The 57671-nt window shown below is 61.0% G+C and carries 52 protein-coding genes and 1 pseudogene (1 of these 53 running past the window's edge); 48 read left to right on the forward strand and 5 right to left on the reverse strand.

Going from position 1 to position 57671, the window contains the following annotated elements; all coding sequences use genetic code 11:
- Positions 1 to 273: 273 nt before the first annotated feature.
- From feoB to FGQ61_RS04890, 4 genes are all read left to right on the forward strand, one after another.
- Entirely contained in the window at positions 274 to 2634 is a 2361-nt protein-coding gene (gene feoB / locus FGQ61_RS04875) for a ferrous iron transport protein B (protein ID WP_138374761.1), read from the forward strand.
- Between the two features lie 123 nt (positions 2635 to 2757).
- Positions 2758 to 3954 carry an MFS transporter gene (locus tag FGQ61_RS04880; RefSeq protein ID WP_138374762.1) on the forward strand — a complete coding sequence of 399 codons (1197 nt, stop codon included), beginning with the start codon at positions 2758 to 2760 and terminating at the stop codon, positions 3952 to 3954.
- Between the two features lie 106 nt (positions 3955 to 4060).
- Complete coding sequence (locus FGQ61_RS04885; protein WP_138374763.1) at positions 4061 to 5437, forward strand: alpha-amylase family glycosyl hydrolase; 1377 nt, start codon at positions 4061 to 4063, stop codon at positions 5435 to 5437.
- A gap of 3 nt (positions 5438 to 5440) precedes the next feature.
- Complete coding sequence (locus FGQ61_RS04890; RefSeq protein ID WP_138374764.1) at positions 5441 to 6004, forward strand: uracil-DNA glycosylase family protein; 564 nt, start codon at positions 5441 to 5443, stop codon at positions 6002 to 6004.
- A gap of 1 nt (position 6005) precedes the next feature.
- On the opposite strand, the gene FGQ61_RS04895 is transcribed toward FGQ61_RS04890, so the two are convergent.
- On the reverse strand, positions 6006 to 6665 hold the full coding sequence (locus tag FGQ61_RS04895) for a hypothetical protein (protein WP_138374765.1): 660 nt from the start codon (positions 6663 to 6665) through the stop codon (positions 6006 to 6008).
- Between the two features lie 93 nt (positions 6666 to 6758).
- Between FGQ61_RS04895 and FGQ61_RS04900 the strand changes: the two genes are divergently transcribed.
- The 12 genes from FGQ61_RS04900 (at position 6759) to rpsJ (ending at position 24587) form a co-directional block, all read left to right on the forward strand.
- Positions 6759 to 7895 carry a pyridoxal phosphate-dependent aminotransferase gene (locus FGQ61_RS04900; protein ID WP_138374766.1) on the forward strand — a complete coding sequence of 379 codons (1137 nt, stop codon included), beginning with the start codon at positions 6759 to 6761 and terminating at the stop codon, positions 7893 to 7895.
- 505 nt (positions 7896 to 8400) lie between these two features.
- Positions 8401 to 8922, forward strand: coding sequence for a 50S ribosomal protein L10 (gene rplJ / locus FGQ61_RS04905; RefSeq protein WP_006235004.1), 522 nt, complete (start codon positions 8401 to 8403; stop codon positions 8920 to 8922).
- 102 nt (positions 8923 to 9024) lie between these two features.
- The gene (gene rplL, locus FGQ61_RS04910) at positions 9025 to 9402 is read left to right on the forward strand and encodes a 50S ribosomal protein L7/L12 (protein WP_006235005.1); all 378 of its coding nucleotides are present in this window, start codon (positions 9025 to 9027) and stop codon (positions 9400 to 9402) included.
- Positions 9403 to 9718: 316 nt separating this feature from the next.
- Positions 9719 to 10627, forward strand: a complete 909-nt coding sequence (locus tag FGQ61_RS04915) for a UTP--glucose-1-phosphate uridylyltransferase (RefSeq protein WP_055250255.1) — start codon at positions 9719 to 9721, stop codon at positions 10625 to 10627.
- A 287-nt stretch (positions 10628 to 10914) separates the two neighbouring features.
- On the forward strand, positions 10915 to 14406 hold the full coding sequence (gene rpoB, locus FGQ61_RS04920; RefSeq protein WP_271737520.1) for a DNA-directed RNA polymerase subunit beta: 3492 nt from the start codon (positions 10915 to 10917) through the stop codon (positions 14404 to 14406).
- Between the two features lie 6 nt (positions 14407 to 14412).
- Positions 14413 to 18903 carry a DNA-directed RNA polymerase subunit beta' gene (locus FGQ61_RS04925; RefSeq protein WP_171021514.1) on the forward strand — a complete coding sequence of 1497 codons (4491 nt, stop codon included), beginning with the start codon at positions 14413 to 14415 and terminating at the stop codon, positions 18901 to 18903.
- Between the two features lie 200 nt (positions 18904 to 19103).
- Positions 19104 to 19622, forward strand: a complete 519-nt coding sequence (locus FGQ61_RS04930) for an RNA polymerase sigma factor (RefSeq protein ID WP_055285248.1) — start codon at positions 19104 to 19106, stop codon at positions 19620 to 19622.
- Positions 19573 to 20649 carry a DUF4179 domain-containing protein gene (locus tag FGQ61_RS04935; RefSeq protein WP_138374769.1) on the forward strand — a complete coding sequence of 359 codons (1077 nt, stop codon included), beginning with the start codon at positions 19573 to 19575 and terminating at the stop codon, positions 20647 to 20649. The genes FGQ61_RS04930 and FGQ61_RS04935 overlap by 50 nt, the downstream gene beginning before the upstream one ends.
- 524 nt (positions 20650 to 21173) lie before the next feature.
- A complete protein-coding gene (gene rpsL, locus FGQ61_RS04940) occupies positions 21174 to 21551 on the forward strand; it encodes a 30S ribosomal protein S12 (RefSeq protein WP_006235012.1) in 378 nt (125 codons plus the stop codon).
- 73 nt (positions 21552 to 21624) lie between these two features.
- Positions 21625 to 22098, forward strand: a complete 474-nt coding sequence (gene rpsG / locus FGQ61_RS04945) for a 30S ribosomal protein S7 (protein WP_006235013.1) — start codon at positions 21625 to 21627, stop codon at positions 22096 to 22098.
- Between the two features lie 19 nt (positions 22099 to 22117).
- Positions 22118 to 24217 (forward strand): elongation factor G, encoded by a 2100-nt coding sequence (fusA, locus tag FGQ61_RS04950; protein WP_022094183.1) that lies wholly within the window; start codon positions 22118 to 22120, stop codon positions 24215 to 24217.
- A 61-nt stretch (positions 24218 to 24278) separates the two neighbouring features.
- Positions 24279 to 24587, forward strand: a complete 309-nt coding sequence (rpsJ, locus tag FGQ61_RS04955; protein ID WP_022094184.1) for a 30S ribosomal protein S10 — start codon at positions 24279 to 24281, stop codon at positions 24585 to 24587.
- 116 nt (positions 24588 to 24703) lie between these two features.
- Here the strand turns inward: rpsJ and FGQ61_RS04960 are convergent, their stop codons facing one another.
- The gene (locus FGQ61_RS04960) at positions 24704 to 25480 is read right to left on the reverse strand and encodes a biotin--[acetyl-CoA-carboxylase] ligase (protein WP_161144894.1); all 777 of its coding nucleotides are present in this window, start codon (positions 25478 to 25480) and stop codon (positions 24704 to 24706) included.
- 176 nt (positions 25481 to 25656) lie between these two features.
- Between FGQ61_RS04960 and FGQ61_RS04965 the strand changes: the two genes are divergently transcribed.
- The 28 genes and pseudogenes from FGQ61_RS04965 (at position 25657) to FGQ61_RS05100 (ending at position 46620) form a co-directional block, all read left to right on the forward strand.
- Positions 25657 to 26616 carry a 3-oxoacyl-ACP synthase III family protein gene (locus FGQ61_RS04965; protein ID WP_138374771.1) on the forward strand — a complete coding sequence of 320 codons (960 nt, stop codon included), beginning with the start codon at positions 25657 to 25659 and terminating at the stop codon, positions 26614 to 26616.
- 51 nt (positions 26617 to 26667) lie between these two features.
- Positions 26668 to 26904 carry an acyl carrier protein gene (locus FGQ61_RS04970; protein WP_006235019.1) on the forward strand — a complete coding sequence of 79 codons (237 nt, stop codon included), beginning with the start codon at positions 26668 to 26670 and terminating at the stop codon, positions 26902 to 26904.
- Between the two features lie 2 nt (positions 26905 to 26906).
- Positions 26907 to 27851: an enoyl-[acyl-carrier-protein] reductase FabK gene (fabK, locus tag FGQ61_RS04975; protein ID WP_138374772.1), complete on the forward strand. Its 945-nt coding sequence runs from the start codon at positions 26907 to 26909 to the stop codon at positions 27849 to 27851.
- Positions 27839 to 28780, forward strand: coding sequence for an ACP S-malonyltransferase (locus FGQ61_RS04980; RefSeq protein ID WP_138374773.1), 942 nt, complete (start codon positions 27839 to 27841; stop codon positions 28778 to 28780). The genes fabK and FGQ61_RS04980 overlap by 13 nt, the downstream gene beginning before the upstream one ends.
- 15 nt (positions 28781 to 28795) lie before the next feature.
- Complete coding sequence (gene fabG, locus FGQ61_RS04985; RefSeq protein WP_138374774.1) at positions 28796 to 29569, forward strand: 3-oxoacyl-[acyl-carrier-protein] reductase; 774 nt, start codon at positions 28796 to 28798, stop codon at positions 29567 to 29569.
- Between the two features lie 39 nt (positions 29570 to 29608).
- Positions 29609 to 30856 carry a beta-ketoacyl-ACP synthase II gene (gene fabF / locus FGQ61_RS04990; protein WP_138374775.1) on the forward strand — a complete coding sequence of 416 codons (1248 nt, stop codon included), beginning with the start codon at positions 29609 to 29611 and terminating at the stop codon, positions 30854 to 30856.
- Between the two features lie 3 nt (positions 30857 to 30859).
- Entirely contained in the window at positions 30860 to 31333 is a 474-nt protein-coding gene (gene accB / locus FGQ61_RS04995) for an acetyl-CoA carboxylase biotin carboxyl carrier protein (protein ID WP_022094191.1), read from the forward strand.
- 9 nt (positions 31334 to 31342) lie between these two features.
- Complete coding sequence (fabZ, locus tag FGQ61_RS05000) at positions 31343 to 31765, forward strand: 3-hydroxyacyl-ACP dehydratase FabZ (protein ID WP_117563763.1); 423 nt, start codon at positions 31343 to 31345, stop codon at positions 31763 to 31765.
- A 10-nt stretch (positions 31766 to 31775) separates the two neighbouring features.
- On the forward strand, positions 31776 to 33119 hold the full coding sequence (locus FGQ61_RS05005) for an acetyl-CoA carboxylase biotin carboxylase subunit (RefSeq protein ID WP_006235026.1): 1344 nt from the start codon (positions 31776 to 31778) through the stop codon (positions 33117 to 33119).
- Complete coding sequence (gene accD, locus FGQ61_RS05010) at positions 33106 to 34830, forward strand: acetyl-CoA carboxylase, carboxyltransferase subunit beta (RefSeq protein ID WP_138374776.1); 1725 nt, start codon at positions 33106 to 33108, stop codon at positions 34828 to 34830. The genes FGQ61_RS05005 and accD overlap by 14 nt, the downstream gene beginning before the upstream one ends.
- A 40-nt stretch (positions 34831 to 34870) precedes the next feature.
- Complete coding sequence (locus FGQ61_RS05015; RefSeq protein WP_138374777.1) at positions 34871 to 35347, forward strand: hypothetical protein; 477 nt, start codon at positions 34871 to 34873, stop codon at positions 35345 to 35347.
- On the forward strand, positions 35238 to 36086 hold the full coding sequence (locus FGQ61_RS05020) for a PTS sugar transporter subunit IIC (RefSeq protein WP_138374778.1): 849 nt from the start codon (positions 35238 to 35240) through the stop codon (positions 36084 to 36086). Before FGQ61_RS05015 ends, FGQ61_RS05020 begins: the two co-directional genes overlap by 110 nt.
- A gap of 150 nt (positions 36087 to 36236) precedes the next feature.
- Entirely contained in the window at positions 36237 to 37391 is a 1155-nt protein-coding gene (locus FGQ61_RS05025) for a cation diffusion facilitator family transporter (RefSeq protein ID WP_229025915.1), read from the forward strand.
- Between the two features lie 39 nt (positions 37392 to 37430).
- Positions 37431 to 38057 carry a histidine phosphatase family protein gene (locus tag FGQ61_RS05030; RefSeq protein WP_138374780.1) on the forward strand — a complete coding sequence of 209 codons (627 nt, stop codon included), beginning with the start codon at positions 37431 to 37433 and terminating at the stop codon, positions 38055 to 38057.
- A 448-nt stretch (positions 38058 to 38505) separates the two neighbouring features.
- Positions 38506 to 39126 carry a 50S ribosomal protein L3 gene (gene rplC, locus FGQ61_RS05035; RefSeq protein WP_035137484.1) on the forward strand — a complete coding sequence of 207 codons (621 nt, stop codon included), beginning with the start codon at positions 38506 to 38508 and terminating at the stop codon, positions 39124 to 39126.
- Between the two features lie 46 nt (positions 39127 to 39172).
- Positions 39173 to 39799, forward strand: coding sequence for a 50S ribosomal protein L4 (gene rplD, locus FGQ61_RS05040; protein ID WP_006235032.1), 627 nt, complete (start codon positions 39173 to 39175; stop codon positions 39797 to 39799).
- Entirely contained in the window at positions 39800 to 40087 is a 288-nt protein-coding gene (rplW, locus tag FGQ61_RS05045) for a 50S ribosomal protein L23 (protein ID WP_022094197.1), read from the forward strand. It begins immediately after the preceding gene.
- A 179-nt stretch (positions 40088 to 40266) separates the two neighbouring features.
- Positions 40267 to 41097: a 50S ribosomal protein L2 gene (gene rplB, locus FGQ61_RS05050; RefSeq protein WP_022094198.1), complete on the forward strand. Its 831-nt coding sequence runs from the start codon at positions 40267 to 40269 to the stop codon at positions 41095 to 41097.
- A gap of 32 nt (positions 41098 to 41129) precedes the next feature.
- The gene (gene rpsS / locus FGQ61_RS05055) at positions 41130 to 41390 is read left to right on the forward strand and encodes a 30S ribosomal protein S19 (protein ID WP_006235035.1); all 261 of its coding nucleotides are present in this window, start codon (positions 41130 to 41132) and stop codon (positions 41388 to 41390) included.
- 14 nt (positions 41391 to 41404) lie between these two features.
- Positions 41405 to 41776: a 50S ribosomal protein L22 gene (gene rplV / locus FGQ61_RS05060; RefSeq protein ID WP_006235036.1), complete on the forward strand. Its 372-nt coding sequence runs from the start codon at positions 41405 to 41407 to the stop codon at positions 41774 to 41776.
- Between the two features lie 6 nt (positions 41777 to 41782).
- Entirely contained in the window at positions 41783 to 42493 is a 711-nt protein-coding gene (gene rpsC, locus FGQ61_RS05065; protein WP_138374781.1) for a 30S ribosomal protein S3, read from the forward strand.
- Positions 42493 to 42909 (forward strand): annotated as a pseudogene (gene rplP, locus FGQ61_RS05070) (50S ribosomal protein L16); the annotation flags it as partial. The gene rpsC and the pseudogene rplP, both read left to right, overlap by 1 nt.
- Before the next feature lie 86 nt (positions 42910 to 42995).
- Positions 42996 to 43211: a 50S ribosomal protein L29 gene (gene rpmC, locus FGQ61_RS05075; protein ID WP_006235039.1), complete on the forward strand. Its 216-nt coding sequence runs from the start codon at positions 42996 to 42998 to the stop codon at positions 43209 to 43211.
- 16 nt (positions 43212 to 43227) lie between these two features.
- Positions 43228 to 43488: a 30S ribosomal protein S17 gene (gene rpsQ, locus FGQ61_RS05080; protein ID WP_006235040.1), complete on the forward strand. Its 261-nt coding sequence runs from the start codon at positions 43228 to 43230 to the stop codon at positions 43486 to 43488.
- Positions 43489 to 43606: 118 nt separating this feature from the next.
- On the forward strand, positions 43607 to 43975 hold the full coding sequence (gene rplN, locus FGQ61_RS05085; protein WP_006235041.1) for a 50S ribosomal protein L14: 369 nt from the start codon (positions 43607 to 43609) through the stop codon (positions 43973 to 43975).
- Between the two features lie 13 nt (positions 43976 to 43988).
- Positions 43989 to 44294, forward strand: a complete 306-nt coding sequence (gene rplX / locus FGQ61_RS05090; RefSeq protein ID WP_006235043.1) for a 50S ribosomal protein L24 — start codon at positions 43989 to 43991, stop codon at positions 44292 to 44294.
- Between the two features lie 496 nt (positions 44295 to 44790).
- Positions 44791 to 45870 carry a Gfo/Idh/MocA family protein gene (locus FGQ61_RS05095; protein WP_138374782.1) on the forward strand — a complete coding sequence of 360 codons (1080 nt, stop codon included), beginning with the start codon at positions 44791 to 44793 and terminating at the stop codon, positions 45868 to 45870.
- Positions 45871 to 45873: 3 nt separating this feature from the next.
- Complete coding sequence (locus tag FGQ61_RS05100) at positions 45874 to 46620, forward strand: DeoR/GlpR family DNA-binding transcription regulator (RefSeq protein ID WP_138374783.1); 747 nt, start codon at positions 45874 to 45876, stop codon at positions 46618 to 46620.
- 377 nt (positions 46621 to 46997) lie between these two features.
- Here the strand turns inward: FGQ61_RS05100 and FGQ61_RS05105 are convergent, their stop codons facing one another.
- Positions 46998 to 47657: an RluA family pseudouridine synthase gene (locus FGQ61_RS05105; protein ID WP_249360943.1), complete on the reverse strand. Its 660-nt coding sequence runs from the start codon at positions 47655 to 47657 to the stop codon at positions 46998 to 47000.
- Positions 47658 to 47672: 15 nt separating this feature from the next.
- On the reverse strand, positions 47673 to 50168 hold the full coding sequence (locus FGQ61_RS05110; protein WP_138374784.1) for a U32 family peptidase: 2496 nt from the start codon (positions 50166 to 50168) through the stop codon (positions 47673 to 47675).
- Positions 50169 to 50467: 299 nt separating this feature from the next.
- Here FGQ61_RS05110 and FGQ61_RS05115 point away from each other — a divergent pair, with 299 nt between their 5' ends.
- The gene (locus FGQ61_RS05115; RefSeq protein WP_055285184.1) at positions 50468 to 50845 is read left to right on the forward strand and encodes a RidA family protein; all 378 of its coding nucleotides are present in this window, start codon (positions 50468 to 50470) and stop codon (positions 50843 to 50845) included.
- Positions 50846 to 50958: 113 nt separating this feature from the next.
- Here FGQ61_RS05115 and FGQ61_RS05120 read toward each other — a convergent pair whose 3' ends face one another.
- Positions 50959 to 51615, reverse strand: coding sequence for a helix-turn-helix transcriptional regulator (locus FGQ61_RS05120; protein WP_249360945.1), 657 nt, complete (start codon positions 51613 to 51615; stop codon positions 50959 to 50961).
- A 352-nt stretch (positions 51616 to 51967) separates the two neighbouring features.
- On the opposite strand from FGQ61_RS05120, the gene FGQ61_RS05125 reads away from it, so the two are divergent.
- The 3 genes from FGQ61_RS05125 to ygfK all read left to right on the forward strand — a co-directional run.
- Positions 51968 to 53362 (forward strand): uracil-xanthine permease family protein, encoded by a 1395-nt coding sequence (locus tag FGQ61_RS05125; protein WP_055285183.1) that lies wholly within the window; start codon positions 51968 to 51970, stop codon positions 53360 to 53362.
- A gap of 195 nt (positions 53363 to 53557) precedes the next feature.
- Complete coding sequence (gene ssnA / locus FGQ61_RS05130; protein ID WP_138374785.1) at positions 53558 to 54913, forward strand: putative aminohydrolase SsnA; 1356 nt, start codon at positions 53558 to 53560, stop codon at positions 54911 to 54913.
- Between the two features lie 149 nt (positions 54914 to 55062).
- Positions 55063 to 57671 carry the 5' portion of a putative selenate reductase subunit YgfK gene (gene ygfK / locus FGQ61_RS05135; protein WP_138374786.1) on the forward strand. Its footprint extends 391 nt past the window's final position, so only the first 2609 of its 3000 coding nucleotides appear in the window; it begins with the start codon at positions 55063 to 55065; the stop codon falls past the right edge of the window.

Genomic DNA, 57671 nt, shown 5'->3' on the forward strand with positions numbered 1-57671 from the left:
CACGAGCGGGGGCTCCTATCTTTTTAGTGCCCTCGGATTGGGTCATAGTGTCTGTTCGCGCCAAAACATCGGCGTTGCCATGGCCCAGATGCGGCACTTGGGGACGTTCCTTTTGTGCCGGCACTTGGGGACGGTCCTTGCAGCAATCTGTCGATTGAACGTCGTTGTGCGTTCGCGCTATCATGCATGGTTACAATTGGTTAGCCGTGGCAAACGGTTAGCCAAGGTAAACTAAATGCAACGCCCTGTGGGCGTCGGGGGAGGAGCACGGACGTGAAGCTCGATACACTCGAGATTGGAAAGGACGCCGTTGTCGCATCGGTGGCATCGGACGATCAGGCACTCCGACAGCATATTTTGGACATGGGTCTAACGCCGGGCACCGAAGTCACCATGATGAAGTACGCCCCCATGGGTGACCCGCTCGAGATCCGCCTACGTGGCTACGAGTTGACGCTGCGCAAGGACGATGCCGCACGCATTGAGCTCGTGGATGTGCACGACACCGATACCGGCCCGCGCGTTAACGCCGCAATCGGCACGACGGACCACCCGGCCCTGGGCGAGGGGACGTATTCACCCCGTGCGGCAAAAACGGCCGTGCCCGAGGGCGCGCCGCTGCATTTTGCCCTTGCCGGTAACCAAAACTGCGGCAAGACCACGCTGTTCAACCAGCTTACGGGCTCCAACCAGCACGTCGGTAACTTTCCCGGCGTGACGGTCGACCGCAAGGACGGCACCATTCGCAACCACCCCGAGGCGAGCGTTACCGACCTGCCCGGCATTTACTCCCTGTCGCCGTACACAGGCGAAGAAGTCGTGAGCCGTCAGTTCATCCTCGACGAGCGCCCGGACGCCATCATCGACATCATTGACGCCACCAACATCGAGCGCAACCTGTACCTGACGCTGCAGCTTATGGAGCTCGACCGCCCCATGGTCATCGCGCTCAACATGATGGACGAGGTGACGGCCAACGGCGGCGCCGTGGACGTCAACCTGCTCGAGAGCCTGCTGGGCGTGCCCGTTGTCCCCATTAGCGCTGCCCGCAACGAGGGTATCGGCGAGCTGGTGGATCATGCCTTGCACGTGGCGCGGTTCCGCGAGCGTCCCGGTCGCCTGGACTTTTGCGCACCCGATGGTCCAGACGGCGGTGCGCTGCATCGCTGCATCCACGGCATCGCCAACCTTATCGAGGACCATGCCGCGACGGCGCACATTCCCGTGCGTTTTGCGGCGACCAAGCTGGTTGAGGGCGACGAGCTGGTGACCGAGGCGCTTCACCTGGATCGCAACGAGCTCGACGCTATCGAGCACATCATTACTCAGATGGAGGGCGAGGCCGGCACCGACCGCCTGTCCGCGCTGGCCGATATGCGCTTTAGCTTTATCGGCGACGTGTGTGGGCGCTGCGTCGTCAAACCGCACGAGAGCCGCGAGCACGTGCGCTCCGTCAAGATCGACCGCATCCTGACGGGCCGCTACACGGCCATTCCGGCGTTCCTGGTGATCATGGGCCTCGTCTTTTGGCTGACGTTTGGCGTGATCGGCGCGGCGTTGCAGGGGCTCATGGAGGACGGCATCGCTGTCATCATCGCCTCGGCCGATGCGGGCCTCAAGGCGTTCGGAACCAACGACGTGGTGCGCTCGCTGGCTGTCGACGGCGTGCTTACGGGCGTGGGCAGCGTGCTGACCTTCCTTCCGATTATCGTCGTGCTCTTCTTGTTCCTCTCCATTCTGGAAGACTCCGGATACATGGCACGCGTGGCCTTTGTCATGGATAAGGTGCTGCGTCGCTTTGGCCTGTCGGGCCGCAGCTTCGTGCCTATGCTCGTCGGTTTTGGCTGTACCGTGCCGGCTATCATGTCGACCCGTACGCTCCCATCCGAGCATGACCGCAAGATGACGGTCATGCTCACGCCGTTCATGAGCTGCTCGGCCAAGTTGCCGGTCTATGGTCTGCTGTGCGGGGCGTTTTTCCCACAGGCGACGGTTCCCGCCATGGTCTCGCTCTATCTGATTGGTATTGCGGTTGGTTGCATTGCGGCTTTGGTGCTCAACCGTACGGCATTTAAGGGCGACCCGGTGCCGTTTATCATGGAGCTTCCCAACTACCGCCTGCCGAGCGTCAAGACGACGGTGATGCTGGCATGGGATAAGGCCAAGGACTTTATTACCAAGGCCTTTACCATTATCTTTGCCGCTACCGTGGTCATCTGGTTCCTTCAGACGTTCGATATCCGCTTTAATGTGGTCGCCGATCAGTCGCAGAGTCTGCTTGCCGGTCTGGGTAGCATCATCGCGCCGGTGTTGACCCCGCTCGGTTTTGGCGACTGGCGCGCCTCGACGGCGCTCGTCACGGGACTCATCGCCAAGGAGAGCGTCATCTCGACGCTCACGGTGCTTTTGGGCGCAACGTCGCCCGCGGTGCTGTCAACCATGTTTTCGCCGTTTACCGCTTACGTGTTCCTGGTCTTTACGCTGCTGTACCCGCCCTGCGTGGCGTCCATCGGCGCCGTCAAGAGCGAGCTGGGCACGCGCTATGCCGTTGCTGTGTTCGCGTTTCAGGTGACGGTCGCCTGGATCGTGGCGTTTGTCGTGCATTCGGCGGGCATATTGCTGGGTTTGGCTTAGTTATTTATTGACGGCGCAACCTCTGTGTATTGAGTTGATTGCGGCCCCGCATCTGTACTGACGGATGCGGGGCCGTTGCTATATAATCGCCCACCGCCCAAGACAATCGGAGAGGTTTCCTACATGACTCAGGCAAGACAAGATGGCATCTCACTCAAGCAGTGGCTCCCGCTTATTGGGCTCGCCTGTTGCGCGTTCGTATTCAACACGTCGGAGTTCATGCCCATCGGTCTTCTGACTGATATTGCCGCATCGTTCTCGCTCACGGAGGCCCAAGCAGGCATCATGATCTCGGTCTACGCCTGGGGCGTCATGCTGCTGTCGCTGCCGCTTATGGTGTTTGCCTCGCGCTTTGAGTTCAAGCGGATGCTGCTCGGCGTGCTCGCCGTGTTCTCGCTGGGCCAGTTCCTGTCCGCCGTGGCTCCCACCTATCCTATTTTGGTTTGCGCACGTCTGGTGGTCGCCTGCGCGCATGCCGTGTTCTGGTCGGTCGCCTCGATTATGGCCTCGCGCCTGGTCGACAGTCGCCACGGAGCGCTCGCCATCAGCATGATCGCCACGGGCTCGTCCATCGCGCAGATCTTTGGCCTGCCGATCGGCCGCGCCATCGGGCTGGCCGTGGGCTGGCGCATGACGTTTGCCGTGGTCGGGGCCCTCTCAGCCATCGCGGTCGTCTACCAGGCCGCGGTGTTCCCGGCCATGCCGGCGGGCGAGCGCTTTACCGTCAAACAGCTGCCCGAGCTGCTCAAGAATCCGTTCCTGGTCGCGCTCTACGCGGTCACGGTTTTTATGGCGACCGGCTATTACGCAAGCTACAGCTACATTGAGCCTTTCCTGGCGCAGGTCGCACACGTCGACGCGGGCGCCATCACCATGACGCTGACGGCGTTTGGCTTCTCCGGTCTGGTGGGCAGCTGGCTGTTTGGCCGCCTGTTCGACGGGCATCGCTTCCCGTTCTTGGCTATCACGCTCTCCGGCGTGCCGGTGGCTCTGCTGCTTATGGGTCCGGTCGCATCGTCGCTCGTGGCAGTGCTTGCCGTCTGCGCGCTGTGGGGCTGCTGCGCCACGGCCTTTAACGTGGCGTTCCAGGCCGAGCTCATCAAGTACACGCCGGCGGATTCGTCGGCCGTCGCCATGTCGATCTTCTCGGGCCTGTTCAATCTGGGCATCGGCACGGGCGCCGCAATCGGCGGTGCCGTGGTTTCGGGTCCCGGTATCGCTTGGATTGGCTTCGTGGGCGGGGCGATTACCGTCGTGGGCGTCATCCTCGCCATCACCGTGCTGTTCCCAGCCATCCGTCGCGCCAAGCCCGTCGCCTAATCACAACCCAGGAGGGTCGGGGTGGCTAAAAGAGCCCCGTCCCAAATTAACTACTCTGCTGGGCATACAATGGATGTCGTTGTGTTGAGCTTACCGGGAGGTTGCTATGTGGGCATACGAGACGACGTTCTACCAGGTCTATCCGCTGGGCTTTTGCGGAGCTCCGCGCGAAAACGCCGCGCCCGTTGCTGAGGATGAGCTCGCCCAGGCTGCCAACGACGCGCCCAACTCCGATGCCCCCATCATGAAGATCGCCCAGTGGGCCGACTACCTGCAAAAACTCGGTATTGGCGCCGTGCTCATCAACCCGCCGCTCGAGTCTGATAGTCACGGCTACGATACGCGCAGTCTGCGCCATATCGACCGCCGCCTGGGTGGGGATGCCGACTTTGCCGCCGTATGCGACACGCTGCATACCCATGGCATCCGCGTGGTGCTCGATGCTGTCTTCAACCACGTCGGCCGCGGTTTTTGGGCCTTCCGCGACGTGCAGGAGCGCAAGTGGGACTCGCCCTACAAGGACTGGTTCCACATTAGCTTTGACGGTGACTCGTGCTACGGCGACGGCTTTTGGTACGAGGGCTGGGAGGGCCATTTTGAGCTTGTGAAGCTCAACCTGCAAAACCCTGCCGTGGTCGATTACCTGCTTGAGTCCGTGCGTCGCTGGTCCGAAGTCTTTGGCGTCGACGGTCTGCGCCTGGACGTCGCCTATATGCTCGATCGCGATTTTATGCGCCGCCTACACGCCTTTACCCGCGAGCTCAAGCCCGACTTCGTGCTGATCGGCGAGACACTCCACGGCGACTACAACCAGATCGTCAACGACGAGATGCTCGACTCCTGCACCAACTACGAGTGCTACAAGGGCCTGTACTCCAGCTTTAACTCGGTCAACATGTTCGAGATTGCCCACTCGCTTCATCGCCAGTTTGGCGGCGACCCCTGGTGCATTTATCGCGGCAAGCATCTGCTGTCGTTTGTCGACAACCACGACGTGCCGCGCCTGGCGAGCATCCTGACGGACAAGTCCTGCCTGCGCCCCGCCTACGGCATGCTCTTTGGTATGCCGGGCATTCCGTGCGTCTACTACGGCAGCGAGTGGGGGATTGCCGGCGAAAAGGGCGGCCCCGATGGCGATTGGGCGCTACGTCCTGCGCTCGATGAGCCCGCGCCCAACGAGCTGACGGCATTTGTCACGCAGCTGGCGCACCTGCGCTCGGCAAACGACGCGGCAGCCCGTGCCCTCAACTACGGTGCCTATCGCAACGTGGTGATCCAGAACAAGCAGCTGCTGTTCGAGCGCGCCTGCGACGATGCGACGGTGCTCGTGGCGGTCAATGCCGTGAACGAGCCCTACACCTTTGGAGCTGGCGAACTCAGCGGCTCCTTCGTCGACCTGCTTGCCGACGATGCGCCCACGGTCGAGCTGTCGGGTGCCCTTGAGCTTGCACCCTACGAGGTGCGTTATCTGCTGAGGGCCTAGGCCATGGCAGCGTCTGACGAGGGCTATCAACATATTGAGCATGGGTTTGAGCCCGTGTTCGACCAGCACTCGCGCGTTTTGGTGCTCGGGTCGTTTCCCTCGGTGCTTTCGCGCGCCAATGCCTTTTATTACGGCAACCCTCAGAATCGCTTTTGGCGCGTGATGGCCGCGTGCCTCGGTGTGCCCGTGCCGCCCAACGAGGGCGATCCTTTGGCAAGCGGTGAGCCCGCGACGCTCGATGCCTCGATTGCCGCCAAGCGGGCCATGCTGCTCAACGGCGGTGTGGCCCTGTGGGACGTGATCGAGAGCTGCGATATTAAGGGTTCGAGTGACGCCAGCATCAAAAACGTTGTGCCGGCACATATCGAGCGCATTACCGACGCGGCTCCCATTAAGCAGGTGATATGCAACGGTGGTACAGCTGGCCGGCTCTACAAGCGCTATCTACAAGAACGCACCGGGCTGCCGGCCATCGTTCTGCCGTCGACAAGTCCCGCCAATGCGGCATGGCGCCTAGAGCGCCTTGTTGGGCGCTGGCGCGAGGCCGTTGACTGGGGCGCTCTGTAATTTAGATATCTGATTGGGCGCGGGTGCCGAGGCGTTTCATGATGGCATGCCAGATCGGTGCGGGCAGCGCGGGCTTGACGCGCACCATGCCGTCGGCATCGACGCCTCCGGCATTGCCACCGCCAAGCAGCTGCGCATGCTCAATGGAGCAGCCCATGCGTACGGCGCCCACAAGCTTATCCATCGCTTCCGAAAATGGCCGACGCAAGAGACCCATGCGCGGGGAGTGGCGAAGCGCTGCGATGCCGGTGCCGGTGCAGACGACAACGCCGTCGCACCATGGCAGGTCACGTAGAAGACATGCCCGATACAGGCGGTCGAGGACTTCGTCCGTCTGCTTGGCGTTGTTGGACAGGGCCTGGACGACGACATAGACGCGTGTTTCTGTATTCCCAAGGCGATCGAGTATCTGCTCGACAGCGATCATAGCCTCATCGTCAAATGCATCATCAACAGCGAGCACTATGCCATCGACTGCACCGGCATCATCCGCCTTCAAGTCAACCGGGTGGGGGAGTACGGTGTCGGAAAGCCGGGCATAGGCGGCGATGGCATCCTGCAGGTCCCAAAGCAAAAACTCAAGATCGGTGCTTTCGGGAATACTGACAAACGCGATGTTATGCAGTGTTTTTGGTACATCGCCGCGCGCGGTCGTCTCCATGCCGCCTCCTTTCCGGTTGGTTTCCGTTTAGGTTACACCGTCTGGTGGCGCTCCGCCGCGCTATCCTAGTGCAACCCTTACGAAAGGAACGCCATGCGTCTGCCCATGAATACCTCGCTTGCCACGCTTAAGCCCTCCGGTATCCGCCGGATCAACGCACTCGCCGCCCAGCATCCGGGGTGCATCGCGCTTGCGCTTGGCGAGCCCGATTTTCCCACGCCCGATGTGATTAGCGCCGAGGTGACCGCCGCGCTGGACCGCGGTGACACGCACTATCCGCCCAACAACGGTCGCCCCGCCCTGCGTGAGACGTTGTCTGCCTACATGGGGGATGCGGGCCTTACGTTTTCGGCCGACGAGGTCATCCTGACCGACGGCGCGACCGAGGCACTGTCGGCAACATTCATTGCTATGCTCAACCCCGGCGATGAGGTCATTATCCCCACGCCGGCCTTTGGCCTGTACGAGAGCATCGTCGTGGCCAACCACGCCAAAGCGGTCTTTTTGGATACGGAGCCTGCGCAATTCCAGATTGACGAAAACGCACTTCGCGCCTGTGTGACCCCGGCGACCAAGGCCATCGTTATCTGCTCGCCCAACAATCCCACGGGCTGCATTCTTAACGCGGCATCGCTCGACGCCGTGGCGCGCGTAGCAGAACAGTCGGGCATCTACGTGGTCTGCGACGACGTATACAGCCGCCTAGTCTATGTGGATGGCTATGAGCGTTTTGCCCAGCGCCACCCGGAGCTACGCGAGCAGACGGTGGTCATCGAGAGCTTTTCCAAGCCCTGGGCTATGACCGGTTGGCGCCTGGGCTGGCTCGCAGCGGCAACCCCCGTCATCGCCGAGATCGCAAAGGCCCACCAATACTTAGTATCGAGCGCCGTCTCCTTCGAAATGGACGCTGCAGCCCGAGCCCTCACCGTCGACCCAACCCCCATGCTCAAAGTCTACCGAGCCCGCCGCGAGCGCGTACTCGAAGCCTTAAACGCCATGGGCCTCGACGTAGTAGAGCCCGCAGGAGCCTTCTATACTTTCCCGAGCATCAAAAAGTTCGGCCTAACCAGCGAAGACTTCTGCATCAAAGCCATCAAAGAAGCAAACGTAGCCCTAGTCCCGGGAGACTGCTTCGGAACCGAAGGCCACATCCGCCTCAGCTACTGCGTTTCCGACAAAGACCTGGACGAAGGTCTCCGCCGCCTGTCCACCTTCATTTCAACCTTGTAGCCATCAGGGACGCAACATATCAGCCCACCGACTTAAGGCTTATGAGTGGGGGCGTCGGCCAACGGGAAACCGGGCTGCCCCAAAGTCACCGCAGGCCGCGCCGCCGAAGGCCAGGCGCAAGGTTTTCGTAGATTCCGCACGAGCCGAAGAGCACTTAATGTGCTCTTCGTGCGAGCCCAGGACCTGACCGAGCGAAAACCTTGCGCCTGGCCTTCGGCGGCGCGGCCGGATGGTGGAATTGTGTGCAGCCCGGTTTCCCGTTGACCGACGCCGGGGTCCCCGCCATAATACTTTCGGTTCACGCACGAATCCGCTGCCAGAGACAGCCGGCGCAAACGGGTCTTACCCGCGAGCTTAATGGGATATCCCGCCAGCCGAGGTGGTCGAGTAGATATGTCTTCTCGCCCCCGTCGCTCATGCAGCGCGGGGGCTTTCTTTTTGGACATGCCCCCGTCACGTCCTTGTGGCGGACCGTGCCCGGAAAGAATTCGAGGAGGTGTAATTCATGCCCCAGCAGTACAAAATCGACAAGGTTGCAGAGATCGAGTCCCGTATCGCCGAGAACGCCGGTCTGTTCGTCGTCAACTACAACGGTCTGACGGTTAAGCAGGCTCAGGAGCTGCGTCATCAGCTTCGCGAGTGCGGCGCCGAGATGAAGGTCTACAAGAACAACCTGGTCAAGATCGCTCTCAAGAACCAGGAGCAGCCCGAGCTCGACGAGATTCTCGCCGGCCCCGTCGCTTATGTGTTCTACGAGTCCGAGCCGGTCGAGGCCGCTAAGGCCCTTAAGGACTTCTCCGCTAAGTCCAAGGGCGTCCTTGAGATCAAGGGCGGTATCTCCGACGGCAAGGCCGTTTCCGCTGATGATGTTAAGGCTATCGCCGAGCTGCCCACCAAGGATCAGCTTCTCGGCCAGATCGCCGGTCTCATCTCCGGTTTCGCTCGCGACATCGCTGTCTGCGTCAACGGCGTTTCCTCTGGTCTCGCTCGTTCGATCCAGCAGGTCTCCGAGCAGAAGGCAGCCTAGTCGCTGTTTTCACCCGCGGCGGCAACGCCGCACCCCTGGCGCATTCGCGCCGTGTTTTAACTGATCTCCGTGCATTCGCACGGAAACCGAAAGGACTTAGAAATGGCTAAGCTTACCACCGATGAGATCATCGATGCTCTTAAGGAAATGACCCTTCTCGAGGCTTCCGAGCTCGTTAAGGCTATCGAGGACACCTTCGGCGTTTCCGCCGCTGCTCCTGCCGCTGTTGTCGCCGCTCCCGCTGCTGGCGCTGCTGAGGCCGAGGAGAAGACCGAGTTTGACGTCGTGCTCGAGGGCTTCGGCGACAACAAGATCCAGGTCATCAAGGCCGTCCGTGAGCTCACCAACCTTGGCCTGAAGGAGGCCAAGGAGGTCGTCGAGGGCGCTCCCAAGGCTGTTCTCGAGGGTGCCAAGAAGGAGGACGCCGAGGCTGCCAAGGAGAAGCTCGAGGCTGCTGGCGCTGCTGTCACCCTCAAGTAATCAGGCTTTCTCGCCAGATTTCTTTGCAGACGGGGTTCGCATTGCGAGCCCCGTCTTTTTTGTTTTTCGGTCCCTCGACATCGGTTGCTCAAACTGCCATGTTCTGTAATTTGCGTCGTATCGGGCACCCTGCCGTTGGGCAATAAAATTGCACCATTCGAGCAATAATTTGCGTTGACCTGCTGAAGAATTGTCTCTGCCTTGTAGCGACATATAGTTCCAGCGGTAAGATGCTTGGGTATCGCAATTTGGTCTGCGGCCGCCGTGCCGCGCGCACAGGGCGCATCTTGCGCCTGCGAAAGGATCTTTGAATAACATGAAAGCAATCATCCCCGCCGCCGGTCTTGGCACGCGTTTTCTGCCTGGCACCAAGTGCACGCCCAAAGAGATGCTGCCGGTGCTCGACAAGCCCGTCATCCAGTACGTCGTCGAGGAGGCGCTCGATCCCGAGGAGGTCGACGATGCCATCATCGTTACTTCTCCCGGTAAGCCCGAGCTACTGAACTACTTCCAGCCCGATCGCTCGCTCGAGAACCTGCTGCGCGAGCGCGGCAAGAACGCCTATGCCGACGCCGTCGCCCACGCTGGCGGTATGCCGGTCGACTTCCGTTATCAGTACGAGCCCAAGGGCCTCGGCCATGCTATTCGCTCTGCCGCCGACGCCGTGGCAGGGGAGAACTTCCTGGTTCTTCTGGGCGACTACGTTGTGCCTAACCGCGACATCTGCGACAAGATGCTCGCCGTTTCCAAGGAGCACGGTGGCGCTTCGGTTATCGCCGTCGCTGCTTGCTCGCCCGAGGAAGTCAGCCGCTACGGCGTTATCGCCGGTGAGCGCGTCGGTTCGCTCGAGGGTGCCGAGGACGTTGCCGATGCAGAGCCGGGCGCTGTCTGGCGCATCGGCGGTCTGGTCGAGAAGCCCGCTCCCGAGGCGGCTCCGTCCAATCTGTACATCGTCGGTCGCTACCTGCTGAGCCCGCTGGTCATGGACCTGCTGGCAGATCAGCAGGCCGGCAAGGGCGGCGAGATCCAGCTCACCGACGCCATGGCCCGTTCGCTCGACCGCGAGGCCATGTATGCCGTCGTCATTGACCCGCTGTCGGGCTACGACACCGGCACTCCCTCTGGCTGGATGGCCACCAACGCCCTCATGGCCGCAAGCGACCCCCGCTTTGCCGATGCCTTCTGGGATGCCATCGACGAGCGCGGCGGATTGATGCGCAAGTAAGCCTTCGGGCATCGACATTTACGGGCGCGGACCTCGGTTCGCGCCCGTTTTTTATAAGAGCTGCGATTGCCGGCTCTCTGTTCACAGAAAATATATGAACAGATGTTCGATACACATACATCTACCTGCGTGTTTTCTGTCGAAAAACTTTGCTACTCCAAAAACTCAATCGCGTCAAGGCTTTTCTTGCCCAACGGTCGGTACCTGATAAACTATTAGGTTGCGATAACTGGCGAAGCTATGCCTCGCCAACCCACCGAGCATTTCCGTGAAGGAGGAAAAACCTGGTGACCTACGCATACACTGCCACTGAGCGCAAGCGCGTCAGCTTCGGGAAAATCCCGGAGGCCATGGAGCTCCCCAACCTTATCTCTGTTCAAAGGGAATCCTTTGAGCGTTTTAAGGACGAGGGCCTTCGTGAGGCGTTCAAGGAATCCAGCCCCATCCAGAGCCAGAACCATGTTCTCGAGGTTACCTTCGGCGAGCATCAGTTCGGCGACCCCGCGCACACCGTCGAGGAGTGCCGCGAGAAGGACATGACCTATCAGGCCCCGCTTCTGACCGACGTCCGTCTCACCAACAAGGAGACCGGCGAGATCAAGGAGCAGCTCGTCTTTATGGGCGACTTCCCCATGATGACCGATCAGGGCACCTTCATCATCAACGGTACCGAGCGTATCGTCGTCTCGCAGCTCGTCCGTTCCCCGGGTGTGTACTACAGCTCCGAGATGGATTCGGGCAAGCAGATCTACAAGGCCCAGATCATCCCGTCCCGCGGTGCCTGGCTCGAGTTTGAGGTCGACAAGCGCGACCAGCTCATGGTCTCCATCGACCGTAAGCGCAAGCAGAGCGCCACGATGTTCCTGCGCGCCCTTGGCATCGCCGTCACCAACGATGACATCATCGAGCTGCTCGGCAACTCCGATGTGATCAAGCGCACCCTGGAGCGCGACACCGCCCTCACTCGCGAGGACGCCCTCATCGAGATCTACCGTCGTCTGCGCCCGGGCGAGCCTCCCACCGTGGACGCTTCCCGCAGCCTGCTCGAGGGCCTGCTCTTCAACCCGCAGCGCTACGATCTGGCCCGCGTCGGTCGTTACAAGGTCAACAAGAAGCTCAACCTCACCACCGAGGAAGAGGTCACGGTGCTCACCGACGAGGATATCGTCGCGACGCTGCGCTACCTGCTGTCCCTCGCTGTCGGCGAGCAGGGCTTCAAGGTCGATGACATCGACCACTTTGGCAACCGCCGCATCCGCACCGTCGGCGAGCTCGTCGCCAACCAGTTCCGTATCGGCATGAGCCGTATGGAGCGCGTCGTCCGTGAGCGCATGAGCTCCCAGGACATCGACGAGATCACCCCGCAGTCGCTCATCAACATCCGCCCGATCGTGGCCTCCATCAAGGAGTTCTTCGGTTCCTCGCAGCTCTCGCAGTTCATGGACCAGGCGAACCCCCTGACCGGTCTGACCCACAAGCGCCGCCTGTCCGCACTCGGCCCTGGCGGTCTTGCCGGCCACAAGTCCGGCTCCAGCCGCCGCACCAACGTGCCGACGGCCGTCCGCGACGTTCACAACTCGCACTACAGCCGCATGTGCCCGATCGAGACCCCCGAAGGCCCCAACATCGGCCTGATCGGCTCGCTCGCCCTCTACGCCCGCGTCAACGAGTACGGCTTCATCGAGGCTCCGTTCCGTCGCGTCGAGAACGGCGTTGCCACCGACCAGATCGACTGGATGACCGCTGACGAGGAAGAGAAGCACGTCATCGCGCCGGCTAACACGCCGCTCGATCCCAAGACCAACGAGTTCATCACGACCGATGCCGAGGGCAAGCTTGTCCGCCCGCACACCGTGATCGCCCGTACCCGCGACTTCGACGGCTCCTTCGGCGCTCCCGCCGACGTGCCCGTCGAGGACGTCGACTACATGGACGTCTCGCCGCGTCAGATGCTCTCCGTCGCAGCCACGCTGATCCCGTTCCTCGAGCACGACGACGCCAAGCGTACGCTGATGGGTGCCAACATGCAGCGTCAGGCCGTGCCGCTGGTTCACCCTGCCGCTCCCTATGTCGGTACCGGCATGGAGCGTCGCGCCGCCCTGGACTCCGGCGAGGTCACCCTGGCCAAGAACGCCGGCGAGGTCATCTATGCCGACGCCTCCAAGATTATCGTCAAGCATGCCGGCGGCATGGACGAGTATCACCTGGCCAAGTACCAGCGCTCCAACCAGTCCACCTGCATCAACCACCGTCCGCTCGTGCGCGTCGGTGACACCGTTGAGCAGGGCGAGCCTCTGGCCGACGGTCCTTCGACCGATCATGGCGAGCTCGCACTGGGCCAGAACCTCACCGTGGCATACATGCCGTGGGAAGGCTTCAACTACGAGGACGGTATCGTCGTGTCTGAGCGCCTGGTGGCCGAGGACCTGCTGACGACCATCAATATCACCCGTCACGAGATCGACGCCCGCGACACCAAGCTCGGTCCCGAGGAGATCACTCGCGAGATCCCGAACCTCTCCGAGGACATGCTTGCCAACCTCGACGAGGACGGCATCATCCGCATCGGCGCCGAGGTCGGCCCTGGCGACATCCTGGTCGGCAAGGTCACGCCTAAGGGCGAGAGCGCTCTGACCGCCGAGGAGCGCCTGCTGCGCGCCATCTTCGGTGCCAAGGCTCACGATGTTCGCGACACCTCCCTTAAGATGCCTCACGGCGCTTATGGCCGCGTCATCGACGTCGTCCGCTTTAGCCGCGAGAACGGCGACGACCTGGCCCCCGGCGTTAACGAGCAGGTGCGCGTCTACGTCGCCCAGCGTCGTAAGATCCAGCAGGGCGATAAGATCGCCGGCCGCCACGGCAACAAGGGTGTTATCTGTAACGTTCTGCCGGTCGAGGACATGCCCTACATGGCTGACGGTACCCCGATCGACGTTATCCTCAACCCGCTGGGCGTTCCTTCGCGTATGAACGTCGGCCAGCTGCTCGAGTGCCACCTTGGCTGGGCTGCTGCCTGCGGTTGGGATACCGAGGATGCCGACTCCGACAAGTATGTCCCCGGTCCGTTCTTCGTCTCGACGCCCGTCTTCGACGGCGCCAAGGAGGACGAGATCGCCGAGGTCATCCGTCGCGCCAACAAGAACATGCTCAACAAGGCCACCGCTGCCTTTGGCGATCACATGCGCCCCGAGTTTGTCACCCAGCTTGACGAGCGCGGCAAGACCCGCCTGTTCGACGGCCGCACCGGCGAGGAGTTCCGCGAGCCCATTACCGTGGGTACGTCCTACATCCTCAAGCTCGGCCACATGGTTGACGACAAGATCCACGCCCGTTCGACCGGCCCTTACAGCCTGGTTACCCAGCAACCGCTGGGCGGCAAGGCTCAGTTCGGCGGCCAGCGCTTCGGCGAGATGGAAGTTTGGGCACTGTACGCATACGGTGCTTCCAACGTCCTGCAGGAGATCCTGACCGTCAAGTCCGACGATACCGTGGGCCGCGTCAAGACTTACGAGTCCATCGTCAAGGGCGAGAACGTCCCGGTTCCGGGTATCCCCGAGTCCTTCAAGGTTCTCGTCAAGGAGATCCGTTCCCTCGCACTGGACATCGAGCCCATGCACGATGCCGACGAGGACGCCTCCGCCCCTGTGACCGCCGAGGAGACCTCTGCTCTCGACGACCTGGCTGCGCTCGCCGGCGTTGACGCCGACGTCGAGGCCCAGGATGCCGAGACCGCCGAGGCACCCGAGGCTGTCGCCGCCACGACCACTGATAAGGAGTAGTTGACTGTGGCAGATTTCGAAGCTACTGATTTTGACTCGGTAAAGATCTCCCTTGCCTCCGCCGACCAGATCCGTTCCTGGTCGCACGGTGAGGTCAAGAAGCCGGAGACCATTAATTACCGTACCCTCAAGCCCGAGAAGGACGGCCTGTTCTGCGAGAAGATCTTCGGTCCCGCCAAGGACTGGGAGTGCTCCTGCGGCAAGTACAAGGGCATCCGCTTTAAGGGCATCGTCTGCGAGCGCTGCGGCGTCGAGGTCACCTCGGCCAAGGTGCGTCGCGACCGCATGGGCCACATCGAGCTCGCCGCTCCCGTGTCCCACATCTGGTACTTCAAGAGCCCCACGAGCTTCCCGATGAGCCGTATGCTCGACATCAAGTCCAAGGACCTCGAGAAGGTTCTGTACTTTGCCAGCTACATCATCACCGAGGTTGACTACGAGGCTCGCGAGGCCGATGCCGATGACCTGCGCGAGGAGCTCGCCGCCGATCTGGAAGAGATCGATGCTGAGTGCGCCCGCCAGATCGAGTCCCTCAAGGAGCAGGGCGACCCCGAGAACTTCGACGAGTTCTCCGACGAGGAGCCGCTGACCCCCGAGGAGATCGCCTCTGGCATCGTCGACATCGAGGAAGAGTGCAAGGACGAGAAGCAGCTCCGCACGGACGCCTTCAACGCCTTCATGAAGCTCAGCGAGCGCGACCTCATTTCCGATGAGCCGCTGTTCCGCGAGATGACCCGCTACTACTCCATGTACTTCAAGGGTGGCATGGGTGCCGAGGCCGTCCGCGACCTGCTCGCTGCCATCGACCTCCCCTCCGAGGCCGAGAAGCTCAAGGCCATCATCGCCGACGAGGACTCCCAGAAGCAGAAGCGCGAGAAGGCCGTTAAGCGCCTCGAGGTCGTTGACGCCTTCCTGAAGGGCGGTAACAGCCCCGCGAATATGATTCTGGACGTCATTCCGGTCATTCCGCCCGATCTGCGCCCGATGGTCCAGCTCGACGGTGGCCGCTTCGCCGCGTCCGACCTCAACGACCTGTACCGTCGCGTGATCAACCGTAACAACCGACTCAAGCGCCTGCTCGACCTGGACGCCCCCGCGATCATCGTGAACAACGAGAAGCGCATGCTCCAGGAGTCCGTGGACGCCCTGTTCGACAACGGCCGTCGTGGTCGCCCGGTCTCTGGCCGTGGCGGTCGCCCGCTCAAGTCGCTCGCCGAGGCGCTCAAGGGCAAGCAGGGTCGTTTCCGTCAGAACCTGCTGGGTAAGCGTGTCGACTACTCCGGCCGTTCGGTCATCGTTACCGACCCTAAGCTGCTGCTGCACCAGTGCGGTCTGCCCAAGACCATGGCGCTGGAGCTCTTCAAGCCCTTCGTCATGAAGCGCCTGGTCGAGCTTGGCAAGGTCGAGAACATCAAGGGCGCCAAGCGCGCTATCGACCGTGGTGCCACCTTTGTGTGGGACATCCTCGAAGAGGTCATCGACGGCCGCGTCGTGCTGCTCAACCGTGCACCGACCCTGCACCGTCTGTCTATCCAGGCCTTTGAGCCGGTGCTGGTCGAGGGCAAGGCTATCCACCTGCACCCGCTGGTCTGCTCGCCCTTCAACGCCGACTTCGACGGCGACCAGATGTCTGTCCACGTGCCGCTGTCCAGCCAGGCTCAGGCCGAGGCCCGCGTGCTCATGCTCTCTGCGAACAACCTGCGCTCGCCGGCATCCGGCAAGCCGGTCAACATCCCCTCGCAGGACATGATCATCGGTGTGTACTACCTCACCCAGGTTCGCGAGGGTCTGCCGGGCGAGAACCACGTGTTCTCGAGCTTCGACGACGCGCTGCACGCCTATGACTGCCGCTCCGAGGTCGACATGCAGGCCAAGATCCAGGTCCGCGTGTCCGCTGCCGATGCCAACGTCATCAACGAGGACGGCACCCGTATCTTCCGCGTCAAGAACGGCAAGAACGAGTTTGTCGACTACGACGTTACCGGCAACAAGACCGCGCGCTTCGAGACCTCTATCGGCCGCATCATCTTCAACCGCCAGTGCCTGCCCGAAGACTATGAGTTCATGAACTACAAGATGGTCAAGGGCGACGTGGCCAAACTGGTTGCGGACTGCTGCGATCGTTACCCCGAGGCCAAGGTCGGCCCGATCCTCGACGCCATCAAGTACTCCGGCTTCCACTACGCTACCCGCGCCGGCCTCACCATCTCGGTGTGGGACGCTCTCATCCCTGCCGAGAAGCAGGAGCTGCTCGATCGCGCCCAGGCCAACGTCGACCAGATCAACGAGTACTTCGAGGAGGGCTTCATCAACGAGACGGAGCGCCACATCGAAGTCGTTAACGAGTGGACCGCTTGTACCGATAAGGTCGCAGCGCTCATGCTCGACATGTTCGACGAGGAGAACCCGCTGTACATGATGGCCGACTCCGGCGCCCGTGGTTCTAAGACCCAGCTGCGTCAGCTCGGCGGCATGCGTGGCCTGATGGCAGACATGTCCGGCGAGACGATCGACCTTCCCATTAAGGCGAACTTCCGCGAGGGTCTGCTGCCGCTCGAGTACTTCATTTCGACCTACGGCGCCCGTAAGGGCCTGGTCGATACCGCATCCCACACCTCGGACTCTGGTTATCTGACCCGTCGTCTGGTCGATGTGGCCCAGGACGTCATTGTCCGCGAGGAGGACTGCGGTACGCACGAGGGCGTCACCTACAACCTCATCATCCCCGGCACCACCGACCTCAACACCGACCTCAACACCGACCTCGTCGGCCGTTGCTTCATTGAGGACGTCGTGGCCCCCGATGGCACCGTGCTCTTTGAGCAGGACGGCTACATCGAGAAGGTCGCCGACATCCAGAAGATGGTCGATGCGGGCCTTAAGAAGGTCAAGCTTCGCGCGCTGCTCACCTGCCGCTCCAAGTACGGCGTGTGCCAGAAGTGCTACGGCTGGGATCTTTCCACCCGTCGTCCGGTCGCTATCGGTACTGCCGTCGGCATTATTGCCGCCCAGTCCATCGGCGAGCCCGGTACGCAGCTTACGATGCGTACCATTCACTCCGGCGGCGTCGCTGGCGTCGACGATATTACGCAGGGTCTGCCTACGGTCAGCCGTATGTTCGATATCGTCGGCAACGTCAACGAGAAGATCCTGGGCCGCGAGGCCGAGCTGGCTCCGTACTCCGGTCACCTCTCGATTAAGCCCGAGAAGTCCGAGTACGTGCTGACGCTCACCGACTCCGAGGATCACACCCGTGTCCTCGACGAGCGTCGCGTCCCCGCTTCGGTGCGCTTCATGCCTGAGATCGAGGACGGCTGCGAGGTTCGCGCCGGCGACCAGATCACCAAGGGCTTCGTCAACTTCCGCAACCTGCGCAAGCTGACCGACATCGAGTCGACGATGCACACCTTCGTCGAGAGCGTAAAGGACGTCTACACCAGCCAGGGCGTCGACCTGAACGACAAGCACATCGAGGTGCTCGCACGTCAGATGCTGCGTCGCGTTCAGATCACTAACCCCGGCGACTCCAAGTACCTGCTTGGTCAGTACGTCGACCGCTACGAGTTCGCCGACGAGGTCGAGCGCGTTGCCCGTCTGGGTGGTCAGGCTCCTGTGGCCGAGCCCGTCATCCTGGGTACGCTCAAGGTCGCGTCCAACATCGACTCCTGGCTGTCGAGCGCTTCGTTCATCCGTACCGCCGGCGTCCTTACCGAGGCTGCTATTGAGGGCAAGGTCGACCACCTGCTCGACCTTAAGTCCAACGTCATCGTCGGTAAGAAGATCCCGGCTGGTACCGGCCTCAAGCCGTACGCCAACGCCAAGCTGACGTATCGCACGGCCGACGGCTACGTGGACATCGACGGCCCGGCTTCGCCCAACGCCAAGTCGCTGCCCGAGTGGGCTCCTGTGGAGCTCAAGGACCTGGACGAGCAGCTCCCGCAGCAGCTCGACTGGGCCGGCTACGACGAGTTCGGTGGTGCTGACGGTTCGTTCACCCGCAACGGCCACACCATCTCCGCCGAGAAGGCTCGCCTGTACCTGTTCGACGACCTGGGCGTGTCGCAGCGCTGGACCAACAAGTTCAGCGAGGTCGGCATCGAGACGGTCGGCGACCTGGTCGGCAAGTCCGAGGAGGATCTGCTGCGCATCGATGGCATCGGTGCCAAGGCGATCGAGGAGCTCCGTGACGGCCTCGAGGCCCACGACCTGCTCTACATCCTCGAGAACAACGACGACGTTGCCGACGAGGAAGACCTCTCGCAGCTGCTGCAGATGGTCTTTAGCCCCGACGGTCCGGACGACATCCTGCTGGGCACCTCCGCCACGCCGACGCATCACGCCGACGCCGACGAGGAGCTCCTGGGCGCCCCGATCGACGACAAGAAGGCTCCCGCCAACGGCGCGATCAACGAGGACATGGCGTCCCTCGACGAGCTGCTCAACCAGCTCGTGGACACCGACGACGCCGAAGAGGCAAAGGACAACGACGAGGAGTAATTTCCTAGTACGTTAACCGTCCTTCCAAAGACCCGTTTCCCAACAGGGAAGCGGGTCTTTTTGTTAAAGAAAACCTGCCAAAAAGGGACAGGTATATTTTGGTAGGTTTTTCCTGCTTGAATTTGAAACATTTCGCCCGACAAGAGCGTATCTAAGGTGAGGGCCTCACCAAGAATTATTAACGTCACCGGGAGGTGATTATGGAAGAACAAGCATTTAGACAGGCGGTCGAGGATCACCGTGATGTCGTGTTTCGAATCGCATTGACGTACCTGCGCGATCGTGCCGATGCCGACGATATTGCCCAGGATGTCTTTCTTAAGTTGCTTAAAAGCGATGGACACTTTGAAAGTTGGGAACATCTTCGCCGCTGGCTTATCCGGGTCACGATCAATGAATGTAAATCGCTCTTTCGAAAGCCATGGAGGCGTGTGGAGGATATTGAGAACCTGGCCGATTCGCTTTCGGCGGCGCAGGATGAGACCAAGGCGGTCCTGTCAGACGTTATGCGACTTCCGGAGCGATTCCGCGTTCCCATCGTGCTCTATTACTATCTGGGCTTTTCGACCTCAGAGATTGCCGAGTTGTTGCATGTACCAGCCGCGACCGTTCGAACGCGTTTGGCTCGCGGCAGGTCGAAGCTCAAGTTCATCCTAGAGGAGGGCGACCGTGAAATCCAATCAAATCAAGCAGGCCTTCGAGTCCATCCAAGCCGATAGCAATCTTGCAGATCGCGTTCTTAATACTGCTGCGGGTGAGCCGCTTCATCGAAAGGGCCATGCGAAGCCTCTCTATGTTGCCGTAATCGGGTGTCTTGTCGGAGTGTTGGCGACCGGAGGGGTCGCCTACGCAGTTATCAATTCCAGCTATTTTGCCTCAGCCTGGGGAAACCACGGCAACGGGGATTCCATTACCTGGACCAACGGCGGCTCATCGGGGACTCAATATACCTACACCAGAGAGTTCGGTGACGGCATCGCGCCCCAAAGCCTGGAGGGCACAGTCCAGAAGGTTGATCTGTCCGTCGAGGGTAATGGCTATACGCTCGATATCCATGAGATGGCTATTGACCAAAACGGCTGCGGAGCCGTGACGTTTACGTTGTCCAATCCAAATGGCGTTAACTACTACAAGCCGGCAGCAGAGACAGGCGAACTTGTTCTCTATGGTGAAGAAGAACAAGGCATCGGCACGCCCAGCATGAACTTCGGCGAGGAATGGGCTGACACACGCTGCACCATTGATAAGGACACATCAAGCGCCACGGTCATTAATGGCACGATGTACTTTGCCTCTATGGATCGCGAGCGAGGTTTTCAACATGCGGTCACCTGGAATATCTCGTGGACCGAGGGCGAAGGCGAGGATGCGAAGCCGTTCGAGGCATCGACGCCCGAGTTTAGCGTTGGAGCTTACGTCGATACAAAGGAACTCCGCTCCGATGACTCGCCTCTCGAGATCAGCCCGTTTTCTATCCAGACACACATCGATGATCTGGGCATTGATGCAGTTGATAATAAGCTGACCGTCAGCTACAAGGATGGATCGGAGCAGATTATCGAAGATGACGACGCAGGGGTGTTCAACTTATATTTTTCTTATGCGCGCAATAGCGGAGAGAACATCTGGCTGCCAACGAAGTTGATCGATGTCGACCAAGTGGTCTCAGTAACGCTTGAGGGCACGAGGTACACGTCAACAGGAGAGACCGAAACGGAAGAGTCCTTTACTATCGTCTATTCGTAAGGTCTGAGGCCGCTTCCTACTAGGGGAAGCGGCCTCTTTTGCGTTAAATGGAAACGCCGCCGATTTCCATGCGACAGATGAGAGCAGATTACCGCTGGAGCGCGACGTTTCCCCAGATAAAACCGATCAAAATAAACCTGTCCCTTTTTGGCAGGTAACGTTGCCCCGACGAGCACATCGGATTCCCGGTCCGGGCGGCCCGCTGTTTAAGTTTGTCGCGAGTTCCGCACGCAAAGGAAAGCACTTAATGTGCTTTCCGTCTTGCGCAGGACTGTAGAGCAGCAAACTTAAACAGCGGGCCGCCCGGACCGGGAATCCGCCCCCGCGCACAGAAGGGGATTCCTTTTGTGTAGGCTTTGCGGAAATATGCTCATTTTGGGATACGCCCGGCGGCGTGGTCTGTTGACGGCACAGCTAACGCCACGTATCCTATCGAACTGCGTGTTTCGTAGGGGGATGCTGACCCCTCGATTCAAGCCGTTGCACTTTACAGAAAGCTGGAATCATTCGAGAAGGAGTACGCTTTGCCTACTATTAACCAGCTGGTTCGCCAGGGCCGTCGTTCCGTGCCCAAGAAGTCCAAGAACGCTGCTCTGCAGCACAACTCCCAGAAGCGCGGCGTGTGCACCCGCGTCTTCACCACGAGCCCTAAGAAGCCGAACTCGGCTCTTCGTAAGGTTGCCCGTGTTCGCCTTGTCAACGGCATCGAAGTTACTGCTTACATCCCGGGTGAGGGCCACAACCTGCAGGAGCACTCCATCGTGCTCGTCCGCGGCGGTCGTGTCCGTGACCTCCCTGGTGTCCGTTATCACGTCATCCGTGGCGCCTACGACGCTGCTCCGGTCCAGAACCGTATGCAGGCCCGTTCCAAGTACGGTGCTAAGCGCCCCAAGGCTAAATAAGCCAGATAACGTTTTGATACTTTCGCCGTGTGCCGCCTAAGGGCCGCACGGTAGACACTTAAGGAGATTTCACATGCCGCGTCGTGCAGCAGCTAATCGTCGTGAGGTTCAGCCTGACGCCGTTTACAACAACCGCCTGGTGACTCAGCTCATCAACAAGGTCCTTCTTGACGGCAAGAAGGCCACCGCTGAGCGCATCGTTTACACCGCTTTCGAGATCGTTGCCGAGAAGTCCGAGGGTGGCGACGCTCTCGCTACCTTCAAGAAGGCTATGGACAACGTCAAGCCCACGCTCGAGGTTAAGCCCAAGCGTGTCGGTGGCGCTACCTATCAGGTCCCGATGGAGGTCAACTCCCGTCGTTCCACCGCTCTGGGCATCCGCTGGATCGTCAACTTCTCCCGCGCTCGCAAGGAGAAGACCATGGCCGAGCGTCTCGCCAACGAGATCCTCGACGCCTCCAACGGCCTGGGCGCTTCCGTCAAGAAGCGTGAGGACGTCTTCAAGATGGCCGAGGCCAACCGCGCGTTCTCTCACTATCGTTGGTAAGTTAAGGTAAGGAACTAACATGGCTAAGCCTAAGTACAAGCTTTCCGATACCCGTAACATCGGCATCATGGCTCACATCGATGCCGGTAAGACCACCACGACCGAGCGTATTCTTTACTACACCGGTAAGACCCACAAGATCGGTGAGGTCCATGAGGGCGCTGCCACCATGGACTGGATGGTTCAGGAGCAGGAGCGCGGCGTAACCATTACCTCCGCTGCTACCACCTGCTTCTGGAACAAGGACGGTAAGGACTACCGCATCCAGATCATCGACACCCCGGGCCACGTTGACTTCACCGCCGAGGTCGAGCGCTGCCTGCGCGTCCTCGATGGCGCTGTCGCCGTCTTCGACGCTGTTGCCGGCGTTCAGCCCCAGTCTGAGACCGTTTGGCGTCAGGCTTCTACCTTCAACGTCCCCCGCATCGCCTTCATCAACAAGTATGACCGCGTGGGCGCTGACTTCTTCAACGCTATCGAGACCATGAAGGATCGTCTCGACGCCAACGCCGTGGCCGCTCAGGTCCCGATGGGCGCCGAGGACAACTTCTGGGGCGTCATCGACCTGGTCACCATGACTGCATGGGACTTCAAGGCCGACGAGAAGGGTATGACCTACCCCGAGCCGATGGACGAGATCCCGGCTGAGTTTGCCGACATCGCTGCCACCAAGCGCGAGGAGCTCCTCGACGCTGCTGCCAGCTTTGACGACGAGCTCATGGAGAAGATCCTCATGGAGGAGGACTTCACCGTCGAGGAGCTCAAGGCTGCTCTGCGCAAGGGTGTTCTGGCCAACGAGCTCAACCTCGTCTTCGTGGGCTCCGCCTACAAGAACAAGGGCGTTCAGGAGCTGCTCGACGCTGTCGTCGACTACCTGCCCAGCCCGCTCGACGTCGAGGCCGTCACCGGTACCGATCCGGACACCGGCGAGGAGATCCAGCGTCATCCTTCCTTCGACGAGCCCTTCTCCGGCCTGGTCTTTAAGATCATGACCGACCCGTTCGTCGGTAAGCTCACCTATGTCCGCGTTTACTCCGGCCGCGCTGAGTCCGGCTCCTACGTGGTCAACGCTTCCAACGGTCAGCGCGAGCGTCTCGGCCGCATCCTCGAGATGAACGCCGCCGAGCGTATCGACCGTGACGACGCTGCCGCCGGCGACATCGTCGCTTGCGTCGGCTTCAAGAACTCCACCACCGGTGACACCCTGTGCGCCGAGGGCAAGGAGATCGTCCTCGAGAAGATCGAGTTCGCTAAGCCCGTTATCGACGTTGCCATCGAGCCCAAGACCAAGGCCGAGCAGGACAAGATGTCCCTGGCTCTGACCAAGCTCGCCGAGGAGGACCCGACCTTCCAGGTGTCCACCAACCACGAGACCGGCCAGACCATCATCGCCGGCATGGGCGAGCTGCACCTCGAGATCATCGTCGACCGTCTGCTCCGCGAGTTCAAGGTTGACGCTAACGTTGGTAAGCCCCAGGTTGCCTACCGCGAGACCGCTGGTCACGACGTCGAGAAGGCTGAGGGCAAGTTCGTCCGCCAGTCCGGCGGTCGCGGTCAGTACGGCCACGCCGTCATCAAGCTCGAGAAGATGGAGGAGGGCTTCGGCTACGAGTTCGTCAACGCTATCGTCGGCGGCGTCGTGCCCAAGGAGTACATCCCGTCCATCGACAAGGGCATCCAGGAGGCCCTGAACACCGGTGTTATCGCCGGCTTCCCGGTCCTCGACGTCAAGGTCACCCTGTTCGACGGTTCTTACCACGAGGTCGACTCCTCCGAGGCCGCCTTCAAGATCGCCGGTTCCATGGCTATCAAGGACGCCCTCAAGAAGTCCGATCCGCAGCTGCTCGAGCCGATCATGGCTGTCGAGGTCGAGACCCCCGAGCAGTACATGGGCGACGTTATGGGCAACCTCTCCGGTCGCCGCGGCAAGATCGAGGGTATGGAGGATCGCAAGAACAGCAAGCTCATCCGTGCCAAGGTGCCGCTGGGCGAGATGTTCGGTTACGCTACCGACCTTCGCTCCCAGACCCAGGGCCGTGCATCCTACACGATGCAGTTCGACTCTTATGAGCCTGCGCCCAAGTCCATCGTGGACGAGGTCATGAGCAAGAACGCCTAAGTTCGAGCTCCCTGTTACGTAATCCTGCGAGAACATCTCTCGCACTCTTTGGAGGTTTAAGTTGGCTACCCAGAAGATCCGCATTCGCCTCAAGGGCTATGATCACGAGGTCGTCGATCAGTCCGCGAAGCTCATCGTCGAGACCGCTCAGAAGACCGGCGCTCGCGTTTCCGGTCCTGTCCCCCTGCCCACCGAGCGCAACCTGTACACGGTTATCCGCTCGCCGCACGTGAACAAGGACTCCCGTGAGCAGTTCGAGATGCGCACCCACAAGCGCCTCATCGACATCCTCGACCCCACCTCGGGCACCGTTGATTCGCTCATGCGTCTCGACCTCCCCGCTGGCGTCGACATCGACATCAAGCTCTAAGCGATATCGCTCATAGCTTAAAGGGCCCCGCTGCCGTTACGGTAGCGGGGCCCTTTTGTTTTGAGTTTAGATTTTGGGATAGCGAATTCGTCTGCCGAGCCGGCGGCTGCGGCGCCCTATTCGCTCAGGGGGCGCAAGGATGCTTCTTCGAAGTGGAAGACGCACAAGCCGCTCTCGGTCTCAATGCATGCGCGGCCGCAATCGTCGACCGTTCTAAATATGCCTCGTGCCAGCTCGTCTCCAGCGGGGGAGCGGGCGATAACGTGCTTCCCGATCCAATTGAGGTGAGCGATATATTCGTCGTGGACGGGCGCGAGCGGACCGGCGTTTTCTTCCATGGCGTTGAGGCGCTCTGCCCAGGTATCTACAGCGTCTATAACTGCGTGATAGACCTCATCGAGGAGCATGTCGACGGCGGGAACGCTCTCGTTGAGGTCCGAGAGGCCAATTGCCGCCAGGCCGCCATCGGGCACCTCTTGGGGCGTGTAGTTTACGTTGACACCAATGCCGCAGACGGCGAAAGGTTTGCCTTCGTTATCGCGTGCGGCCTCGACCAGAATGCCGCCGAGCTTGCGTCCTCGCGCGACCAGGTCGTTGGGCCATTTGAGGGCTATTTCGCTTGCAAGGCCTTGCTTTTCGAGTGCTTCGAGCACCGCTAGGCCGCTGACGGCGGCAAGACCAGAGTACTTTGCGGGATTAACGCATGGACGCAGGACAATCGAAAGCAATAGGTTGCCGGCGGTTGAATCCCACTTGTGGCCGCGCCGGCCGCGTCCTGCCGTTTGCGCGCGGGCGGCAAGTCCTGTGCCGTGCGGCGCACCCTGTTTTCCTGCCTCGAGCAGGTCATCGTTGGTCGATCCGGTTACGTCGACAATCGTTAATTGGGCATCCATAGCGGCTGCTACCTCCTTATTGAATAAGTGAATGACGCAATGGTGTCGAGAGATAGACACAATGTGAAGCCTTTGTCGCATTTGGACAATTTAATGTTAACACGTCAACAAAGACTGAAATGCGTTATCCTCTCTTGGTCGATGTAAACACGTCAACAACTCAAAGGAGGTTAGTGATGGGTTTCACGATTCTTGGAACAGGCTCGGCGCTTCCTGAACGCAGTGTTTCCAATGACGAGCTGTCTGAGTTCCTCGATACCTCGGATGAGTGGATTTTTACCCGCACGGGTATCAAGAGCCGCCACGTCTGCACCACCGAGTCACTTGACGACCTTGCCGTAGCGGCGAGTGAGCGGGCACTCCAGGTGTCCGGAATCGACGCGAGCCAGCTGGATCTGATCGTCTGCTCGACGACGACGGGTGACCACCTTGTTCCCGCTGAGGCGTGTGCCGTTGCTGAGCGACTAGGCGCGACGTGCCCTGCCTTCGATGTCTCGGCGGCTTGTGCCGGCTTCGTATTTGCGCTCGATGTCGCCGAGGGCTATATCGCCCGCGGTCGCGCCGAGCGCGTGCTTGTCGTTGCTGCCGAGCAGATGACGCGCGCGCTCGACTGGACCGACCGTGCCACCTGCGTGCTCTTTGGCGATGGGGCAGGCGCCGCAGTGATTGAGGCTGGGGGAGACAGTCCCCTTGCCGTTGAGCTTTCGACGGCGCCCGACGTCGAGACGTTGCGCGTTCCCGGTCTGGTCGGTACCTCGCCGTTTAAGGCTTCCGCAGATAGCGCGAGCGTGCTGTCCATGAATGGCCGCCGCGTGTTCAAGTTCGGCGTCAACGCCATCTGCGACACGGTCCATAAGCTTGCGATCGATGCGGGCATTTTGGTCGAAGACATCGATCATTTTGTATTCCATCAGGCTAACGAACGAATCCTGAGCCAGGCGGTCAAGCGCCTGGGCGTGCCGGACGAGCGCGTGGTTCGCACGTTGCGCGAGACCGGCAACATTTCGAGCGCATGCATTCCGCTTGCCCTCGACCGGCTGGCAAACGCCGGTGCACTTCACACAGGCGACACCATCGCCTTGGTTGGATTTGGCGCCGGTCTGGATATAGGTGGCTATCTGCTTCGTTGGAAGTAGTCGCACATAGGAAATAAAAACGCCCTAGGGCACAACCAAAGGAGAACTACCATGGCAGATCAGAAGACCTTCGAGCGCGTTTGCGACGTTATCCGCGAGACCGCCGGTCTTGACGATGTCGAGATGAAGCCCGAGTCCACGCTCGAGGAGATTGGTCTCGACAGCCTGGGCACCGTCGAGATCCTCGTTGCCGTCGAGGACGAGTTTGGCATCCAGCTCGATACCGAGGAGAACCCCAAGACGGTCGGCGAGTTCGCCGATACGGTCGAGGCGGCATTGGAGAAGTAGAGATGCTCAAGACTCCTCTCTGCGATCTGCTCGGCATCGAAAAGCCCGTGTTCCAGGGCGGTATGGCCTGGATTGCCGATGCCTCGCTGGCGTCCGCAGTGTCCGAGGCGGGTGGCTTAGGCATCATCGCGGCCATGAACGCCGACGCCAACTGGCTTCGCGACCAGATTCATGAGCTGCGCGCCAAGACGGATAAGCCCTTTGGCGTCAACGTCATGCTCATGAGCCCGTTTGCCGACGAGGTCGCGCAGGTCGTGATTGACGAGCGAGTGCCGGTCGTCGTGACGGGCGCCGGCAATCCCGCCAAGTACATGAAGGCGTGGAACGAGGCGGGCATCAAGGTCATCCCGGTCGTTGCCTCGGTGGCGCTGGCGCGCCTCGTGGCACGTCGTGGAGCCACGGCGGTTGTTGCCGAGGGTACCGAATCGGGCGGCCATATTGGCGAGACCTCGACGATGGCACTGGTGCCGCAGGTCGTCGATGCGGTTGACATTCCCGTCGTGGCCGCCGGCGGTATTGCCGACGGCCGCGGCGTGGCGGCCGCCTTTATGCTGGGCGCCGAAGGCGTGCAAGTGGGTACGCGCTTTCTGGTCGCAGACGAGTGCACCGTCTCGGAGCAGTACAAAGAGATGGTCCTGAAGGCCAACGACACTTCAACGCGTGCGACCGGTCGCTCGACGGGACATCCAGTGCGCGCCCTCAAGAGCCCCTTCACCAACGCCTATGCCAAGAGCGAGGGTTTCGGCGCGAGTGCCGAGGAGCTCGGTGCTATGGGAACCGGTGCGCTGCGTAAGGCCGCCAAGGACGGCAACTACGAAGAGGGTTCGTTTTTGTGTGGACAGATTGCCGGCATGGTCAACGAGCGCCAGAGCGCACGCGAAATCGTTGACGACCTGGTCGCCGGCGCCGAGCACGTCCTGAAGGGTGCGTGCGCATGGGTGGCGTAGCGTTTTTGTTTGCCGGCCAGGGTGCCCAGCACCCCGCGATGGGCGTCGACTTGATCGAGACATCGCCGGCGGCCGCCGAGGTGTTCGCCATTGCCGATGAGGTGCGCCCGGGGACGAGCGAGCAGTGCCGGAGCGCCTCCAAGGAGGAGCTCTCGCAGACCGAGAACACGCAGCCTTGCGTGTTCGTGCACGACTTGGCTGTCGCCGTCGCCCTGCGCGAGCGCGGCGTGGTGCCTGCCGCCTGTGCGGGATTCTCGCTGGGCGAGGTCGCTGCACTCACCTTTGCGGGGGCATTCGATACGCGAGCGGGTTTTGAGCTCGTGTGTGAGCGCGCGGCATTGATGGCCACGGCGGCCGAGCGTCACCCCGGCGGCATGCGCGCCGTCATCAAACTTGATGCTGCGCAAGTCGAGAACCTAGCTGCGCAGGCCGGCGAGGACTGCTGGCCGGTCAACTACAACAGTCCCCAGCAGACGGTTGTGGCCGGAGCGCCCGATGCGCTGCAGACCCTCGACGTCCTAGTAAAAGAGGCTGGCGGCCGCGCCATGAAGGTCGCGGTGTCGGGTGCATTTCATAGCCCCTATATGGCCGAGGCGACCTGTGGCCTTGCAGCATATATTGAGGCCGGTCACGCGCCGTCCCCGTTGCTCATTCCTGTTTTGGCAAATATGACAGCGGCGCCCTATCCGGCGGACCCCCAGACGGCATCGGATGTCTTGGCCAATCAGGTGAGCCATGCCGTGCGCTGGGTCGATACGCTGCATGCTCTGCAGGATCAAGGCATCGACACATTTATTGAGGTCGGCCCCGGCAAAACGCTGTCCGGCCTGATCAAGCGTACGTTGAGCGACGTTCGTGTGTATTCGTGCGAGACGGCCGAGCAGGTCGCAGCTATTGCCGACGAGCTCGCATGGTCCACAGGGCTGTAACCCGAAAGGAATGACATGGGCAACTTGAACAACGGCGCGCTCGAGCGCAACGACTCACGTCGCGTGGCACTGGTCACGGGCGGCTCGCGGGGTATCGGCCGCGCCTGCGCTATCGGTCTGGCGGAGGATGGCTACGATATCGCCGTCGTCTATGCCGGCAGCGTCGATGCGGCGCGCGAGACGTGCGACGCCTGCGAGGCGGCTGGCGCCACGGCGCGCTCATATCAATGCGACGTGGCCGACCCCGCTGCCGTCAACGCGTGCGTGGAAGCGGTCCTCAACGACTTTGGCTCCATTTGGGCGCTCGTCAACAACGCTGGCATCACCCGCGATGGCCTGCTCATGCGCATGGGCGATGACGCCTTCGATCGCGTGCTCGATGTCAATCTTAAAGGAACGTTTAACACGACGCGCGCGCTCACCAAGACCTTTATGCGCCAGCGCGGCGGCTGCGTCGTCAACATGAGCTCGGTCGTGGGCCTGATGGGCAATGCTGGGCAAGCCAACTACGCTGCCTCCAAGGCGGGCGTGATCGGCCTGACCAAGGCGGTGGCGCGCGAGCTTGCGCCCCGCGGCGTACGAGTGAACGCGGTTGCCCCCGGGTTTGTCGAGACGGATATGACGGCAAAGCTCTCGGAGAAGGTGCGTACGGTAACCGAGGAGCAGATTCCCCTTAAGCGTATGGCGCGTCCCGAGGAGGTGGCCGGCGTGGTGCGCTTTTTGGCGAGCGATGCGGCTGCCTACATTACGGGTGAGGTCGTGCGCGTCGACGGCGGAATGGCGATGTAGAAACCAGGGCCGAAGAACGGCTTGGATGAGGAGACCATGATGGAACAGAGAGTTGCAATCACCGGTATCGGTGCCGTGTCGCCGCTCGGCAACACCGCGCTTGCCACCTGGGCGGCAATGTGTGCTGGCACGTGCGGCATCGGCCCGATCACGCACTTCGATACCGATGCGTTTGCCGTCAAGGTGGCAGCCGAGGTCAAGGGCTTTGACAGCAACGAGTACTTTGGCAAGCGTGACGCCAAGCATCTCGACCCCTGCGTTCAGTTTGCGATGGCGGCTTCGGACGAAGCCATGCACGATGCGGGCTTTGATGTCGAAGGCGCCATCGATCGCGAGCGCCTGGGCGTCTACGTGGGCTCGGGCGTGGGCGGCATGACGACGCTCGTCGACAACGTCCATACGATTGCCGAACGTGGGCCCCGCCGCGCATCGCCCTATATGATCGCGATGATGATCCCCAACATGGCATCGGGCAATATCGCAATCCGCCACAAGGCAAAGGGCCCGACCCTGCCCGTGGTGACCGCGTGCGCAACCTCGGCCCATGCGGTGGGCGAGGCGTTCCGCGCCATCAAGCACGGCTATGCCGACGCGATCCTCGCGGGCGGCGCCGAGGCTGCAATTATCCCCGATGCCGTTGCGGGCTTTACGTCCTGCCGCGCATTGACCACCAACCCCGATCCCGCGACGGCCTGCCGTCCGTTCGATGCAGACCGCGACGGCTTTGTGATGGGCGAGGGCGCCTGCGTGCTGGTACTCGAGAGCATGGAACATGCGCAGGCGCGCGGTGCGCACATTTATGCCGAGGTCGTGGGCTACGGCAACACCGATGATGCCTATCACATCACGAGTCCTGATCCCGAGGCTGCCGGCATTGCCCGCGCGATATCGCTGGCGGTGACCGAGGGCGACGTCAAGCCTTCCGAGGGTCTCTACATCAATGCCCACGGCACATCGACCAAGCTCAACGATTCGTCCGAGACGACGGGCATTAAGCGTGCGCTCGGCGAGGACGCGGCGCGCGCCGCGCACGTCTCGTCGACTAAGTCGATGACCGGCCACATGATCGGTGCCACGGGCGCCATCGAGGTCATGGCCTGCGCCATGGCGCTCGAGCAGGGCGTGGTGCCGCCGACCATTAACTACCACACGCCCGATCCCGCCTGCGATCTTGACTACACGCCCAATCGCGCGGTTCGCGCTGACCTTACCTGGGCGCTTTCGACCAACCTGGGCTTTGGCGGACACAACGCCGCCATCGCGCTGCGTAGATATACGAGGAGCTAGAGCATGGATTCCAAAAGACTTGCCGAGATAGCCGATGTTATGGAGGACCGCGGCCTCACGCGCGTACGCGTTGAGGAGCCCGATGGCACCGCGGTCGAACTCGAGCGCGCGAGCGCCGCACAGCCGGTTGCCGTGCCCATGCCCATGCCGAGCGCTATGGCCGCTCCAGTTGCAGCTCCCACAGTCGCGCCTGCCGCACCGGAGCCCGCCGCGCAGACACCTGCCGCCGCACCGGAGCCCAAGGGCACCGAGGTGACCGCTCCCATGGTCGGCGTTTTCTATGCTGCCCCGGCGCCGGGCGACGAGCCGTTTGTGCACGTGGGCTCTAAGGTCAAGGCCGGCGAGACGCTCTGCATCATCGAGGCCATGAAGGTTCTCAACGAGGTAACGGCAGAGGCAGACGGCGAGGTGCTCGAGATCTGCGTGGCCGACGGCGACCTCGTGGAGTTTGGCAGTTGCCTTATGAGGATCGGATAGGTGATATCCATGAACAAAGAAGAGCTTAAGGAACTGTTGCCGCATCGCGAACCGATGCTTTTGCTCGACGAGGCCGAGCTGGTGGGCGACGAGGCCCACGGCAAGATCACGATTACGGGCGACGAGTACTTTTTGCAGGGGCATTTTCCGGGAAACCCGGTGGTCCCCGGCGTGATTCAGTGCGAGATGCTCGCCCAAAACTGTTGCGTGCTGCTGATGGGCGATGAGGAAGCGCGCGGCGCGACGCCGTTCTACACGAGTCTGGACAAGGTGCGCTTTAAGCGTCCGGTGCGCCCGGGCGACACGGTTGATCTGGTGTGCACCATCACGCGTGCGCGCGGGCCGTTCCGCTTTGCGACGGGTACTGCGAGCGTCAACGGTGAGGTTTGCTGCCGCGCCGATATGTCTTTTGCACTCATGCACGAAAGTTAAGGAAGGCTTCATGTTCGACAAAGTGCTCATCGCCAACCGCGGCGAAGTCGCGGTCCGTGTTATCCGCGCGTGCCGCGATATGGGCATCAAGACCGTCGCCGTTTATTCCACGGCCGATGCGGACGCGCTGCACGTGCAGCTTGCCGACGAGGCGTATTGCATCGGCGGTCCGCGTCTTGCCGAGAGCTACCTCAACGACGATGCTGTGCTCACCTGTGCCGTAAAGTCGGGAGCTAAGGCAATTCATCCTGGCTATGGCTTTTTCTCCGAGAAGGCGAGCTTCGTGCGCGACTGCGACAAGTATGGCCTGGCGTTTGTTGGTCCTTCGGCCAAGGTGATCGACAGCATGGGCGACAAGGACGCCGCACGTCGAACGGCTGCCGCGGCGGGCGTGCCCATCGTGCCGGGCTGCGATTTGCTCAAAAGTCCCGAGGAGGCAACGGCCGAGGCTGAGCGCATTGGCTGCCCCGTGCTTATTAAGGCGCGTGCGGGCGGCGGCGGTCGCGGTATTCGTAAGGTCGAGCGCGTGGAAGATGCGGCAAAGGCCTTTATTGAAGCACGCGCCGAGGGCGAGGCCGTTTTTGGCGACGGCGAGTGCTACATGGAGAAGTTCGTCGCGCCGGCGCATCACGTTGAGGTACAGATTATGGCCGATAAGCAGGGCCATGTGTTTTCGCTCGGCGAGCGCGAGTGCTCGGTGCAGCGGCGCAACCAAAAGCTAATCGAGGAGAGCCCCGCGCCGTGCCTCGACGGACACGACGACATTCGTGCTCGCATGCACAAGGCAGCGCGTGACCTGGCTCGTGCCGTCGGCTACGAAGGAGCCGGTACCATCGAGTTCCTGTATTCGGACGACGGCAATTTCTACTTTATGGAAATGAACACGCGCTTGCAGGTGGAGCATCCGGTTACGGAGTTTGTGACCGATACCGACTTGGTCAAGTGGCAGCTGCGCGTGGCAGCCGGCCAGCCTCTGCCCTTTGAGCAGGAGGACATGCCGGTCCGCAACCACGCCATGGAGTGCCGCATCAATGCCGAAACGCCGGATTTTCTGCCGTCATGCGGAACGGTCACCGCGTTGCGTGTGCCGGGTGGTCCGCGCGTGCGCTGGGATTCCGCCATGTTTACCGGTGCTAAAGTTCCGCCGTACTACGACTCCATGCTTGGCAAGCTCATCGTGTGTGCGCCCACGCGTGACGGCGCCATTCGCAAGATGCGCTCGGCCCTGGGCGAGCTCGTGATTGAGGGCGTGAGCGAAAACAGCGAGCTTCAGCTCGACGTGCTGGCAAACGACGAGTTCTTGTCGGGCATGTATCACACCGATCTGATGGGGCATCTCTATGCTGATGAATAGAAAAGCGAAGACGGTCAACGTCCTCGAGGGACCGATGACCGAGTCGTGCGCCGAGTTTCCCGCGCGCCACGTGTTTATCAAGTGCCCGGAGTGCCGCCGCGTGATCGATGAGGCGCGCCTGCACGACAACCTCGAGGTCTGCCCTCGTTGCGGCAAACACTTTCGCGTGAGCGGGCGCGACCGCATGCGCATGACGATTGACGAGGGCACGTTTGAGGAATGGGATGCCAGTCTGGCGCCGGAGGACTTCCTCTCGTTTCCCGGCTATGCCGACAAGCTCAAGAGCGTGAGCGAGCGTTCGGGCGAGCACGATGCCGTTGTGTGCGGCAGGGGCAAAATCTGCGGTTGCGATACCGCGCTCTTCTTTATGGACGCCAACTTTATGATGGGCTCGATGGGTTCCGTGGTGGGCGAGAAGATCTGTCGCACATTTGAGCGAGCGACCGAGCTTGGATTGCCAGTTGTCGGCTTTACCGTTTCGGGCGGTGCGCGCATGCAAGAGGGCGTGACATCGCTTATGCAGATGGCCAAGATTTCTGCGGCGGTTAGGCGCCACAGCGAGGCGGGCGGCCTGTATATCACGGTGCTCACCGACCCCACGACCGGAGGCGTAACCGCGAGCTTTGCCATGGAGGGCGATATTATCCTGGCCGAGCCCGATGCCCTGACGGCATTTGCCGGCCCGCGCGTGATCGAGCAGAACATGCACAAGCGCCTGCCCAAGGGATTCCAGCGCTCCGAGTTTTTGCTGGAGCACGGCTTTTGCGATGCCGTTGTTCCGCGTGGCGAGATTGCGCTCACGGTAGGCGAGCTGCTGGCGCTGCACGAAGGGCACGCGCCCGGCCTGGGGGCACCGCATGAGATCGTGCATACGGGTCGCCGCGGCAAAAAGCTGGGACACTTGTTCAAGCGCTCGGCCGCACCAAAAACCGCGCTCGAGATTGTCAAGCAGACCCGCTCGGCAGATCGCGCCACGGCAGGCGAGATGATCTCGCTGGGCCTGGATGGATTTGTGGAGCTGCACGGCGACCGCTACTTTGGCGACGACGCTGCTGTGGTGGCTGGCATTGGCTGGAAAGACGGACGCCCCGTAACGGTCATCGCCATCGAGCGCGGCACCACGACCAAAGAGCGCATGCGTCGCAACTTTGGTATGGCACATCCCGAGGGCTACCGCAAAGCGCGTCGCCTGATGCGCCAGGCCGAAAAGTTTGGTCGACCGGTTCTGTGCCTGGTCGATACTTCGGGCGCGTTTTGCGGCATCGGTGCCGAGGAACGCGGTCAGGGCGAGGCCATCGCCCAGAATCTCATGGAGATGAGCGGCCTTAAGACGCCGATTGTCTCGGTGGTGACAGGCGAGGGCGGCTCTGGTGGCGCGCTGGCGCTGTCCGTGGCCGACCGCATCCTGATGCTCTCGAGCTCGGCCTATTCGGTCGTGAGCCCCGAGGCCTGTGCGTCGATCCTGTGGAAGGATACCGAGCGTGCGGATGAGGCCGCCGAGGCGCTTAAGCTCACGGCCCCCGATCTGCTGGCGCTCGGCATCATCGACGGCATTGTTGACGATAAGGGCCTGTCGCATGAGGAGATCGCCGGTGCCGTCATGTCCTCGGCATTTGATGCCTTCGATACGCTTGGGCAGCTCGACGACGCGACCCTCACAAACCTCCGCTACGAAAAGTACCGCGCAATCGGTCGATACCGCACGATGTGACAAAGGGACAGCCCGCATGTCATATTGGGAAAGGCGTTCCATGCTACAAGTTTCTAACACCTCGTTTACAACGTCGGTTTCATCAAACGCCATGGCCGTGGTGGACTATCTGTCCAAAAGCATGATGTCGGCGCTGCCGTTTATTGTCTGCGCGGCGTTGTTCCGCACCGTCGCTGTCATTATGGGCGAAGGCATGCTGGGCCTGTGGTCTGCCGATTCCGATATCTATCGCCTGTTCTACAGTTGGCTCTATAACGCCGGCTACTACTTTTTGCCCATTTATCTTGGTTGGGCGGCCGCCCGCCAGCTCGGTTGCTCGGAGCAGCTGGGCATGATGCTGGGCGGCGTATTGATTGCACCCGATTTACTCAAGCTTGTCGATGCCGCATCGACGACGGGGGGCATCGATGACTTCCGTGTATGGTCTGCTTCCTGCGCCGGTCAACGATTACACGACGACTGTTATTCCGGTTCTCATCTCGGTGCCCGTGCTATGGCGAGTGGAGTGTTTCTTTAAGCGCGTTATCCCTAAGGCCGTGGCGTTTTCGTTTGTTCCGTTTGCGACCTTGCTTGTCATGGTTCCGGTTTCGCTGTGCATTACGGCGCCGGCGGGCAGCTATCTGGGCATGCTGTTGGGCCAGCTTATGTTTATGCTTGGCAATTCCGGTGGCATTGTGTCGCTGCTCACGCTCATGGGGCTTGCCGCAGGCTGGGAGTTCCTAAAGATCGCGGGCGTCAGCAACGTCGTCCTATCGCTCGCCTATGCGCAGTTTATGAGTGTGGGAACGGATTCGTGCATCCTGATCGCCGCGACGATGGCAACGTTCGCCGTTTGGGGCATGCCCTTTGGCGCGTCGCTTCGCGTTGCGGATAAGGACGAGAAGGCGCTCATGCTGGGCTATTCGATCTCGGGTGTGCTTGGTGGCGTAAGCGAGCCGGCGCTGTACGGTTGCGGCTTTAAATATGGCAGGTGCCTGACGTGCATGGCCATTGGCGGCGCCGTCGGAGGCCTTGTTGCGGCCGTGGGCCACGTTACGGCCTATACCATCGGCATGACGAATGTCCTCATGGTCATTGGCTTTGCCACGGGCGGCATCTCGAACCTGCTGTGGTGCTGCGCTGCCGGTGGTGTAGCATTCGCGATGTCTGCGGCGCTGAGCTACTGCTTTGGTGTGGTGCCGACGAAGGGGCAGACGACGGGGGACGGAGCCGATTCGTCCGAAACAGTGGCGAGCGCTGCTGAGGTAAGCGCATAAACCTGTGCGACAAAAGGACGATTCCTTTGTCACATTCCAAGGCCGTGGCCCGTGTGGGCTGCGGCCTTTTTGTATCTTGAGGACAAAGTGGCTACACTACAATCCGTTTGAGCAATAGATATATAGGTAGTACCGTGGGGGCGGATGCAGATGGTCGAGTGGATAGTTAAGCGCGCGCAGGGCGATCGTGCGCGTGTGGGCACGTTAGCGGGCATGGTGTGTATTGTCGCCAATGTGGCGCTTTGTGCTGCGAAGGGCGCAATTGGTGTGCTGTCGGGATCGGTTTCGATCGTGGCGGATGCCATGAACAACCTGTCCGATGCTAGTTCGAATATCGTGAGCGTGCTGGGCTTTAAGCTGGCGAGCAAGCCGGCCGACCCCGAGCATCCTTACGGCCACGGTCGCTATGAGTATCTCTCGGGATTGGTCGTGGCGGCGCTCGTGCTGCTGATTGGCGTTGAGCTGGTGAAGTCCTCGGTTGAGCGCGTCATCCACCCCGAACCTGTCGAGTTCTCGCTTGCCCTGGTGGCAGTTCTAGCGCTTTCGATGGTCGTAAAGCTCTGGATGGCGGCCCTCAACCAAAAGCTCGGCGATCGCATTGAGTCCGAGACGCTGCATGCGACCGCGCAAGATTCCAAGAACGATGTTCTTGCCACGGGCGCCGTGCTAGCGTGCGCAATTGTTTCGCAGATGACGCACATCAATCTTGACGCATGGGTCGGCCTTGCCGTTGGCGCCTATATTGGCTGGAGCGGTTTTGAACTCATCCAGGATACGGTGAGCCCGCTTTTGGGCCAGACGCCCGATCCTAAGTTGGTCAAGCACATTCGAGACAAGATCATGAGCTACCCCGGCGTTTTGGGCGTTCACGATTTGATGGTTCACGATTACGGTCCGGGCAGGAAGTTTGCAAGCGCACATGCCGAGATGGCGGCCGAGGCCAGCCCGCTGGAAAGTCACGACACGCTCGATAACATCGAGCAGGCGTTTAGGGACGAGGACGGCATGATCGTCACGCTCCATTACGATCCCATCGTGACCGACGATCCAAAGGTGGCGAGCATGCGTTTACGCATTAACGCCATGGCCCAACAGATCGATAGCCGCCTTTCGATTCACGATCTGCGCTGTGTGCCGGGTCCTACGCACACCAACGTGATCTTTGACTGCGTGCGTCCCTCGGATATGGGCATGGACGCCGAGGACCTGAAGCACGCGTTGGCCCAGAGGGTCGAATCGGAATACCCCAAGTCGATTGCCAAGATTACGATCGACGAAGACTACGTAGGACATACCCACGAGTAGGGCTGTGCCGGCAAAGCAAGTTATACAGAAGGGGAGAGCATGAAGCGTCTATATCTACTCCGCCACGGCCAGACGGAATTCAACGTCAAAAAGCTGGTCCAGGGCCGCTGCGACTCACCGCTCACCGACTTAGGCCGTCAGCAAGCCGGGATGGCAGCTACATGGATCAAATCTCACAACGTCGTTCCCGACAAAGTGGTCTCTTCACCCTTAGGCCGAGCCATGGACACAGCTCGGCTCGTCGCAACCGAACTCCTTGGCCCGGACGCAGCAGTCGAGCCCTGCGAAGGCATCATTGAGCGCTGCTACGGCACCTTCGAAGAAGGCCCCCACGACGCATTGCCTACCGACGTCTGGGATCCGGGTGAGGATTTGGTCCCCTTTGGAGGAGAAGGGAACCGCGCGCTGCAAGAACGCATGGTAGGCACCCTCACCAATCTCATGGGAGCCGAGGGCATCGAAACCCTCCTAGCAGTAAGCCACGGCAGCGCCAGCCGCCAATTCATCAAGGCTGCAGCCCCAGAGGGCTTCGAGCTCCCAACAAAACTCCCCAACTGCGCCATCATGATCTTCGATTTTGACGAGGAAAAACTACAAGCAGAGGGCGAGCCAATGCAATGCAAGTTCACTCTCCAGCAAATAGTGGACCCCCAACAAAGAAATTAGCTGAGCGAGCAGAGTTAAGCAGACATCAACGTGTCGTCTCCCGAGCTTGGCAGAGGGGCGGCGAAATATATTAAGTTTGTCGCGAGTTCCGCACGCAAAGGAAAGCACTTAATGTGCTTTCCGTCTTGCGCAGGACTGTAGAGCAGCAAACTTAATATATTTCGCCGCCCCTCTGCCAAGCCCAGGCGACTCCACGCACTTTACCTGCGTAAACAATGTGAGTGAAATATGAATCTCGATGGATACGCCCGCAGCCGTGTATACTAAACAACTGTGTGTAACCAGGGGAGTATTCTGGCTGGACAAAATGCCTGCTTAATAGGGTTGTCAGGTAGTCCGGACGCAATACAAGGCTGGGGAGCACGTCGTGTAAGTAGTGGTCCTCTAGGGGCGTACGCTCGGTGGTGTACGCATTGTCCCAAGACCACGCGAGAGTTGGGATCATATCTTGATCAGCATGATTCTCGGCCGCAAGATTGGCATGACCCAGGTTTGGGACGAGGACGACAACGTCGTTCCCGTCACGGTCATCCAGGCTGGCCCCTGCGCTGTCTCGCAGGTTAAAACTCAGGCAACCGACGGCTATGACGCCGTCCAGATCGGTTTCGGCGACATCAAGGCCAAGAACGTGAACAAGCCCATGGCTGGTCACTTCGCCAAGGCTGGCGTCGAGCCTGTCCGTTTCCTTCGTGAGGTCCGCGTCGAGAACGGCGAGGAGCACAAGGTCGGCGAGGTCGTCACCGTCGCTGATTTCGCTGATGTCGAGAAGGTCGACGTCATCGGTACCTCCAAGGGTAAGGGCTTCCAGGGTCGCATCAAGCGCTGGGGTCAGCGCCGCGGTCCTATGACGCATGGTTCTCACTTCCAGCGTCACCCCGGTTCTATCGGTCAGTGCGCCTATCCTGCGCGCGTCCTCAAGGGCGTCAAGATGGCCGGTCACATGGGTAACGAGCGCGTTACCGTCAAGAACCTTTCCGTTGTCCGCATCGATGCCGAGCAGAACCTCATCTTGGTCAAGGGCGCTGTCCCGGGTGCCAAGAATGGTCTCGTCGCCATCCGTATGGCCTAAGGGCCCAGCCCATTTAGCCCAGCGTCATACCAAGGAGAACACTTAAATGGCAAAGTTTGAAGTAAAGAACAGCGAGGGCAAGAAGGTCGCCGAGGCCGAGCTCGCCGCTGAGGTGTACGGCATCGAGCCGAACATCCACGTTATGCACCACATCGTCAAGTGCCAGATGGCCTCTTGGCGTCAGGGCACCCAGTCCGCTAAGGGCCGCTCTGAGGTTTCCGGTGGCGGCAAGAAGCCTTGGCGTCAGAAGGGCACCGGCCGTGCCCGCCAGGGTTCCATCCGTGCTGCCCAGTGGCGTCACGGTGGCGTTGTCTTCGCCCCCAAGCCCCGTTCTTACGCTAAGCGTATGAACAACAAGGAGGTCAAGCTGGCTATGCGCTCCGCGCTGTCCGCCAAGCTGGCCGATGGCGAGCTCGTGCTCGTCGACGACTACGGCTTCGAGAAGCCTTCCACCAAGGCTGCCGTCGCCATGCTCAAGGCTCTCGGCCTTGAGGGCAAGCGTCTGACCATCATCGTTCGCGATGAGGACGTCAACGCCTACCTGTCGTTCCGCAACATTCCCAAGACGTTCATCATCACTGCCGACGAGGCCAACACCTACGATCTCGTCAATAACAACGCTGTGCTGATGCCCGCCGACATCGCCGCTCACTTCGGGGAGGTGCTTGCATAAATGACCGCCCACGAGATCATCATCCGTCCGATCGTGTCCGAGCGTTCCTTCTCCGGCATGGAGCTGAACAAGTACACGTTCGAGGTCGCCAAGGATGCTAACAAGTATCAGATCAAGGACGCTGTCGAGGAGATCTTCGGCGTCAAGGTCGTTCGCGTGAACACCCTGACGGTCAAGCCCAAGACCAAGCGCGTGCGCTATGTCGCCGGCAAGACCCGTTCTTGGAAGAAGGCCATCGTCACGCTGGCCGAGGGCGACACCATCGAGGTCTTTGGCAACCAGGCCTAAGACTCGCTGCTGTTGAGTGAGCTCATGCCTCCCAAATAGGGGAGGCGAGAGCTCAAGGTTTTGGGCGTATAAAATGGACACGCCCGGAACCGTGTATACGTCCGGTGTCATCGCACCCGAGGCAGAACCTCGAATCCCTGTCTGCGATGGCTAACGGATTCCTATTGAAAGGGATTGTAATGGCTGTAAAGCACCTTAAGCCGACCTCCGCTGGTAGGCGTTGGCAGACGATCTCCGATTTCTCCGAGATCACCTGCACCAAGCCCGAGAAGTCTCTTCTCGAGCCCCTGCCCAAGAAGGCCGGTCGTAACAACAACGGCCGCATCACCACCCGCCACCAGGGCGGCGGCGTGAAGCGTCGTTACCGCGTGATCGACTTCAAGCGCAACAAGGACGGCGTGCCCGCCAAGGTTGCCACGATCGAGTACGATCCGAACCGTTCCGCTCGCATCGCTCTGCTGCACTACGCTGACGGTGAGAAGCGCTACATCCTGGCCCCCAAGGGCCTCGAGGTCGGTCAGACCATCATGTCCGGTTCTGACGCCGACATCAAGCCGGGCAACGCTCTGCCCCTCGCCGACATCCCCGTCGGTACGCTCATCCACGCCGTCGAGTTCCAGCCGGGCAAGGGCGCTGCTATCGCCCGTTCCGCCGGTAACTCCTGCCAGCTGATGGGTAAGGAGGGCAAGTACGCTATCGTCCGTATGCCTTCCTCCGAGATGCGCCGCATCCTCGTTACCTGCCGCGCCACCGTCGGTGAGGTCGGCAACGCCGATCACTCCAACATCGTCATCGGCAAGGCCGGCCGTAAGCGTCACATGAACGTGCGCCCGACCGTCCGCGGTACCGTCATGAACCCTGTCGACCACCCGCACGGCGGTGGCGAGGGCAAGAACCACACCTCTGGTCGTCCCTCCGTTACCCCCTGGGGTAAGCCGACGAAGGGCCTTCGTACGCGCAAGAAGAAGAAGGTCTCGAACCAGCACATCATTCGTCGCCGTAAGAAGTAATTTCGGATACCGAGTTTTAGGAGAAAGCACTTATGAGCAGAAGTCTCAAAAAGGGCCCGTTCGTGGAGACTCGCCTTCTCTCGCGTATCACCGCGATGAACGAGGCTGGCAAGAAGGACGTCGTGAAGACCTGGTCCCGCGCGTCCACCATCTTCCCCGAGATGGTTGGTCACACCATCGCCGTCCACGACGGCCGCAAGCATGTGCCCGTGTATGTTACCGAGTCCATGGTTGGTCACAAGCTCGGCGAGTTCGCGCCGACTCGTACGTTCCGTGGCCACAAGGCCAAATAGGGGGTTAACCGTAAATGGCAACTAAGTCTATTGAAACTGAGGCCACCGAGGTTCGCGCCGTCGCTAAGTACGTGCGTGTTTCCCCCAGCAAGGCCCGCCTGGTGGTCGATCTGATCCGCCGCAAGCCTGTCGCTCAGGCCTTCGACATCCTCCACTTCTGCGACCGCGCCGTCGCCGTGGATGTCGAGAAGGTTCTCCGTTCCGCCGTTGCGAACGCCGAGAACAACAACGGTCTGCGTGCCGACAACCTGGTTGTCGCCGCTGCCTATGTTGACGAGGGTCCGACGCTTAAGCGCATCCGTCCCCGCGCCAAGGGTTCCGCTTCTCGCATTCTGAAGCGTACTTCCCACATCACCGTCGTCGTTGCTCCTCGAAAGGAGGCGTAAAGCTGTATGGGTCAGAAAGTCTACCCCACCGGCTTCCGTCTTGGCATTACCGAGAACTGGCGCTCCCGCTGGTTCGCAGAGAAGGATTACGCTAAGACCCTCGGTAACGATCTCGAGATTCGCAAGTACCTCGAGAAGCGTCTTTCCCGCGCAGCTGTCTCCCGCGTCGAGATCGAGCGCGCTGGCGACAAGGTGAAGGTCATCATCCTCACCGCTCGCCCCGGCGTTGTCATCGGTAAGAAGGGTGCCGAGATCGATACTCTCCGTACCGAGCTCGAGAAGGTCGCTGGCGTCTCCAAGGGCCAGCTCTCCGTCGACGTTGTCGAGGTCAAGCGCCCCGAGCTCGACGCCAACCTCGTTGCTCAGTCTATCGCCGAGCAGCTCGAGGGCCGCGTTGCCTTCCGTCGCGCTATGCGCAAGGCTGTCCAGTCTGCCCGCAAGGCCGGCGCTAAGGGCATCCGTATCCAGTGCTCCGGTCGTCTCGGCGGTGCCGAGATGGGCCGTCGTGAGTGGTACCGCGAGGGTCGCGTGCCTCTGCACACCCTCCGTGCCAAGATCGACTACGGCACGGCTGTCGCCAGCACCACTATGGGCGCTTGCGGCGTGAAGGTCTGGATCTACCTAGGCGAGAAGCTCCCGGGCCAGCCTGTTCCCAACCCTGCACTCGAGGGCTCTTCCCGTCCTCGTCGTCGTAACTCCGAGAGGAGGGGTCAGTAGTGCTTGCCCCTAAGCGTATTCTTCACCGCAAGGTGCAGCGTGGCTCCATGAAGGGCCAGGCCAAGGGTAATACCGAGCTGCATTTCGGCGAGTTTGGTATCCAGGCTCTCGAGGCCCATTGGATCACCAACCGTCAGATCGAGGCCGCTCGTATTGCCATGACCCGCTACATGAAGCGTGGCGGTCGTGTCTACATCACGATCTTCCCCGATAAGCCCATCACCAAGAAGCCTGCCGAGACTCGCATGGGTTCTGGTAAGGGTAACCCCGAGGAGTGGGTGGCCGTCGTCAAGCCCGGCCGCATCATGTTCGAGGTCAAGGGCGTGCCCGAGGAGGTCGCTCGCGAGGCTCTGCGTCTTGCACAGCACAAGCTTCCCATCAAGACCAAGATTGTTGCTGCTAAGAACGCTGAGCAGCGCATCGAGAAGGAGATGGCTGAGGAGGCCGCTCTCGAGGCCAAGTGGGCTGCTGAGGACGCCGCCGCCGCCAAGGAGGAGAACTAATGAAGCCCGCAGAGATTCGTGAGCTCTCGGACGCTCAGCTCGTTGAGAAGCTGAAGGAAATGCGCGCCGAGCTCTTTAACCTTCGTTTCCAGATGGCCACCAGCCAGCTGGACAACACCGCTCGCGTCAACACCGTGAAGAAGGACATTGCTCGCGTCCTCACGGAGCAGCGCGCCCGCGAGATCGCAGCGGAGAAGTCCGCTGTCGCCGAGTAGGACCTAAGGAGAGAACATGACTGATTCGCGTAACTCGCGTAAGGTCCGTACGGGTGTCGTTACCTCCGTCTCCGGTGCCAAGACCATTGTCGTCACCATCACCGAGCGCAAGCGTCACCCCAAGTACGGCAAGATGATGACCAGCTCCAAGAAGCTGCACGCTCACGACGAGGAGTGCACGGCTGGCGTGGGCGATACCGTCCGCGTTATGGAGACCCGTCCTATGTCCAAGATGAAGCGTTGGCGCCTCATCGAGGTCGTCGAGCGCGCTAAATAAGCAGTCGCTCTTACGACTTGTACGTTTCCGAAGATGTGCGTATGCCTGGTTTGCATACCACAGGCCGTCTAAAGGCTGCGCACCTCTCTTCGGTTCTTAGTTCGGAGGAACATCTACCATGATTCAGATGCAAACCATGCTGAACGTCGCCGACAACTCCGGCGCTCGCAAGATTCGCTGCATCAAGGTGCTTGGCGGTTCCAAGCGTCGTTATGCAGGCATCGGCGATGTGTTCATCGGTGCTGTCCAGGAGGCTACCCCTGGCGCCAATGTCAAGAAGAAGGACGTTGTCCGTTGCGTCGTCGTTCGCACCGTTAAGGAGATCCGCCGCAAGGATGGCTCCTACATTCGCTTTGATGAGAACGCCTGCGTTGTCATCAACAACGATGGTTCGCCCGTCGGCACCCGTATCTTCGGGCCCGTCGCTCGCGAGCTTCGTGACAAGAAGTACATGAAGATCGTCTCGCTCGCTCCCGAGACCCTGTAGTTAGGGGAGATATATGTATATCAAGAAGGGCGATAAGGTCCAGGTTCTCTCTGGTAAGGATCGCGGCAAGCAGGGCGTTGTCCTGCGTGCTCTCCCCGCCGAGAACAAGGTCGTTGTCGAGGGCGTTTCGGTCGTCAAGAAGGCCGTCAAGCCCAACGCTGCCAACCAGCAGGGCGGCATCGTTTCGCAGGAGGCTCCCATCGACGCCTCCAACGTCAATCTCGTCTGCCCCGAGTGCGGTAAGGTTACCCGCGTCGGTCACGAGAAGGACGGCAAGAACAAGCTGCGCGTCTGCAAGAAGTGCGGCCACAAGTTCTAAGCTGCCCGCAACATCAAGTTGCTAGCAAAGGCCCGGATGCCCCACGGCATCCGGGCCTTTTTCTATCCCCACTCATTGGGGACAGACTTAAATGAGTGGCCTTGATTGGCAGTCATTGGGGACAGACTTAAATGACTAGTTGATAGGGACGGTCTTTAGATCTGTATATCTGGCCATCTAGGATAGGCTTCAACGAAAGCGGCACCTAGGGACAGTCCTTCGATGTCTGGTGTCCCCAGAGGGGTGAAGTAATACAGCTGGCTCTGTCTTTAGGGCTTTGGTGCTCCGCCCCTATATGTTTCACAAGGATTGTCGCATGCGCATTTACGCGCAGAGTCTTGCGCGATGATTCGCATGGCCGCGCAAATATCTGCTAACTATGGCTAAATAATGACCGACAAGCAAATAAACACGCAAATACGAGCAAATGCGCGCGCATTTGTGCGAATATAGGGCTGTTGGAAATGAAGAACTTCCGATGATTCAGGAGGCACATATGGCAGATTCCAAACAGGCTCCGCTCGACGCCGAGGCAGCCGCAAAGGCGGTGTTTGCCTCGGTCCAGGATCAGCCGTTCCCCGATGATATCTTTACGGCCCCCGAGCTCCGCTGGGCCGTGATCGGGTGCGGCGTTATCGCCAACCAAATGGCCCAGTCCCTCGCTCTGGCCGGCCGCAAGCTCGCGGGTGTCGCCAACCGTACGCTGTCCAAGGCCCAGGCTTTTGCCGAGCAGTATGGCGTCGAGAAGGTGTACGAGACGATTGAGGACCTCTACGCCGATCCAGACATCGATGCCGTCTATATCACCACGCCGCACAACACGCATATCACCTATCTGCGTGCCGCGCTGGCCGCCGGCAAGCACGTGCTCTGCGAAAAGGCCATTACCCTCAACTCCGCCGAGCTCGACGAGGCCCGTGCCATCGCCGACGAGCATAACGTGGTCCTTATGGACGCCACCACGGTGCTTCACATGCCGCTGTATCAGGAGCTGCGCCGTCGCATGGATGCTGGCGAGTTCGGCCGCATGAATCTCGCTCAGCTCAACTTTGGCAGCTATAAGGAGTACGGCGACCTGACCAACCGCTTCTACAACCGTAGCCTTGCCGGCGGCGCCATGCTCGACATTGGCGTGTATGCCCTGTCCGTCATGCGCCTGTTTATGGCCAGCCAGCCAGCCGAGGTCGTGTCTCTGGGCAATACCTGCGAGACTGGCGTTGACGTCGCGGGTGGCATTGTCTGCCGTAATGCTGAGCAGCAGCTGGGCGTCGTGAGCCTTACGCTCCACTCCAAACAGCCCAAGCGCTCGGTCATCAGTTTCGATAAGTGCTATATCGAGGTCAACGATTATCCGCGCGCCGACCATGCAACCATCGTGTGGACTGCAGACGGTCACCGTGAGGAGGTCCACGCTGGCACCGAGGCATACGCTCTGTGCTACGAGATGGCCGACCTGGAGAAGGCCGTTGCCGGCGATGATTCGAAGCGCGAGCTTCTGGGCTATGCTTCCGATGTTATGGAGCTTATGACCAAGCTCCGCGCCGATTGGGGAGTCGTGTACCCCGAGGAGGAGTAAGCGATGCTTGCGGAAGATAGGCTCAACGCGATTGTGTCGATGATACAGCAGACCGGCTCGGTCACCGTACCGGAACTTGCCGAAGCCCTGGGCGTGACACCGTCCACCATTCGCCGTGACTTGCAAACGCTCGACCGCGCGCACCGTATCGCCAAGGTGCACGGAGGCGCGACAAGTCTGGAGCGCGCGCACGTGACGCGCGACCTAACGCTCAATGAGCGCAGCGATCTCCATAATGATGACAAGGAGCGCATCTGCGCCCGTGCGGCGGCGCTTGTGGAGCCCGAGAGCTTTGTGTACATCGATTCAGGTTCGACGACGCTTAGGCTCATCGAGCATCTTCCGCGCCTTGAGGGCGTCACCTATGTGACCGATTCCGTGCTCCATGCTCAGCACCTCGCTCTGCGCGGCATGCGCACCGTGGTGCTGGGCGGCGAGCTCAAGCCCGAGACCGAAGCACTCGTTGGCCCCGATGCCTTGGCAACCCTGGACCGCTATAACTTCAACTGCGGTTTTTGGGGTTCCAATGGCATCGCCGCCGAGCAAGGTCTCACCACACCGGATATCGAGGAAGCGCAGGTCAAGCGTATCTCGATGCGCCATACCGCCAAACGCTTCGTAATCTCGGACGCCAGCAAATTTGGCATGGTGGCGCCCGTCAAGTTTGCGGACTTCCGCGACGCAACGATCATTACCGCAGGTGAGGTCCCCGCCAAGTATCGGGCGATGGATAACGTCATCACGGTCTAGCGACAGGGCAAGGTCAAAACCATTTAGGTTCCTCAATAGAAAAGCGGCAACACCCTCGATGGGCGATGCCGCTTTTGTTGTCTGCCGTTTTGTCTAAATCTGTAACAACTAGACCGTTAAAAGTGGGCTAGGTGTTACAGATTGAGATGCTTCCGAACCTTGCCGTCCCTTTGTCTCGATCTGTAACATCTGGGACCGATTTTGACGAGTTATTGTTACAGATTGAGATTTTCCCTTGAGGGGGATTCGAATGTCTCGATCTGTAACAGATAGACCGGAAAATGGGTTCTAACTGTTACAGATCGAGACGTTTTGGGACCGCGGCTGAGCCATTGGGGCAAAACCACCACGAAGGTGCCTGTCCCCATTGTGGTGGTTTAGGGCTCCCAGGGGCAGGGGGCTTCGATGTGGATGTGCTCGCCGGTTACGGGATGCGTAAAGGACACGCTGTGGGCGTGGAGCATCAGGCCGCAGGGGCGCGGCGTTCCGTACAGGTCGTCGCCAACCAGGGGGTGATGCTCGCTGGCCAGATGCACGCGAATCTGATGCTTGCGGCCGGTGAGCAGCTCGACATCAATATACGAGCGCGTGGGCAGGCCACGACGGCTCTTAAGACGTTTGAGCACCTTCACGCGCGTTTGAGACGGCTTGCCGCTGGCGCCGACGCGCATCTTTCGGCTGTCGTGACGGTCGCGGGCGATGGGCTTGTCGATGAGCTTCTCGTTCCAGTCGATCTTGCCCTCGGCGAGCGCTAGGTAGTGCTTTTCGAAAGCGTGGTCGATAATCATCTGGTCAAAGGCGGGCTGCGTCTGCTTGTCGAGCGAGAACAGCACCACGCCGGTGGTGTTGCGGTCCAGGCGGTTGAGCGGCTGCATGTCGGTCGCGGCAAAGCCGTCGCCCATCGCCAGCAGCAGGTCGCTGGCGTAGTCGGTGAGCGTGCGCTCGCCGGTGCCGTCGCCGTGGACGATCATGCCGGCGGGCTTGTCGATGGCCATAAGCCAGGCGTCGCAGTAGAGGACTTGAGGTTCTTCGTTCACGTGTAAGCCTTTCGGTTAGCTGATTCCCACAAACATGCAGCCCGAAGTCGCCCCGCGCAGGCGGGCGGCGGGCTTGCGGCCGGCTTGAGCTGCCTCGACGGCGCGACGGACGCGAGCGACGGCACGGGCGATCTCATCCGTCTCGAGCAGCGTTCCGTCCACCATGAGACGACGCACGCCGGCATCGAGCAGCTGAGGAACCTGAGGCGTGAGGTCGATGGGGTAGGCGTCGTACAGGCGCGAGCGGCCGTGGATGTCGGTACGCACCGGCATGACCTTTCCGTCGATATTCTTGAGCGAGAGCTTGCGGGCACGCAGGCGGCAGTTGGCGCAATCGTGGATGCAGCCGTTGGCAACCTGCAGAATGCAATGCTCGCTTGTCATGACGCGCGGGCGGCCAAAGACGGTGATGCCCAGAGCCGCGGGCGCGGCGGCGCCGAGCGAGACAATCTCGTCGAGCGTGATCTCGGGCGAGAGCCAAAACGCACCGGCTCCGCGCCCGGCAAGCGCCTCCATGCAGGGCGTGTTGTGCACCGGCAGGCAAGAGCGAATCTCGGCCGTGGCGCCGGCATGCGCGGCCAGGGCAAGCTCAGAGATGTTGCCAATAGCGACCGTGGCGCCGGCAACAACCCACGGGTCGACGCGTACGTGGTCAACGGCGCGGCAGACCTCGTCGAGTACGGGTACGATGCCCTGCTCAAATACATCGGCGGGGGAGAGCTCGGCCGCATCGAGCGCGTCGGTGGTCATGTAGATGCGCGTTACGCCCTCGGCGCGAGCGGCCTCGGCGGCCTCGAGCGAGGTGACGGTGGCGCAGATCTGCGGCTCATCGCGGTAGTGCTCGGGCGCGGGGCGGGAATCACTGGTTACAATCGCCGGCAGCTCGAGCGTTTTCGCGCGCTCCTCGTACGGTGCCAGAATGGCCTTTTCCAGTGCCTTACAAGCGGCGGCGCGCACCTTGTGCACGGCGGAAAAGCCCATACCGCAGCCCTCATCGAGCGCCACATCAAAGCTCGCGGCCTCAAAGGGAGAGGAGCCCATGCGCCCGACGTGCTCAATCAGATCGGATGCCTCGACGGCGCGGGTCTTGGCGGCCTCGACGGTGAAGCCCGTGGCGGTGGCGGTGAGCGCGGGGTTGTCACAGCAGGTGAGTGTGACAGTAAACGGCTCGCCCAGACGCGCCACGACGGTTACATCAACGACGCGGCGGCGCAGTACATCGCGCTTGAGCGCGGCGCCGGCGGCGTCGATGGCGCGCTGGCTTCGAATCACGCGCACGCGGCAGCCCTCGGGCATGCTGCGGGGCACGCGACACTCAATGATGTCACCGGCGGCGGCATCATCGGCGGCAATGGTGGTCAGGAACTGGTCAAACTCGTTATCGTGGCGAAGCTCCAGCAGGTCGCCCTTGCCCACGGGCTCAAGCAGCTCAATGCGGGCGATGGCGGCGCGGCGACGGCGATCGTCGGGCTTGAGTCCGCGTACATCGCGGTTGGCCAGACGGCTGCCCAGCACCGTGCCCACAATCTGGCCGCGGTTGTTGGAGCGCTCGTAGCTCATCATCTCGTCGCCCGAGGTGCCATCCTGGTAGGCGTGCGTAAAGTCGCGATTAAAGCAGCGCTTGAGCTGGCGCTGGCGGGCTGCATCCTCATCCTTGGAGGTCGAAACATCGGCCAGCATGTCATCAATCTGATGACGGTACACGTCGACGATGGAATACACGTAATCGGGGGCCTTCATGCGGCCCTCGAGCTTGAGCGATGCGGCGCCGGCGTCATACAGACGGCGAACAAGCAGCGACGTGTTGGTGTCGCGCGGGCACAGCGCGCGCTCGCGACCGGCAGGGGAGAGCGAGCGGCCGTTCTCGTCAATTAGCTCGTAGGGTAGGCGGCAGGGCTGGGCGCACATGCCGCGGTTGGCCGAGCGGCCCGCCATGGCAAAGCTCGAGAGCAGGCACAGACCCGAGTAGCAAAAGCAGATGGCACCGTGGCTAAAGACCTCGAGGTCGACATCGGGCGCGGCGTCGTGGATGGCGGCGATCTCGTCGATGGAGAGCTCGCGCGAGAGGGTCACGCGGTCGGCGCCCTGCTCGCGGCACCAGATAGTTCCGCGGTCGTCATGGATGTTCGCCTGGGTCGAGATGTGCGTCTCGATGCCGGGCATCGTGCGTTTGACCTCAAAGAACAGGCCCCAGTCCTGGATGATGAAGGCGTCGGCGCCCAGCGTGGAGCAGCGATGGATGAGTTGCAGCGCATCGCCCATCTCGGACTGCTTGATGACGATGTTGACCGTGACGTAGACGCGCGACCCGGCTAGATGTGCGGCGCGGCAGGCTTGCTCAAAGGCCTCGTCGGTAAAGTTGGTTGCCTTGCGGCGGGCGTTGAAGCTGCCCATGCCGCAGTAGATGGCGTCTGCCCCCGCGGCGAGTGCGGCGGCAAAGGGCTCGGGCCCTCCGGCGGGCGCCAAAAGCTCGGGTCTGCGGTTGGTGGTTCGACTGGCGGTTGCGGTCATATCCTGCCTTTCAAAATGCTCAGATACTCAAAAGTATAGTGGCGTCGCTGCGGTGGGCGATGCCCGCAGCCTAAGCAGGACAAAGTCTTCAGCAGCTTGGACTGGCTGACCCCGCGGAGAACCGTTCAGCGGTTCGGGGAAACCGTTGGGCGATAAAATATTCTCGCAACGTGATAATAATCTTGCATCGCACGGAAACCTTGAGTACTATCCCAATCAAGCGCGGTGTTCAGACCGAATTGTGCCTCCCGGTGCGAACGCCGCGCTCACGCTCTCTATTTGATTGTAAGGAGAAAAACATGAGCAAGACCGTCGTGTCTTCCGATAACGCACCGGCCGCCATCGGCCCGTATTCCCCCGGTATCCAGGCCGGCAACATGGTGTTCCTGTCCGGCCAGCTGGGCATCGACCCCGCGACCGGCAAGATGCCCGAGGGCGTCGAGGCCCAGGCCAAGCAGTCCCTCGCCAATGTCGAGGCCCTGCTGACCGCTGCCGGCGCCACCTTTGCCGATGTCGTCAAGACCACGGTCTACCTGGCCGACATCGCCGACTTCGCCGCCGTGAACGAGATCTACGCCTCCAAGTTCGAGGCCCCGTTCCCCGCGCGCAGCGCCTTCCAGGTTGCCGCCCTTCCGGCTGGCGGTCTGGTCGAGATCGAGGTCGTCGCCGCTCTCTAAGGCGTTGGCCACAACTAAACATGACATGCAAAAAGACCCTGCAGCGCAGTGCGAGCTGCAGGGTCTTTTGTCAAGTGACGGATCGCTTGTGGAGCCGCGCTCCATGTTGCTCGTTAGCCCTCCTTGCGAACTTTTTGCAGGTAGCGGTAGACGCTGGGCTCCGAGATGCCCAGCGCGGTGGCGGCGCAGGCCACGGCGCCCTTGAGCATGAACACCCCGTTGCCGTTGAGGTGGCGAATGACGTCCACGCGGTCGCTCTGGCCAAGCGACGCCACATCCAGCCCGCGCGCGCTCAGCAGCTCGGCAATACTGCGGTCGATGAGCTCCTGTGTGGACTCTGAAAGGCTTTCGACCTCGATAGGGGCGGGCTCCGTGCGCGTCGGCGCCGCGTCGAAGCACGCCATGAGCTGCTGCGCCATGGCGTTGATGGAGCGCACGGTCGAGAGGTCGGTGTTGACGCAGAGCATACCGACGATCTCGTCATTCTCGCGGATAAAGTACGTCGCCGACTCCAGCGTCTTGCCGCCGGCACCGCGCCCCTCGTAGCCCGTAATAAACGGCAGGTCGCGATACTTGGGATCGTGCATGATCTTGAGTGCCAGATCGGTGGCGGGACCGCCTACCTTGCGGCCGCTCACGATGCCGTTGCGAATATCGACGATGGCGTGGTCGGGATCCGAGAAATCGTGCAGCACGATTTCGCTGTTTTTGCCGAGTATCTGCTCCAGAAAATCGACCATCGGCAAAAAGCGACGTACGGTCTCGTTCACGGGCAACTCCTTTGGGTGAAATCGGAAATGTTCATAACAATTTTTTCTCATGGTAACACGCTGCCCATCATCTCGTATATCCGCAGGTACATTGCGTAATGCAGACGAACGGTAGGAATTTAGCGGTAAACGGTTGACCAAAAGAAAAGTTAGATGCTATTTTTACCAGACACTTTTCTGACCTGCGGAAATGCGTTATTTCAGCTGAAGAATAGTCTGATAACAAAAAATTATTATTGAGAATGAGAATCATCTTTAATACGATATGCAATGAAGGCACAACCTCAACCCCGCACTGCGTCACAATAGAGCGTTAGATGCGAAAACAACTACTTCGAGGATTGGTGGTCAAATGACCCAGGAGACGGTTACGAACGGCACTGAAGCCCTGTTCACTCGCGAAGGCATGCCTCCCGTTAAGGAAATGATCCCGTGTGCCCTTCAGCACGTACTGGCATCGTTTGCCGGCATCATTACCCCGGCGGTCATCATGGCCGGCGTCTACGGCTTTAATAGCCAGCAGAGCACCGACATCATCCAGGTCGCGCTCATTCTTTCGGCAATCGACACGGCCCTTCAGGCCTTCGCTCCCTTCCGTCGCATCGGCGGCGGCCTGCCCATCGTCATGGGCGTTTCGTTCGCGTTCCTCCCGGCCCTCCAGGCCATGGGTGCCTCGGGCTTTAGCTTTGGTGCGCTGCTGGGCGGCGAGATCGTCGGCGGCGCCGTCGCGGTCCTCTTTGGTCTGGCCTACAGCAAGATCAAGTGGCTGTTCCCGCCCGTCGTGACCGGTACGGTCATCTTCTCCATTGGCGTCTCTCTCTATCCCACGGCCGTCAAGTACATGGCCGGCGGTATGGGTACGCCGCTGTGGGGCACCCCGCAGGCCTGGTGCGTTGCTCTTATCACCTTCGCCGTGGTCTTTGCGCTCGCCAACTTTGGCAAGGGCACGCTCAAGCTGGGATCTGTGTTCTTTGGCATGATTGTTGGCATGATCGTCTCCATCCCCTTTGGCATGATCGACTTCTCCAGCGTCGCTACCGCCCAGGTCTTCGCCCTTCCCAAGCTCATGCCCTACGCGCTCGAGTTTGATCCCGAGGTCTGCATTACCCTCGCTGTCGTGTTCCCCATGGTCGCCATCCAGGTTATCGGTGACGTTTCCGCCGCCTGCCTGGGCTCCATCGACCGTATGCCCACCGAGCGCGAGCTCTCCGGCGCTATTGTGTCCCAGGGCCTCACCTCTATGGTCGGCGGTCTGCTGGGCGGTCTTCCCACCAGCGCCCTTGGCCAGAACGTGGGCATCATCTGCTCCAACAAGGTCGTCAACAAGTGGGTCTTTGTGATCATTGCGGCCGTCTTTGCCATCGCCGGTCTGTTCCCGCAGCTCTCTGCCGTCCTTTCCGCTATCCCGCAGCCCGTCATCGGCGGCGCGACCGTCGGCGTCTTTGGCACCATCACCATGAACGGCGTGCGCATGTTCACCCGCGAGGGCCTCACGCAGCGCACTACCACCATCGTCGGCACCTCCGTCGTCTTTGGCCTGGGTATCTGGATGGCCAGCGGTTGCCTTGCCGGCGAGGGTATGCCCGCCTGGGTGTCCACCGTCATCGGCTCCAATGCCGTAACCCCCACCGCCATCATGGCCATTGTCCTTAACCTGATCCTTCCGCAGACGCCGGTCGTGGCTCAGCACATCGATGCTGCCAAGGACGCTGCCGTGGATCTGGTCTTGCCCGAGAGCAAGAAGTAACCAATTCGGTGCTATTCGTCGGCGGACGCATCGCCTCGTCCGCCGACGCCATGCGGCACCAAGCCGCACTTCAAAGGGTTTGTCCCTTTGGTGAAGCGTTGACGGGAGAGGGCCCGTTTCCGGTGTAGGCCGGCGCTTCGCACTCCGCCATGTCAGAGGTGTCAAACCCCGCCTCTGATGTTGAAGGGAGCATCCATGCTTCTGGTCGCTAACGGTTCCGTCTTTACCCGCAACGCTCAGACCCCGTTTATTCCAAACGGTGCGGTCGCCATTGACGGAGATACGATCGTCGAAGTGGGCCCCGAGCGCGAGCTCAAGGCCAAGTACCCGGATGCCGAGTACGTCGATGCCCAGGGCAACCTCATCATGCCCGGACTCATCAACTGCCACACCCACATCTACTCGGGTCTGGCCCGCGGCCTTGCCATTAAGGGCTGCAACCCCACCAACTTCCTGGAGAATCTTGAGCAGCAGTGGTGGAAGATCGACGACAACCTGACGCTCGACGGCACCAAGGCCAGCGCCTATGCCACGATTTTGGACTCCATCCGTGATGGCGTCACCACGATCTTCGATCACCATGCGAGCTTCTGCGAGATCCCGGGAAGCCTCTTTACCATTAAGGATGCAGCTCAGGAGCTGGGCATGCGTTCGTGCCTGTGCTACGAGGTTTCCGATCGCCGTGGCCAGGAAAAATGCGACCAGGCCATTGCCGAGAACGCCGAATTTGCCCAGTGGGCCGCCAAGGAGCGTCGCGATAACGACAACCACATGATCGCTGCCATGTTTGGCGGGCATGCCACCTTTACGCTGTCGGACGAGACCATGGACAAGATGGCCGAGGCCAACAACGGCCTGACCGGCTTCCACATCCATGTGTGCGAGGGCATGAATGACGTGTGGGACTCCCGCCTCAACCGCGGTGGCATCAGCCCCGTCGAGCGCCTGCTGCAGCACAACCTGCTTGGTCCCGACACCATGCTGGGCCACTGCATCCACGTGACGCCTGCCGAGATGGATATCGTCAAGGAGTCCGGCACCTGGCTGGTCAACAACCCCGAATCCAATATGGGCAACGCCGTGGGCTGCGCCCCCGTGCTCGAGTTCTTCCGCCGCGGCATCCCCGTGTGCATGGGTACCGACGCCTACACCCACGATATGCTCGAGAGCCTTAAGGTCTTCCTGATCATTCAGCGCCACAACGCTGCCATGTCCAACGTGGGCTGGTGCGAGGCCATGACGATGCTGTTTGAGAACAACGCCAAGATGGCGAGCAAGTACTTCGATCGCAAGCTTGGTGTGCTCGAGGCCGGCGCTGCCGCCGACGTTATCGTTATGGACTACAAGCCCTTTACGCCGCTGAGCGAGGAGAACATCGACGGCCACATGCTCTTTGGCATGATGGGCAAAAACTGCCGCACCACCATCATCAACGGCCGCGTCCTGTACAAGGATCGCGAGTTCGTTGGGATTGATGAGGACAAGATCAACGCGTGGACCATGGCTGAGTCCAAGAAGCTCTGGAGCACGCTCAACGATCGCACCTACTAATTCACAAGTAGATTCACGCGCGTCGGGTGTTTCGCCGCATTCGACGCGCGTATAGGCGACCTCCGCGGGGTCGCCGGCGCTGTGCTAGCGCTACACCGTATTTGCGCCCGCCGCGCGGTCTCGCCGGGCGTTACAGAGAGGAGCTCACTATGAGCGACATCATGAGGCCGATCCCGTTTTCGCAGCTGATGAACTGGATCATCGAGGAGCACAAGACTCAGGGCGCCGTCTTTGGCGTGCGCAAGATGGTCACGGCCAACCAGGAGGGTGCGCTTCCCATTTTTGACGAGCGCATCGAGACCCCGTTTGGCCCGGCCGCCGGACCCAACACGCAGCTTGCCCAGAACATCGTGGCCTCTTATGTGGCCGGTTCCCGCTTCTTTGAGCTCAAGACCGTTCAGGTTATGGACGGCGAGGAGCTCTCCAAGTGTGTGAACAAGCCCTGCATCGTGGCACAGGACGAGTGCTACAACTGCGAGTGGTCGACCGAGCTCGAGGTTCCGCAGGCCTTTGCCGAGTACGTGAAGGCATGGTTTGCCTGCCACCTGATCGCTCGCGAGTACGGCCTGGGCAGCCCGGACGGCTTTGTCTTCAACATGTCCGTGGGTTATGACCTGGAGGGCATCAAGAGCCCCAAGGTCGACGCCTACATCGAGGGCATGAAGGACGCCAGCGGCTCCGACGTCTGGAACGAGTGCCGCGCATGGGCGCTCGCCAACCTGGACAAGTTTGAGCATGTCGACGCCGCGTTCGTCGAGTCCATCCCGGCACGCGTCTCCAACTCCATCACCGAGTCTACCCTGCACGGCTGCCCGCCCGCCGAGATCGAGCGCATCGCGACCTACCTCATCACCGAGAAGGGCCTCAACACCTACATCAAGTGCAACCCCACGCTGCTGGGCTATGAGTTTGCTCGCCAGCGCCTCAACGAGCTGGGCTTTGACTACATCGTCTTCGATGACACGCACTTCCGCGAGGACCTGCAGTGGGCCGATGCCGTGCCTATGTTCGAGCGCCTGATTGCCCTGTGCGCCGAGCGCGGCCTGGAGTTTGGCGTCAAGCTCACCAATACCTTCCCCGTCGACGTGACGAGGAACGAGCTGCCTTCCACCGAGATGTACATGTCGGGCCGTTCGCTGTTCTCACTGACCATCGAGGCCGCCCGTCGCATTACCGAGCAGTTTGATGGCAAGCTGCGCATCAGCTACTCCGGCGGTGCCACGGTCTACAACATCCGCGCCCTGTACGATGCCGGCATTTGGCCCGTTACCCTGGCGACCGACGTGCTCAAGCCCGGTGGCTACGAGCGCTTTAGCCAGATGGCCGGCGAGTTTACCGACCTGGACGGCAAGCCGTTCGCGGGCGTCTCTCTCGAGGCCGTGACGGCGATCCAGACCGACTCGCTCACCAATCCGCTCTACAAGAAGCCGCTGCGCCCGCTGCCCGACCGCAAGGTCGCCGGCAAGAGCCCGCTTTCCGACTGCTTTACCACGCCGTGCCGCACGAGCTGCCCCATCCAGCAGGATATTCCCGCCTATCTGGCGGCTGTTGACGAGGGCCGCTACGAGGACGCACTCAACATCATCATCGAGCGCAACGCCCTGCCGTTCATTACTGGCACCATCTGCCCGCATCCCTGCGGCCGTGCCTGCGAGCGTGCATTCTACGAGCCCGAGGGCGCCCAGATTCGCGCCAGCAAGCTCAAGGCCGCCCGCGAGGCCATGACCGCCGTGCTGCCCAAGCTGCGTGCTCAGGCCATCGCCAACGACAGCGAGCGCAACGTTGCCGTTATCGGCGGCGGCCCGGCCGGTCTGGCGACGGCGTTCTTCCTGACGCGTGCCGGCGTGCCCGTCACCATCTTTGAGGCTCGCGATTCGCTCGGCGGCGTGGTTCGTCACGTCATTCCCGAGTTCCGCATTGCGAGCGACGATATCTCCCACGATGCCGAGCTCTGTCTGGCCTTTGGCGCCAAGGTGCAGCTCAACGCCCGCGTGGAGTCCATCGACGAGCTCAAGGCCCAGGGCTTTACCGACGTGGTCGTGGCCACCGGTGCCTGGATGCCCGGCTCTGCGGGCTTGGGCGAGGGCGCCGAGCTCGATGTGCTGGAGTTCCTCGAGGCCGCCAAGAGGGGCGAGAAGCTCGAGCTGGGCGAGGACGTCGTGGTCATTGGCGCCGGCAACACCGCCATGGATGCGGCTCGCGTGGCCAAGCGCCTGGCCGGCGTGAAGAACGTGCGCCTGGTGTATCGCCGCACCAAGAAGCAGATGCCCGCCGACGAGGAAGAGCTTGATCTTGCTCTTGCCGACGGTGTTGAGTTCTGCGAGCTGCTGGTCCCCAAGGCGCTTAACGGCGCCGTGCTGACCTGCGACGTCATGGAGCTTGGCGAGCCGGATGCAAGCGGCCGTCGCAGCCCCGTCGCCACGGGCGAGACCGTCGAGCTTTCCGCCACCACGGTGATCTGCGCCGTGGGCGAGGGCATCGATGCCAGCCTGTACGATGCCGCGGGTGTCGAGCACGACCGTCGCGGCCGCCTTGCCGCCACCTCCACTGGCGTCGAGGGCGTTTGGGCTGCGGGCGACTGCCGCCGCGGTCCTGCCACCGTGGTCGAGGCTATTGCCGATGCCGCCGAGGTCGCCCGCGCCATCGCCGGCGTGGACTTTAACAAGTACGCCGACTGCAACGAGCAGGCCGGCCGCGAGGACACTTGCTACGAGCGCAAGGGGTCGCTGTGCCGCGACAAGCGCAACTGCACCAAGAC

Origin of the sequence: Collinsella aerofaciens (assembly GCF_005844325.1) — a bacterium.
Classification (GTDB): domain Bacteria; phylum Actinomycetota; class Coriobacteriia; order Coriobacteriales; family Coriobacteriaceae; genus Collinsella; species Collinsella aerofaciens_G.

Excerpts from the sequence above, each read along its gene's own strand:
- FGQ61_RS04930 (WP_055285248.1), top strand. The coding sequence starts at position 19,104 with ATGGAAGAACAAGCATTTAGACAGGCGGTCGAGGATCACCGTGATGTC.
- FGQ61_RS05125 (WP_055285183.1), top strand. The coding sequence starts at position 51,968 with ATGACCCAGGAGACGGTTACGAACGGCACTGAAGCCCTGTTCACTCGC.
- FGQ61_RS04885 (WP_138374763.1), top strand. The coding sequence starts at position 4,061 with ATGTGGGCATACGAGACGACGTTCTACCAGGTCTATCCGCTGGGCTTT.
- rplW (WP_022094197.1), top strand. The coding sequence starts at position 39,800 with ATGACCGCCCACGAGATCATCATCCGTCCGATCGTGTCCGAGCGTTCC.
- rpsQ (WP_006235040.1), top strand. The coding sequence starts at position 43,228 with ATGACTGATTCGCGTAACTCGCGTAAGGTCCGTACGGGTGTCGTTACC.
- FGQ61_RS05095 (WP_138374782.1), top strand. The coding sequence starts at position 44,791 with ATGGCAGATTCCAAACAGGCTCCGCTCGACGCCGAGGCAGCCGCAAAG.
- rplJ (WP_006235004.1), top strand. The coding sequence starts at position 8,401 with ATGCCCCAGCAGTACAAAATCGACAAGGTTGCAGAGATCGAGTCCCGT.
- FGQ61_RS05115 (WP_055285184.1), top strand. The coding sequence starts at position 50,468 with ATGAGCAAGACCGTCGTGTCTTCCGATAACGCACCGGCCGCCATCGGC.
- rpsC (WP_138374781.1), top strand. The coding sequence starts at position 41,783 with ATGGGTCAGAAAGTCTACCCCACCGGCTTCCGTCTTGGCATTACCGAG.
- FGQ61_RS05025 (WP_229025915.1), top strand. The coding sequence starts at position 36,237 with ATGGTCGAGTGGATAGTTAAGCGCGCGCAGGGCGATCGTGCGCGTGTG.
- accB (WP_022094191.1), top strand. The coding sequence starts at position 30,860 with ATGGATTCCAAAAGACTTGCCGAGATAGCCGATGTTATGGAGGACCGC.
- fabF (WP_138374775.1), top strand. The coding sequence starts at position 29,609 with ATGGAACAGAGAGTTGCAATCACCGGTATCGGTGCCGTGTCGCCGCTC.
- FGQ61_RS04880 (WP_138374762.1), top strand. The coding sequence starts at position 2,758 with ATGACTCAGGCAAGACAAGATGGCATCTCACTCAAGCAGTGGCTCCCG.
- fabG (WP_138374774.1), top strand. The coding sequence starts at position 28,796 with ATGGGCAACTTGAACAACGGCGCGCTCGAGCGCAACGACTCACGTCGC.
- FGQ61_RS05110 (WP_138374784.1), bottom strand. The coding sequence starts at position 50,168 with ATGACCGCAACCGCCAGTCGAACCACCAACCGCAGACCCGAGCTTTTG.
- FGQ61_RS04965 (WP_138374771.1), top strand. The coding sequence starts at position 25,657 with ATGGGTTTCACGATTCTTGGAACAGGCTCGGCGCTTCCTGAACGCAGT.
- rplL (WP_006235005.1), top strand. The coding sequence starts at position 9,025 with ATGGCTAAGCTTACCACCGATGAGATCATCGATGCTCTTAAGGAAATG.
- rplB (WP_022094198.1), top strand. The coding sequence starts at position 40,267 with ATGGCTGTAAAGCACCTTAAGCCGACCTCCGCTGGTAGGCGTTGGCAG.
- accD (WP_138374776.1), top strand. The coding sequence starts at position 33,106 with ATGCTGATGAATAGAAAAGCGAAGACGGTCAACGTCCTCGAGGGACCG.
- fabZ (WP_117563763.1), top strand. The coding sequence starts at position 31,343 with ATGAACAAAGAAGAGCTTAAGGAACTGTTGCCGCATCGCGAACCGATG.
- FGQ61_RS05020 (WP_138374778.1), top strand. The coding sequence starts at position 35,238 with ATGACTTCCGTGTATGGTCTGCTTCCTGCGCCGGTCAACGATTACACG.
- FGQ61_RS04890 (WP_138374764.1), top strand. The coding sequence starts at position 5,441 with ATGGCAGCGTCTGACGAGGGCTATCAACATATTGAGCATGGGTTTGAG.
- FGQ61_RS04970 (WP_006235019.1), top strand. The coding sequence starts at position 26,668 with ATGGCAGATCAGAAGACCTTCGAGCGCGTTTGCGACGTTATCCGCGAG.
- rplN (WP_006235041.1), top strand. The coding sequence starts at position 43,607 with ATGATTCAGATGCAAACCATGCTGAACGTCGCCGACAACTCCGGCGCT.
- FGQ61_RS05015 (WP_138374777.1), top strand. The coding sequence starts at position 34,871 with ATGCTACAAGTTTCTAACACCTCGTTTACAACGTCGGTTTCATCAAAC.
- rpmC (WP_006235039.1), top strand. The coding sequence starts at position 42,996 with ATGAAGCCCGCAGAGATTCGTGAGCTCTCGGACGCTCAGCTCGTTGAG.
- FGQ61_RS05030 (WP_138374780.1), top strand. The coding sequence starts at position 37,431 with ATGAAGCGTCTATATCTACTCCGCCACGGCCAGACGGAATTCAACGTC.
- rpsG (WP_006235013.1), top strand. The coding sequence starts at position 21,625 with ATGCCGCGTCGTGCAGCAGCTAATCGTCGTGAGGTTCAGCCTGACGCC.
- FGQ61_RS05100 (WP_138374783.1), top strand. The coding sequence starts at position 45,874 with ATGCTTGCGGAAGATAGGCTCAACGCGATTGTGTCGATGATACAGCAG.
- FGQ61_RS05005 (WP_006235026.1), top strand. The coding sequence starts at position 31,776 with ATGTTCGACAAAGTGCTCATCGCCAACCGCGGCGAAGTCGCGGTCCGT.
- FGQ61_RS04980 (WP_138374773.1), top strand. The coding sequence starts at position 27,839 with ATGGGTGGCGTAGCGTTTTTGTTTGCCGGCCAGGGTGCCCAGCACCCC.
- ssnA (WP_138374785.1), top strand. The coding sequence starts at position 53,558 with ATGCTTCTGGTCGCTAACGGTTCCGTCTTTACCCGCAACGCTCAGACC.
- rplV (WP_006235036.1), top strand. The coding sequence starts at position 41,405 with ATGGCAACTAAGTCTATTGAAACTGAGGCCACCGAGGTTCGCGCCGTC.
- fabK (WP_138374772.1), top strand. The coding sequence starts at position 26,907 with ATGCTCAAGACTCCTCTCTGCGATCTGCTCGGCATCGAAAAGCCCGTG.
- FGQ61_RS04960 (WP_161144894.1), bottom strand. The coding sequence starts at position 25,480 with ATGGATGCCCAATTAACGATTGTCGACGTAACCGGATCGACCAACGAT.
- FGQ61_RS04895 (WP_138374765.1), bottom strand. The coding sequence starts at position 6,665 with ATGGAGACGACCGCGCGCGGCGATGTACCAAAAACACTGCATAACATC.
- rplD (WP_006235032.1), top strand. The coding sequence starts at position 39,173 with ATGGCAAAGTTTGAAGTAAAGAACAGCGAGGGCAAGAAGGTCGCCGAG.
- FGQ61_RS04915 (WP_055250255.1), top strand. The coding sequence starts at position 9,719 with ATGAAAGCAATCATCCCCGCCGCCGGTCTTGGCACGCGTTTTCTGCCT.
- fusA (WP_022094183.1), top strand. The coding sequence starts at position 22,118 with ATGGCTAAGCCTAAGTACAAGCTTTCCGATACCCGTAACATCGGCATC.
- FGQ61_RS04900 (WP_138374766.1), top strand. The coding sequence starts at position 6,759 with ATGCGTCTGCCCATGAATACCTCGCTTGCCACGCTTAAGCCCTCCGGT.
- rplX (WP_006235043.1), top strand. The coding sequence starts at position 43,989 with ATGTATATCAAGAAGGGCGATAAGGTCCAGGTTCTCTCTGGTAAGGAT.
- rpsS (WP_006235035.1), top strand. The coding sequence starts at position 41,130 with ATGAGCAGAAGTCTCAAAAAGGGCCCGTTCGTGGAGACTCGCCTTCTC.